This is a genomic window from Methylobacterium sp. 17Sr1-1 (assembly GCF_003173775.1).
Taxonomy (GTDB): domain Bacteria; phylum Pseudomonadota; class Alphaproteobacteria; order Rhizobiales; family Beijerinckiaceae; genus Methylobacterium.
This window is the reverse complement of record NZ_CP029552.1, coordinates 2,252,501-2,308,369: the sequence shown is the minus strand read 5'-3', so window position 1 is coordinate 2,308,369 and position 55,869 is coordinate 2,252,501. Positions and strand designations below refer to the sequence as shown.

Genomic DNA, 55,869 nt, shown 5'->3' with positions numbered 1-55,869 from the left:
CAGCGGGCGAGCAGGGTCTCGTGCGTCTCCGCGCCGGAAATCGGAAAAATGTCCTGCGCCAGGATATCGCCGGTGTCGAACCCCTCCTCGGCGAGCACGTGGGCGGTCACGCCCCAGCTCTCGTAGGAATCGAGGATGGCGCGGAACAGCGGGTAGGGCCCGCGCCCGTCGGGCAGCGGCGAGGGATGGATGTTGAGGGCGTAGCGCACCCGGCCCGGCCAGCCGGTGATCAGCCACGGATAGCCCGCCACCACCAGCGCCCAGTCCCGCCCGTGCTCGGCCGACAGCGCCTCGATGTCGGCGACGCGGATGCGCGAGAGCTGGATCGGCACCCGGTGCCGCCGGGCCAGCGCCACGACCGTCTCGTTCTGGTCGTAGATCCCGTCGCAGGGGCGGGAGAACAGCTTGATCGGCTGCCAGCCCGCCGCGACCAGGGCCTCGAAGACACCGCCCAGGAAGTCGATTCCCGCGAAGGCGAATTTCACGACGCGACTCCTTACCCGCCCGGTCTCGGCGAGCGGATCTCAACCCGTCCGCCCCTGCGTCGGTTCGGCCCGGCGCAACTCGCGCGCCAGGGCCTCCGATCGCTCTAGCTAGGGTTATGGTCAGCCGGAGGGGAGCCGCAATGGCGCGAGTGTTAATCAACGTTTCGCATGCCCGCATGGGAGTCTGAGCGCGCATGCGCACGCTGCGCCTCGTCCTCGGCGACCAGCTCCATCCGCGGCTCGCCACCCTCACCGACCTCGACCCGGGCGCCGACACGGTGCTGATGGTCGAGGTCGCCGAGGAGGCGACCTACGTACGCCACCACAAGCAGAAGCTGGTGCTGGTCTTCTCAGGCATGCGCCACTTCGCGGCCGAGCTGCGGGAGCGCGGCATCGCGGTCGACTACGTCGCCCTCGACGATTCGCGCAATGCCGGCTCGTTCACCGGCGAGCTCGCCCGGGCGATCGCGCGCCACCGGCCCGACCGGATCGTCGTGACGGAGCCCGGCGAGTGGCGGGTCGAGACGATGATGGGAGAATGGGAGGAGCGGTTCGGGCTGCCGGTCGAGATCCGGGACGACACCCGCTTCCTATGCCCGCGCCCGGTCTTCGCCCGCTGGGCGGAGGGGCGCGAGAGCTTACGGATGGAGACCTTCTACCGCGCCATGCGCCGGCGCACCGGCCTCTTGATGGAGGGACGCGAGCCGGTGGGCGGGCAGTGGAACTTCGACCACGACAACCGCCGCCGCCTGCCCGCCGGCCACGCCGTGCCGGAGCGCCGGCGCTTCCCGCCCGACGCGGTGACGCGCGAGGTGATGGACCTCGTCGAGCGCCGCTTCCCCGACCATTTCGGCGACCTCGACGGCTTCGCCTGGCCGGTGACCCGCACCGAGGCGCTTGAGGCCCTGCGCTACTTCCTCGACGAATGCCTGCCCGAGTTCGGCGATTACCAGGACGCGATGCGGGCCGGCACGCCGTTCCTGTATCACGGGTTGATCGCGCCCGCCCTCAATCTCGGCCTCCTCGACGCCGAGGAGGTGTGCCGGGCGGCTGAGGATCGCTGGCGCGAGGGCGCGGCCCCCCTCAACGCGGTCGAGGGCTTCATTCGCCAGATCCTCGGCTGGCGCGAATACGTGCGCGGCCTCTACTGGGCGCGGATGCCGGACTACCCCGAGACCAACGCGCTCGGCGCCACCCGCGACCTGCCGTGGTTCTACTGGTCGGGCGAGACCGCCATGGCCTGCCTCGCCGAATGCGTGCGCGACACGAAAGCCCACGCGCATGCCCACCACATTCAGCGCCTGATGGTGCTGGGCAACTTCGCGCTCATCGCCGGCCTCGCGCCGCGCCAGGTCGAGGAATGGTTCCTCGTCGTCTACGCCGATGCCTACGAGTGGGTGGAACTGCCCAACGTCCACGGCATGGCGCTCTGGGCCGATGGCGGGCTGCTCGGCTCGAAGCCCTATGCCTCGTCCGGCGCCTATATCGACCGGATGTCGGATTACTGCCGCGGCTGCGCCTACGACGTGAAGGCGAAGACCGGCGCGACCGCCTGCCCGTTCAACTACCTGTACTGGAACTTCTTGATCGGGAACGCGGACACCTTGCGCGGCAACCCGCGCCTCGCCATGCCCTACCGCACCCTCGACAAGATGGCGCCGGCGCGCCGCGACACGATCGTCGCGGATGCCGCCCGCTTCCTCGAAGGCTTATCGTCAGAGCGGTAGCCAGGCGGTGAACGTGCCGTAGGCGCCCGGGCGCCGGATCTGTTCCTCGTACACCCAGCCGGCCGAGACGCGAAGGCTCACCCGCGCCACCGCGACATCGGTGGCGTGGAGGCCGAGGCTCCACTTCCGGTAGCCGGTCCGGTCGGCGTAGAGCGCGGCCTCCGGCCCGAGATAGGCCGCGGTCAGGTCCGGGAGCCGGATACCCCAGGACACCCGGCCCCAGGCGCTCCAGCGCGCGGTCCCGCCGATCAGCGTCGCGGTGACGAGCGTCGCCTCGGTCGGCCGTGCCCACAGCTCTCCCTGCACCCGCACGCCGAGGCGCGGCGCCGGCAGCCGCCGCGTGCCGGGGCTGTCCAGCACCTCGAAGGCGAGCTCCGGTCCGGCGAACACGGCCGCGACGCCCCAGCCGCGCACCCATTGCCACCCGGCCAGCGCCCCGGCCTGCACCGTGTGGCGCAGGGTGCGCGGCGGGGCGATACCGGCCTTCGCCCGCGGATCGCCCCACCAGTCCCGCTCCGGCCGTATTCCGTAGCCGAGGGTCGCGAGGGTCACGACGCCGTCCCGGGAGATCCCGCCCGGCGCCATCTTGGCCCCGGCGCTGACGAAGCTCGAACGGCCGGCATCCAGGCTGCCGAACAGGACGGTCCGCACGTCGTCCCGCTCGTCGGCCGACGCGCAATCCGGGCAAATCAGACTGGCTGCTGCAGAGAGCAGGACGGATCGAGCCGGGGAAAGAGGCAAGGGTTCCAGGCCTGCCGTTGCGTTCGTGAAAATATCTTTTCCATAAAACGCTGCGTCAAGCCAGCGCCAGGACGACGCCACAGGCGATCGGCCGCGCCGGTGAATGCGCCCGGTGCTCGGGACGGCACCGTCTCGGATCGCGGTCGGGGCCGGAGCGGGCGCGACGAGGATCCGCGACTGTCAGCACTCGACCGCGTAGGCTGCTATTGCCTGAAAAATCAACGCATTAGACGCTATTTTTGCTTGAGCGAAACCATTGGTTAACCGCATCATCGGACCCTTGGTCGGCAAAGCGCTACGCACCCGCGAAGGATTTCCAACCCGGCAGGAGGTGTCATGGTCTCCAAGGAGTTTCGGCAGCAGATCGAGGGATACGGCCTGACCACGGCCCACATCCTCTACCGCATCCCCGACCATCCCGGCGTGCTGCAGACCTATGTCTGGCAGGATTACGACCTCGCCCCGCGCTTCCCCGTGCTCACCGGTTTCCTGGATTTCTGGAAGCGCGAGCTGGAAGGGCCGCTGCACTCGGTCCGGGTGGCCCACTCGCAGCTGATCAAGCCGGCGGAGTTCCGCGCCGTGAACGGTGTGCTCACGCTGCACTGACTCCCCGCGCCCGCCGTTTTTTTTGGCTCTGCCCTACGATCGCCCGGTTGGCCGTGTGAGAGGCCCGTCACGGCCGCGCTCGCAAGCAGCGCGGCGCTCACGTCGGTGAACCATGCACAGGCGCTTCCTCTTCGCGGCCGGGCCGCTTCGACGGCGGCTCGGCCCCCTTCCCGCCGCCGGGCCCGTCCGCGCCGATCTCGGAGCGGGCACCACCCATGCGCGCGGGTTGGCCCGGGCGGCGGAGTGGGCTAGAGGGGGCCGGGCGACCCCGGCCCGGGGCGCCGCGACCCCGCCGGCGAGCGTCGCCCCCGCTTTCGAGGGCGCCGCGATCCCGCCGGGGGGCGCCTCCCCGGCACCGGACGGCCAGAGCCCCGTGACGCAATTCGCCCGCACTTCCGAGGTCCTGACCGTCCTCGCCGCCCAGGAGACCGAGCGGCTGACCGTCGGCGACATCGTGGCGGTCCTGCGTGACCGGGCCTTCGCCCTCCTGGTCGTGCTGCTCGGCCTGCCGAACTGCCTGCCGATGCCGCCGCCGATCCCGCTGATCTGCGGCCTGCTCCTCGCCCTGGTGGCGGCGCAGATCGCCGCCGGCATGTCGGCGCCCTGGCTGCCGCGCGCGCTGCTCGGCCGCTCGATCGCCCGCTCCGACCTGCAGCGCGCCGTCTCCCGCGCGGTGCCCCTCCTGCGCCGCCTGGAGCGCTGGTCGCGGCCGCGGCTGCGGGTGTTCGAGAACGACATCGGCATGCGCGCCATGGGCCTGCTGATCCTGGCGCTGTCCCTGGTGCTGATCGTCGCCGCCCCGCTCGTCGGACAGATTCCGCTCGGTCTCGCGGTCACCCTCGTCGGCCTCGGCCTCGTCGAGCGCGACGGCGTCGTCGTGGCGGCGGGTCTCGGGATCGGGATCCTCGGCGTGCTGCTGAACCTCGGCTTCGTCTACGCGGTGTTCACTGCCGTAATGGGGCTGTTGAACCTGGGGGCTGCGGCGGCCGGGGCCTGATCCGATATCCGCATCGCGACGCAATCATACCAACGGTCGTTGGAAACGACCTTTGGTTCGAGTCTCGGATTGTCGCCAAGACCCTGGCTTGGCATCGGAGATCTGAGATGAGTCAACGGCCTCGTCGATCTCGGGCCCGCCCGAGATCGACGTTGACGCGTCAGCATCCTAGGCCGTCGGTATCAATCGGAAATCGTATCAGACCGGCGCAGCTCGCGGCGTCCAAGCCTGCCCGGTCTCATCGACATCATTCACTTCCAGTGTCATTCCGGGCTCCCCTGCGCGGCCCCGGAATGACACTGGAAGTGGTAACACTGCCGGCTCCATCGAACGGGCTTTCACACGTCGCCTGTGAAAACCGACCTATCGGACTAAAGGTAAGCCGGCAAAGTTTTCTGGCGAGCTCGGCCTTCGAGTGCGGCTCACGAGGCGCCTGGATCGTGATTCGAGACGCAGCCGTGCCGTGCCGGTGAGTGTCGTCAGCGTGCGCGGGTTCTCGCAGCGGATCCGCACCGACTGGCCGCAGGCCTGGCAAACAGGGTTCGGGACCTGCTCGCAATCGGCGCTGCGGAGTTGTGTGCGGGACATGGGCGCCACCTCCCGTCCACCAGCCGACACCCGCACCTCTTCAGACAGCAAACTTTGCCGTCCTAGAGCAAGAGCCCCTTCCCTCTCCGAGCCATGCCGGGATCGCCGGCATGGCTCGGAGCGTGAATCCCGCGCTCGATCCCGAAAGGGATTTTCCCGGGGATCCCCACCTTTCGCCGAGAGAGGAGAACGTCCGCGCCCTGTCCCTACTCCGCCGCCACGAGCGCCGGCCGTTTCTCCGCCACCCCGTCCAGCGCCGCCGGCCGCGGGCCGCCGGTCGCCCAGTCGAGCAGCTCCACCGTGTGGACGATCGGGATGGCGGTGCCCTTCCCGATCTGCGTCGCGCAGCCGATATTGCCGGTGGCGATCACGTCGGGCCGGACGCGCTCGATATTGGCGACCTTGCGGGCGCGCAGGTGCGCGGCCAGCTCCGGCTGCAGGATGTTGTAGGTGCCGGCCGAGCCGCAGCAGATATGACCTTCGGGCACGTCCTTCACGGTGAAGCCGGCCCGCGCCAGGAGCGCCTTCGGCTCGGTGCGCAGGCCCTGCCCGTGCTGCATCGAGCAGGCGGAGTGGTAGGCGACGACGAGGTCGGTCTCGACGACCGGCTCGGACAGGCCGAGGCCCGTCACGTACTCGGTGACGTCGCGGGCGATCCCCGCGACCCGGGCGGCCTTCGCCGCGTAGGCCGGGTCGTCGCGGAACATGAAGCCGTAATCCTTGATCGTGGTGCCGCAGCCCGAGGCCGTGACCACGATCGCGTCCAGCCCCTCGCCGTCCATCTCGGCGATCCAGGCGTCGATGGTGCGCTTCGCGAGCGCGTGCGACGAGTCCTCGTGGCCCATGTGGTGGGTGAGCGCGCCGCAGCAGCCCTCCCCCCTGGCCTGCACCACCTCGACGCCGTGGCGGTTGAGGAGCCGGATCGCCGCCTCGTTGAAGTCCGGCCGCAGCACGCTCTGGGCGCAGCCGCGCAGCAGGGCCACCCGGCCGCGGCGCGGGCCGGCGGGCAGGAAGCGGCCGGGCTTGTCCTGCGCCGAGCGGGTCGGCAGCGCGGCGGGGGCGAGGTCGAGCATCGCGGCGAGCCGGTTGCCGACCTTCGGCATCCTCGACGCGATGCCCCTGAGCGGCCGGCCGAGGGTGGCGCCGAGCAGCGCGAGGCGGAAGCGGTTCGGGTAGGGCAGCACGCGCGCCAGCACCGCCCTTAAGAACCGATCCTCGACCGGACGCGAATAGGTCTTCTCGATATGGGCGCGGGCATGGTCGACGAGGTGCATGTAGTGCACCCCCGACGGGCAGGTGGTCATGCAGGACAGGCAGGACAGGCAGCGGTCGACGTGCTTGACCACCTCCGGGCTCGCGGGCTTGCCCCCCTCCAGCATGTCCTTGATCAGGTAGATGCGCCCGCGCGGCGAATCGAGCTCGTCGCCGAGCAGCAGGTAGGTCGGGCAGGTGGCAGTGCAGAAGCCGCAATGCACGCAGGTGCGCAGGATCTTCTCCGAGGCCGCCATGGCCGGGTCGGCGAGCTGCGCGGGGGTGAAGCTGGTCTGCACGGCGGTTCCTCGGGGCGGGTCCTTGGGGGCGATTCTTCAGCGCCTTCGCCTGCCTTTTCTAGACCATTTTCAAGGTGGCGGGAGCGGCTTTCGGGGCCGCCTCCCGCGCACGGTGCCGCATGACGACATCTACGCGCTGCCGATCGCGACGCCGGCGAGCAGGACCAGGACGCCGCCCAGCACGACCTGGAGGGCGGCGCGCCAGAACGGCGTCTCCATGTAGCGGGTGCGGATGGCCGAGATGGCGAGCAGTTCCACCGCCACCACCAGGGCGGCGAGCACCGTCGCGATGGCGAAGGCGTTGGTCCAGGAATCGGGCACCAGGTAGGGCAGCGTGTGGCCGAGGCCGCCCACCGCCGTCATGATCCCGCAGACGAGACCGCGCAGCCAGGGCGAGCCGCGCCCGGTGATGCTGCCGTCGTCGGACAGGGCCTCGGTGAAGCCCATGCTGATCCCGGCGCCGATCGAGGCGGCGAGGCCGACGAGAAAGGTCTGCCCGTTGTTGTGGGTGGCGAAGGCGGCGGCGAAGAGCGGCGCCAGCGTCGAGACCGAGCCGTCGATCAGCCCGGCGAGGCCCGGCTGGATGTAGCGCAGCACGAACAGCCGGTGGGCGGCCCGGGCCTCCTCGGCGGCGGCATCCCCGGTCTCCTGCTCGGCGGTCAGCGCCTCGGCCCGGCGGCCGTGGCCGCGCTCGATCTCGGCGAGGCGGGTGAAGAGCTGGCGCACCCCGAGATCGCGGGTGAGGTCCGCCGCCCGCTCGTAGAAGCCGGCGGCCTGCGCCTCCATCGCTTCCGTCTCCCGCCGCATCCGGCCGGCATCGAGCCCCTGCCACCAGAACGGGCGGCGACGCGGGAAGCCGCGCACGTCCTCGCGCCGCAGCGGCGGCAGGTGCTCGCCGAAGCGCTCGCGATAGGCCGCGTAGAGGTCGTCGCGATGCCCCCGCTCCTCGTCGGCCATCGCCTCGAACAGCCCGGCGGAGCCCGGCAGGTCGGCCCGCAGGCTCTCGGCGAAGCTGCGATAGATGCGGGAATCCTCCTCCTCGCTGGCGATGGCGAGGGCCAGCACCTCGCGCTCGGTGAGATCGGTCAGGGCTTTCATGCGCGCGATCCTGTTTGGAATGGATCCAATCTATAGATTGGAGCCATTCCAAACAAGGCTTTCGTGGATCTCGGTCTCGCTCTGCCTTGCAGGTTGCGCGCCGCCCCGTTCGACGACCCGGCGCAGGTTCGCCATTCCTGACTGCCGGCAACCCCTGCCCGATCTCAGCCAGGACCCCTTCTCACGCCGTATCGCCGATCGGCGTCACGGTCAGCTTCAGGCCGAACGACCTCAAGACGTCGAGAGCCGTCGCGAGCCGCGGATTGCCCTTGTCGGACAGGCTCCGATAGAGGGCCTCCCGCGCGAGGCCCGTGTCCTTCGCGACCTGCGACATGCCCTTGGCCCTCGCGACATCGCCGAGAGCTGCCGCGGTCGTCGCGGGGTCGCCATCGTCGAACACGGCATCAAGGTATTCGGCGACCCTCTCCGGTGTCGTGAGAAAATCGGCTGCGTCCTAGGGGGTGACTTTCGCCATCATCTTGCAAGATCCTTCGCTCGTTGACCGTCCTTCGTCTGGCTCGATTTATCCCCGCCGCAGACGAGAAGGATGACGGTTTTTTCCTCTCTGCGTGAAATGGATTCGATATCTGGGACCATGATCGATCCGCAATTCGCTGCCGCCGTCACCGATCGGCCTCACGTCGCCGAGATGGCCCGTCGAGAGTCGGCGGAGCCGAGCCGTAAACCGTGCTTGGGCGCGAATGTCTCGAAGCCGGTCGAGCCAGGCCGTGACGATATCGGTCTGCTGGATCTCGAACACACCAAGTTGCAACCTGTACATTACAGTCGCAAAAGTGTGCATCGAGGCTCCCGGCCCGGACGGGACGCTCCCCCCTCGCTCCCCACGGGTGCGGTGCCGCACGCTCCGTCACGCCCCCACAACCTGACGGCGGTTGCCTCGCGGGCCCGAACGGAGCATGACGGCGCCCGGATTCGCGGGGCCCGCGCCGGACCGGATTCGCCGCATCTCCCCTGAAGCGTTCCCCCTCCACGAAGTGGCCGAATGAGCGTCGTCACCCGCATCGCCCGCAGCCGGGCGGCCCAGGAGAGCCTCGGCTTCCTCGGCGCGAGCTACCTGAAGCTGGTGCGCGGCACGAACCGCTTCAGCCTCGATCCGCCGGCGGCCTACGACTGGCTGTCGCCCCTGCGGCCGTTCATCATCGCCATGTGGCACGGTCAGCACCTGATGGTGCCGTTCGTGCGCCGGCCCGAGGACCGGGCCGCCACGATGGTGTCGCGCTCGGTCGACGGCGGGGTGAACACCGCCGTGCTGGAGCGGATGGGCGTGCGGGTGATCCGCGGTTCGGGGGCGCGGCGGGCGAGCGACATGTGGGCCAAGGGCGGGGTGTCGGCCCTGCGCGGCTGCCTCAAGGCGCTGGAGGACGGCGAGACGGTGGCGTTCAGCGCCGACGTGCCGAAGGTGTCGCGGCGCTGCGGCGAGGGCATCGTGATGCTGGCGCGGCTCTCCGGCCGGCCGGTGGTGCCGACCGCGGTCGTCACGAGCCGCTACCTCCAGTTCGACAGCTGGGACCGGGCGAGCCTCGGCCTGCCCTTCGGCCGTGGCGTGATGGCCTTCGGCGAGCCGATCACGGTCGCCCGCGACCTCGACGCCGCCGGGATCGAGGCGGCGCGCCTGCGCATCGAGGCCGACCTCAACGCGGTGCATGCCCGCGCCTTCGCGCAGGTCGGCCGGATCGATCCGGTGCACACCCGCAAACAGGCCCCCGCCCGATGAGGCGCGACGACGTGCCGGCGCTGCTGCGCGCCTATCATTACGGCCTGATTGCCGGCGAGCCGGCGCTCGCCGGCCTGCTCGCCTGGCGGCGCCGGCGCGGCAAGGAGGATCCCGTGCGCCTGCCCGAGCGCACCGGGCGGCCGGGCAAGCCGCGGCCGGCCGGGCCCCTCGTCTGGGCCCACGGCGCCAGCATCGGCGAGGCCCTGTCGCTCATCGGCCTCGTCGAGCGCCTGACCCGGCGCGGCTTCTCCGTTCTCGTCACCTCCGGCACCCGCACCTCGGCGGAGCTCCTGGCGCGGCGGCTGCCCCGCGGCGCCCTGCACCAGTTCGCGCCCCTCGATGCGCCGCGCTACCTCGCCCGCTTCCTCGACCATTGGCGGCCGGACCTGGCGCTGGTCGCCGAATCGGAGCTCTGGCCCAACACCATCCTGGCCCTGCACGAGCGCGAGGTGCCGCTGATCCTGGTCAACGGGCGGATGTCCGAGCGCTCGGCCCGCGGCTGGGCCCGCACCCCGGCGGTGGCGCGCGCGATCCTGTCGCGCGTCGCGCTCTGCCTCGCCCAGAGCCAGGAGGAGGCCGAGCGCTTCGCACGGCTCGGCGCCCCCCGGGTCGAAGCCGGCGGCAACCTGAAATTCGACGCAAGCCCCCCGCCGGCGGATCCCGAGCAGCTGCGCCAGCTCGGCGGGGTGATCGCCGGGCGCCCGGTCTGGCTCGCCGCCTCGACCCATCCGGGCGAGGAGGCCGCCGCCACCGCGGCGCACCGGGCGCTGGCGCGGCGCTACCCCGACCTCCTCACCATCGTGGTGCCGCGCCACCCCGACCGCGGTCCGGCGGTCGCCGCCGACGCGGCGGCGGCGGGCCTGCGCGTCGGGCGCCGTGCGACCGGCGGCCAGCCGCACGACAAGGTCGACCTCTACGTCGCCGATACGGTGGGCGAGCTCGGCCTGTTCTACCGCCTGTGCCCGCTCGTCTTCGTCGGCGGGTCGCTCGCCCGCCACGGCGGCCAGAACCCGATCGAGCCGGCACGCCTCGGCGCCGCGATCCTGTCCGGGCCGCACGTGCGCAACTTCGCCCAGGTCTACGGCGCGCTCGAGCGCGCCGGCGGCGCCCGGATCGTGCGCGACGGGCAGGAGCTGACGGCGGCGGTCGGCCAGCTCCTCGCCGATCCGGCCGCCCGCCGGGCGATGGCGCAGGCCGGCGCCGCGGCGATCGAGAGCGCCGGCGGCGCCACCGACCGGGCGATGGCGGCGATCGAGCCCTTCATCTGCCAGTTGAAGATCGCCGGGCGGTTCGCCTCGTGATCCGGGCGCCGGGCTTCTGGTGGCGGGCGGACCCGGCTCCGGCGGCCCGGCTACTCGCACCCCTCGGTGCCGTCTACGGCGCGCTCGCCGCCCGCCGGATGGTGCGGGCCGGCGCCGCGCCGCCCTGCCCGGTGGTCTGCATCGGCAACTTCACCCTCGGCGGCGCCGGCAAGACGCCGACGGCCCTGGCGGTCGCCGGCCTGCTCGGCGCTCTCGGCCGGCGCCCGGTCTTCCTGAGCCGGGGCTATGGCGGGCGCCTGCCAGGGCCGGTGCAAGTGGATCCCGCGCGCCATGGAGCGGAAGAGGTCGGCGACGAGCCGCTGCTGCTCGCTCGCGCCGCTCCGGCGATCGTCGCCCGCGACCGGGTGGCCGGCGCGCGGGCCTGCCGCGCGGCTGGCGCCGATGTCATCGTGATGGATGACGGGCTGCAGAACCCGAGCCTCGCCAAGACCCTGGCGATCGCGGTGGTCGACGGCGCGGTCGGCCTCGGCAACGGGCGGGTGTTTCCGGCCGGCCCGCTGCGGGCGCCGGCGGTGATGCAGTGGCAGCGTGTTCACGCCGCCCTGGTCGTCGGCGAGGGCGCGCCCGGCGCCTGGGTGCTGGCGGAGGCGAGGGAGCGTGGTCTGCCGGCCCTGCGCGGCCGGCTCGAACCGGATCCGGCCGCCGCCGCGTCCTTGCGCGGGCGCCCGGTCCTGGCCTTCGCGGGGATCGGCAGACCAGACAAGTTCTTCGCGACCCTGCGCGAGGTCGGGGCCTCCTTGCGCGAGACCCGCGCCTTCCCGGACCATCACGCCTTCACGGCGGCCGAGGCCGAGGCCCTGGCGGCGGAGGCGGCAGCCAAGGACCTCGTGCTGGTGACGACCGAGAAGGACCGGGTGCGGTTGCCTCCCGCCCTGCCGGTCGCGACGCTGCCGGTGAGGCTGGCGCTCGAGGCGCCCGAGGCGCTCGGCGCCCTCCTACGCGGGCTGTGAGCGCTCGCGCAGGCGCACCATCACGGCATCGGGATCGGCATAGGCCTCCTGGCGCTCGACGCTCCAGTAGCGCAGGGCGTCGAGGGGGATCTCGACCCCGGTCACCGAGCAGCGCACGAAGCGGCCGGGCCGCACCACCCGCAGGTTGCTGTCGCCATACTCCACGACGGCCTCGCCGGACCCGCCGCGCTCGAACCGTCCGAGCATCGGAAAATATCCTTCTTGGTGGAAAGAATGCGGGTGTAGGGCGCGCGGGGCGGCTTGTCGACGGGCTCGACGGCGGGCGTCCGGCCGGCCATGATCCGGCCGTTGACCAAACGGCCACCGGGACGAGGATGGATCCGACCGACACCCTGCTCTCCGCCGCGCGCGCGGCCCAGGCGCGGGCCCACGCGCCCTATTCGCGCTTCCGCGTCGGCGCCGCGATCCGCGACGAGGCGGGGGCGGTGCATGCCGGCTGCAACGTCGAGAACGCCGCCTATCCGGTCGGCACCTGCGCCGAGGCCGGGGCCATCGCCGCGATGGTCGCGCATGGTGGCCGGCGCATCGCGGCGATCCTGGTGCTCGGCGACGGCGAGGCGCTGGTCACCCCCTGCGGCGCCTGCCGCCAGCGCATCCGCGAATTCGCCGCCCCCGACACCCCGATCCACGTCGCCGGGCCGCAGGGCGTGCGAAAGACCTTCACCCTGGACGACTTGCTGCCCGCCTCTTTCGGCCCGGACAACCTCGCGTGAGCGCCCCGCCCGACGATCCCCGCGTGACCGAGGCCGCCGACTTCCTGCGGGCGCGCGGCGTCGACGGCGGTTTCGCGCTCGCTCTCGTCACCGGCACCGGGCTCGGGCCGCTGGCGGAGAGGGTCGAGGATCCGGTCGCGATACCCTACGGCGAGATCCCGCATTTCCCGGCCTCCGGCGTCTCGGGCCATGCCGGGCGGCTGGTGGCGGGGCGCCTCGGCGGAGAGCGGGTGCTGCTGTTCCAGGGCCGCGCCCATCCCTACGAGCACGGCCAGGCGGATGCGATGCGGGTGCCGGTCGGCGTGGTGGCGGCGCTCGGCGCCCCGCCGCTCCTCCTCACCAACGCCGCCGGCTCGCTCTTAGCCCAGGCCGGCCCCGGCCGCCTCGCGCTGATCAGCGACCACATCAACCTGTCGGGGATGAACCCGCTCTACGGCGAGCCCTCCGACGCCCGCTTCGTGCCGATGGTCGAGGCCTACGATCCCGGCCTGCGGGCGGCGCTGAAGGCCGCGGCGGCCGCGAGCGATGTACCCCTGCACGAGGGGGTCTATGCCTGGTTCTCGGGTCCGAGCTTCGAGACCCCGGCGGAGATCCGCATGGCGAAGGTGCTCGGCGCCGATCTCGTCGGCATGTCGACGGTGCCGGAGGTGATCCTTGCCCGCTTCTTCGGCCTCCGGGTCGCGGCGCTCTCGCTCGTGACGAACTACGCCGCGGGCTTCGCGGCCGGCGCCGAGATCGGCGCGCCCCATCACGCCGAGACCAAGCGGGTGGCGGCGCAAGCCGCGGAGGATGTCGGGCGGCTCGTCGTGGCGCTCGTCGCCGATCATCTGCGAGGGGCGGTATGACGTGATGACGGATTCCATCCCATCCGTGACGTCATCCTGAGAACCTTCTGGATTGACACCCAGAGATGTCACACCCTCCGCGTCATTCCGGGGCCGCGCAGCGGAGCCCGGAGTGCCGCAGGCACGCCCAGAACCGCCGATGGTCCAGGAAAGAGCCGACACCGTGCCGATTTGTCCTGTGCCACCTGAGTGTCCGGATTCCGGGCTCCGCTTTCGCGGCCCCGGAATGACCCGGTGGGTGTCAGGTCCGTCGAGCCGGTCGACCATCCGCTGATCCAACTTCCCGGAACCCTCCCATGACGCTGCTGCCGCAGGAACTGATCCGCCTCAAGCGCGACGGCCACGCGCTGCCGCCGGAGGCGATCGAGGCCTTCATCCTCGGCCTGACCGAGGGGCGGGTCACCGAGGGGCAGGCGGCGGCCTTCGCGATGGCGGTGTTCTTCCGCGGCCTGTCGCTGCCGGAGCGGGTGGCGCTGACCCGGGCGATGATGCGCTCGGGCACGGTGCTCGACTGGGACCTGCCCGGCCCGGTCGTCGACAAGCACTCGACCGGCGGCGTCGGCGACACGGTGAGCCTCCCCCTCGCCCCGATGGTCGCGGCCTGCGGCGGCTTCGTGCCGATGATCGCCGGCCGCGGCCTCGGGCATACCGGCGGCACCCTCGACAAGCTCGACAGCATCCCGGGCTACGTCTCGCAGCCGGACGTCGAGCTGTTTCGCCGCGTCACCCGCGCGGTCGGCTGCGCGGTGATCGGCCAGACGCCGGACCTCGCCCCGGCCGACCGGCGGCTCTACGCCATCCGCGACGTCACCGGCACGGTCGAATCCCTCGACCTGATCACCGCCTCGATCCTGGCGAAGAAGCTCGCGGCCGGCCTCCAGGGCCTCGTCATGGACGTGAAGGCGGGATCGGGCGCCTTCATGGCCCGCACCGACGAGGCCTATGGCCTTGCCGAGAGCCTGGTCACGGTGGCGAACGGCGCCGGCATGCCGACCCGCGCCCTCCTCACCGACATGGACCAACCGCTGGCCTCCGTCGCCGGCAACGCCGCCGAGGTGACGTATGCCATCGATTACCTGACCGGCCGTCGGCGCGAGCCGCGCTTCCACGCCGTCACCCTGGCGCTCGGCGCCGAGATGCTGGTCCTCGGGGGCTTGAGCCCCGACACGACCGAGGCCGCCGCGCGCCTGGAGAAGACCCTGGCCTCGGGCCGGGCGGCCGAGACCTTCTCCCGCATGGTGGCAGCCCTCGGCGGGCCGACCGACCTCGTGGCGCATCCCGAGCGCCACCTGGCCGCTGCGCCCGTGACGCGCCCGGTCGTCCCACCTCAGGGAGGCCGTGTCGCCGCCATCGCCACGCGGGCGATCGGCGTCGCGGTGATCGGCCTCGGCGGCGGCCGGACCCGCCCGGAGGATTCGATCGACCATGCCGTCGGCATCACCGACCTCGCGCCGGTCGGCGCCGAGGTCGGGCCGGACCGGCCGCTCGCGGTGGTGCATGCCCGCAGCGAGGCCGCCGCTGCGCGGGCGGAGGCCGAGATCGTGGCGGCTTATCAGGTCGGGTCGGAGGTGGTGGCGGAGCGGAAGGTGATCCTGGGGCGGGTCGAGTAGGATCTTGGCTTCAAGCCTGACAGATCGATCGTATCGATCTCTGCCGGACAGGCCTACCTGTCTCGACGTCATCCCGGGTTCCGCTTTCGCGGCCCCGGGATGACACGGAGGGCGTCAATTCAGGCGGTGAGCTCAAGCTGGCTTGCGGGGCGAGGCCGTCGGGTGGACGACGAGGCCGGATACGGACACCCCAAACACCAAGAAGGCGCCTGAGGGGCGTTTGCCTCGCCCCTGGCGCCTTGCTTGAAGCCGTCGAGTGCGTCGCCCCGGCGAGCCGGGGCGGGGCGATCAGCAGAAGTACTGGCCGATCTGGCGCTCGAGATCGTCGGTGATGCGGCCGCCGCGGGTCTCGACGAACTCGCCGATGCGCTGCTCCTGGCGGCGCTGGTTGGCGGCGTGAACCGAGCGGACGATGCGGCTGACGAGGGTGAGGATGCCGGGCTCCATGTCGGAGCGCTCCTCGACCGGGGTGAGCAGAGAGTGAGTGATGACCGCGAGCATGGGGATCTCCTGTGAGATTGCGCGCGGGCGTTTCCGGTGTTCTTGTTGCAACGCAATATGGATGCTGCCGCGCCGCACACAAGCGTCGCGGGTGCAGCGGCGCCATGCGATTCCGGCATGCCGCTTTTTGCGCCGCGGTTAACCCGACGGTCACGCTTGCCTGTTGCGCAGCAAGGGGTTGACCGGGGTTGACCCCGGGGACCCGACGCGTCAATCACCCGGTCGCGTGCCCCGTCGCCCGCGCGTCATGCTGGCCTGCTAGGCGAGCCGACCGGCCCGGGGGCGTCGCTCCCGCAGGCGGGGCCCATTGCCAACCACAAGTCCGGAGACCTTGAGCGCCATGACCGACTGGCCCGTCCACGGCCGCATCAGCGGCCCCATCGTGATGATCGGCTTCGGCTCGATCGGCCGGGGCACCCTGCCCCTGATCGAGCGCCATTTCACCTACGACAAGGCCAGGTTCACGGTGGTGGAGCCGTCGGACGCCCACAAGGCGCTCGCCGACAAGCACGGCCTGCGCTTCGAGCAGGTGGCGCTGACCAAGGACAATTATCGCGAGGTCCTGACGCCCCTCCTCACCGAGGGCGGCGGTCAGGGCTTCTGCGTCAACCTCTCGGTCGACACCTCGTCGCGGGACATCATGGAGCTGTGCCGCGAGATCGGCGCGCTCTACATCGACACCGTCGCCGAGCCGTGGCCGGGCTTCTACTTCGACAAGAACGCCGGACCCGCCGACCGCACCAACTACGCGCTGCGCGAGCAGATCCTCGACGCGCGCCGCCGCAAGCCCGGCGGCCCGACCGCGGTGTCGTGCTGCGGCGCCAATCCCGGCATGGTGTCGTGGTTCGTCAAGCAGGCGCTCCTCAACGTCGCGAGCGATCTCGGCCTGCAGACCCCCGAGCCGAAGACCCGCGACGAGTGGGCCGCGCTGATGCGCGAGACCGGTGTCAAGGGCATCCACATCGCCGAGCGCGACACCCAGCGGGCCAAGTCGGAGAAGCCGCAGGGCGTCTTCGTCAACACCTGGTCGGTCGAGGGCTTCGTCTCCGAGGGCAACCAGCCGGCGGAGCTCGGCTGGGGCACCCACGAGACCTGGATGCCGGAGAACGGCCGCACGCTCCCGAACGACGCGCCGGCGATCTACCTGCTCCAGCCCGGCGCCGATACCCGCGTGCGGTCCTGGACCCCGACCGCCCAGGCCCAGTTCGGCTTCCTGGTGACGCATAACGAGGCGATCTCGATCGCCGACTACTACACGGTGCGCCAGAACGGGAAGGCGGTCTACCGGCCGACCTGCCACTACGCCTACCATCCCTGCAACGAGGCGGTGCTGTCGCTGCACGAGATGTGGGGCCAGGCCGGGAAGGTGCAGGAGAAGCACCACATCCTCGACGAGAACGAGATCGTCGACGGTATCGACGAACTCGGCGTGCTGCTCTACGGCCACGGCAAGAACGCCTACTGGTACGGCTCGCAGCTCTCCATCGAGGAGACTCGCCGCATCGCCCCCTACCAGAACGCCACCGGCCTGCAGGTGACCTCCGCCGTGCTCGCCGGCATGGTCTGGGCGATCGAGAATCCCGAGGCCGGCATCGTCGAGGCCGACGAGATCGACTTCCGCCGCTGCCTCGAGGTGCAGACGCCGTATCTCGGCCCCGTGATCGGGGTCTACACGGACTGGACGCCGCTCTCGGGCCGCCCGGGCCTGTTCCCGGAGGACATCGACGAGAGCGATCCCTGGCAGTTCCGCAACGTGCTGGTGCACGGCGCGTAACGCGTAAGCTCGAGGCACCGCGCCCCGTGTTCGGGCGCGGTGCCTCACCGCAGCGGGCTGTCGCCCGTCCCCGCCCGGTGCTACGATCGGGGCGGTGACAGGGAGCCGTCATGTCGCTCGCGCTGCGGCGCGCCCCGCGGATGCGGGTCGCCGAATTCCTTGAGATGATCCGCGACCGCCCGGACGAGGAGCGCTGGGAGCTTCTCGACGGCGAGGCCGTGCTGATGGCTCCGCCGGGCGAGCGCCATCAGCAGATCGTGATGAGTCTCGGTCGCCAACTCGCTGCGCTGGCCGAGAAGCTGGGATGCCGGGCCCTGCCCGGGCTCGGCCTGCGCAACGACTTCGTCGATGATTACGCACCGATCCCCGATCTCGTCGTGCGCTGCGGTCCTCTTCTTCCGGACGGGTACGCTCGCGACCCGCTGATCGTCGCCGAGGTGCTGTCGCCCTCGACCATGCACAACGACCGTGGCCGTAAGGCAGAGTTTTATCAGGGTCTCCAGACTCTTCGCGCCTACCTGATCGTCTATCAGGACGAGGCCCGGGTCGAGGTCTGGTCGCGCGGGAACGGCCCGGACTGGTCCCTGCGCGTCCTCGGCCGGGACGACGTGATCCCGCTGCCCGATCTCGGCGGCGAGATCCCGGTCGCCGCCCTCTATCACGGCATCCCCCTCTGATTCCCGAGCCGCCCTTGCCCCATTTCGACGAATTCTACGCCAACAAGCTGCGCGGCTCCCTCGGGGTGACCGACGCCGAATCCGTGCTCGACCTGCGCGGCGCCCCCCGGCCGCAGGCCGAGGCCTCGCTCGCCGACATGCTGGAGCGCAGCCGCTTCGCCAAGGGCAAGACCGTGGCGGTGCGCCTCGACGGGCCGACCCCGGGCGGCGGCGAGACCCTGTTCCAGCCGGTCGGCCGCCAGCTCCTCGACGCCAAGCGCCGCGGCTGGGTCGAGCGGCTCCAGACCCTGCCGTCGCAGGACGGGCTCGGCTTCTACGTCGCGCTGGCCGGGCGGCCCGACAAGACGCCCGAGGCGCGCTGAGACGATGGCCCAGCCCTCCGCCGCGAACCCGGCCGACTTGCCCGCGACAGAACTCCTGCGCCTCTACGCCAGCCGCGCCCTCTCGCCGGTCGCGGTGGCGGAAGCCGTGATCGCCCGGGCCGAGGCCGCCGAGCCGCACCTGCACGCGCTCTACGCCTTCGCGCCGGAGGCGGCGCTCGACGCCGCCCGCGCCTCCGAGGCGCGGTGGATGCGGGGGGAGGCCCTGCCCCTCGACGGGGTGCCGGTCACCATCAAGGAGAACATCGCCGTCGAGGGCGTGCCGATGCCGCTCGGCACCGCCGCCCGGGACGACGTGCCGCCGAGCCCGCGCGACGCGCCGGCCACCGCCCGCCTGCGCGAGGACGGGGCGGTGATCGTCGCCTGCACCACCATGCCGGATTACGGCATGCTGTCCTCGGGCCTCTCCAGCTTTCATCCCCTCACCCGCAACCCGTGGGACCTGACCAAGGGCCCGGGCGGCTCCTCGGCCGGCTCGGGCGCGGCGGCGGCCGCCGGCTACGGCCCGATCCATCTCGGCACCGATATCGGCGGCTCGATCCGGCTGCCCGCCTCCTGGTGCGGGGTCGTCGGCCACAAGCCGAGCCACGGACGGGTGCCCCTCGACAACGCGTTCTACGGCCGCTGCGCCGGCCCCCTCACCCGCAGCGTCGCCGACGCGGCTCTGGCGATGCGCAGCATCAGCCGCCCGGACGACCGCGACCCCACCGCCTTGCCGCCCGCCGACCTGCCCTGGCTCGACCTCGACGGGCCGGCGCTGAAGGGCCTGCGCCTCGGGCTGGTGATGGAGAGCGGGGCGGGCCTGCCCCTCGATCCAGGCAACCGCGCGGTGATCGAGGCGGCGGTGCGGCTGCTGACCGAGGCCGGCGCGATCGTCGAGCCGGTCCCGGCCTACCTCAGCCAAAAGATGCTCGACGGGCTCGACCTGTTCTGGCGCCAGCGCGCCTCCCTCGACATCGAGGCGCTGGACGAGGCGCGCCGCGCCCGGGTGTTGCCCTTCATCCGCGACTGGGCGGCGGGCGGTTGGGACTTGAGTGGTGCGGCGGTCTTCCACGGCATGGGCCAGATGGCGGCGATGCGCGACGCGGCTCTGGCGGCGATTCGCCCGTTCGACTTCCTGATCGGACCGGTCTCGCCGAACCCGCCCTTCCCGGCCGAGCACGCCTCGCCGACCAACGACCCGGCCCGGGCGATGGCGCACATCGCCTACACGGTCCCGTTCAACATGTCGGAGCAGCCGGCAATCTCGGTCCCGGCGGGCTTCACCCCGGAGGGGCTGCCGGTGGGGTTGCAGATCGTCGGCAAGCGCTTCGACGATGTCGGGGTGCTGCGACTGGCGCGGGCGTTCGAAGCGATCCGGCCGGCGCTGCGGCCGTGGCCGGTGGTGGCCTGACTGGAACCGTACGGCTTCCGTGGAATCTGTTCGAGTAAGGATGAGGCGGCTCTCCCCTCTCCGGGCGATCCCGGGCAAGCCCGGGATCGCTCAAGGTGTGGGAGAGGGGCCGGGGGATCGAAGATCCCGCGTGAGGGTGGCACGCTTCAGTGTGAGTCGCTGAGCGTCGGGCCGGTAGCGGAACAGCCGGAGTTCTTATCCGGCACCGTCTCCACCCTCCCTCCTACCCCTCTCCCAAACGGGCGAGGGGATCCCGCGCTTTATCGATACAGGAATGGATCAGGTGGCGATCGGACTACGCCACCTCCCCCTTCAACCGCGCCAGCGCCCGCTCCCGCCCGATCAGCGGCAGCAGGCCGGCGAGGTCCGGGCCGTGGTCGAGGCCGGTGAGCGCGAGGCGCAAGGGGAGGAACAGCGCCTTGCCCTTGAGACCAGTGGCGGCACGCACCGCCTCCGTCACCTGCTTCCAGGTACCGGTATCCCACGGCTCCGGCGGCAGCGCCTCGCGGGCCACCGCGAAAAGGTCCGGCGTCTCGCCGGTCACCGGGGTCGCCGGGCCCTGCACCACCCGCCACCACTCGGCCGCGTCCGACACCCGGGTCAGGTTCGCCCGCACGACCTCCCAGAACGCTTGCGCCTTTTCCGGCGCGACGCCGATCGCGGCGAGGCGATCGGCCACCGCCGCGTAGGGCAGCCCGTGGACGACGCGGGCGTTGAGGCCGTCGAGCTCGTGCTCGTCGAACTTCGCCGGGGCCCGCGAAACATGGGCGAGGTCGACCAGCGCGGCCAGCTCGTCGAGATCGGCCACCGGCCGCACCGCCTCGGCCGAGCCGGTCAGCACCGCCAGCGCCGCGACGGCCATCGGCTCGTAGCCGGTCTCGCGCAGGCCCCGCAGGGAGAGGTGGCCGAGGCGCTTCGACAGCCCCTCGCCGCTCGCCGTGGTGAGCAGGTTGTGGTGGGCGAAGACCGGCACCGGAGCGCCCAGCGCGGAGAAGATCTGGATCTGGACCGCCGTGTTGGTGACGTGGTCCTCGCCGCGGATCACGTGGGTCACGCCGGTCTCGGCATCATCGACCACGGAGGGCAAGGTGTAGAGGTAGCTGCCGTCCTCGCGGATCAGCACCGGGTCGGACAGGCTGTCGGCCTCGACGTGGCAGGGCCCGCGCACGAGGTCGTCCCAGGTCACGGTGCCGGGATCGAGGCGGAAGCGCCAATGCGGCCGGCGCCCTTCGGCCTCGAAGGCGGCCTTCTCCTCAGGGGTGAGCTTCAGGGCGGCGCGGTCGTAGACCGGCGGCAGGCCGCGGCCGAGCTGGCGCCGGCGGCGGCGCTCCAATTCCTCCGCCGTCTCGTAGGCCGGGTAGAGGCGGCCCGCCGCCTTCAACCGCTCGGCGGCCGCATCGTAGATCGCCAGGCGCTCCGACTGGCGAAAGGTCCCGTCCGGGACGATGCCGAGCCAGGCCAGATCCTCCTCGATCGCCGCGGCGAATTCAGGCGTCGAGCGCGCCGTGTCGGTATCGTCGAGGCGCAGCCAGAACTGGCCGCCCGCCCGCCGGGCGAACAGGGCGTTGAACAGGGCCGGCCGGGCATTGCCGATATGGAGGAAGCCGGTGGGCGAGGGGGCGAAGCGAACGACGGGGGTCATGCCGGCTCTCGTAGAGCATCGGCCGAGCGGGGCGCAATCGCGCGGTGCCGGACCGCTCGACGGAGCACGCGCTTGACAGACCTTGTCCCGGCCCGCATCGCGGGCCCGTGGCCTCCCTCTCCCCTCTTCTGCCCTCCGGCACCACGGCCTGGCTGATCACCGACGGCAAGGCCGGCGATCTCGCGCCCTGCCGCGGCCTCGCCGAGGCCCTGGGGGTGGCGGCCGAGGAGCGCGTGGTCGCGCCGCGTCCGCCCTTCTCCTGGCTCGCACCGCGCGGCCCGGCCGATCCGCGGGAGCGGGCGCTGACGCCTCCCTGGCCCGACCTCGCCATCGCCACCGGGCGCCGGGCGGTGCCGGCGTTGCGCGCGGTCAAACGCCGCTCGGGCCGAAGAACCTTCACGGTGTTCCTGCGCGATCCGCGCATCGGTGCGCGGGCGGCCGACCTGATCTGGGTGCCGGCCCACGATTCGTTGCGTGCGCCCAACGTGATCGTGACCGAGACCGGCCCGCACCCGGTCTCCCCCGCCCGCCTCGCCGCCGCGCGAAGCGATCCCGATCCGCGTCTCGCCGGCCTGCCCGCCCCCCGCGCCGCGGTGCTGGTCGGCGGCGACAGCCGGCACGGGCGCTTTTCGGAGACGGACGCGCGCGCCCTGCTCGCCGGGCTGGAGCGCCTGGCCGGCGAGGCGGGCCTGATGATCACCGCCTCCCGCCGCACCCCCGAACGCCTGCGGGCGGCCCTGGCCGACCTCGCCCGGCGCCGCGGCGGGTTCTTCTGGGACGGCGGCGGCGAGAATCCGTACCTCGCGATGCTGGCGCTCGCCGACACGATCGTGGCGACGGCCGATTCGGCCAACATGGTGATCGAGGCCTGCGCCGCCGGCGTCCCGGTGCTGCTGTTCGAGCCGCAAAACGTCTATGCCCGCCATCGCGCGCTGTTCGAGGCCCTCAAACGGCACGGAACTGTGCATGTCTTCGACGGACGGGTTGAGTCGTTGCCGTCCAAGCCCTTAGACATGACACTCGCGATCGCGCAGGCTGTGGCGAATGCCTATATCGGGCATCGCGACGCGCTCGCCCGCCGTCAGGCTCGTTAGAATCTGACCGGCGGCAGCCCCGGAGATCCGTATGTCCACCACCAAGCAGGCTCCCCAGCACGAGAAGCTCGTGATCATCGGCTCCGGCCCCGCCGGATACACCGCCGCGATCTACGCCGCCCGCGCCATGGTCGAGCCGCTGCTGATCTCGGGCTTCCAGCCCGGCGGCCAGCTGATGATCACCACCGACGTCGAGAACTATCCGGGCTTCGCCGACGCGATCCAGGGCCCGTGGCTGATGGAGCAGATGCGCTCCCAAGCCGAGCATGTCGGCACCCGGATCGTCTCGGAATACATCGCCAAGGTCGATCTCGCGCAGAGGCCGTTCCGGCTCGAGGCCGATTCCGGCGCGGTCTTCACCTGCGACGCGCTGATCATCGCCACCGGCGCCCAGGCCAAGTGGCTCGGCCTGCCCTCCGAGGCGAAGTTCCAGGGCTTCGGCGTCTCGGCCTGCGCCACCTGCGACGGGTTCTTCTTCCGGGGCAAGGAGGTCGTGGTCGTCGGCGGCGGCAACACCGCGGTCGAGGAGGCGCTCTACCTCGCCAACCTCGCCTCCAAGGTGACGGTCGTGCACCGGCGCGACACTTTTCGGGCCGAGCGCATCCTGCAGGAGCGCCTGTTCAAGCACCCGAACGTCGAGGTGGTGTGGAACCACGCGGTGGAGGAGATCTGCGGCCGCGACAAGCCGTCCGCGGTCACCCATGTCCGCCTGCGCGACACGGTCACCGGCGCGATCACCGAGCGCAAGGCTGACGGCGTGTTCATCGCCATCGGCCACCAGCCGGCGACCGCGGTGTTCGAGGGGCAATTGCCCTTCCGGGCCGGTGGCTACCTCGAGGTGACGCCCGGCACCGCCATGACGGCGATCCCCGGCGTGTTCGCGGCGGGCGACGTCACCGACGACGTCTACCGGCAGGCGATCACCGCCGCCGGGATGGGCTGCATGGCCGCCCTCGAGGCGGAGAAGTACCTGGCCAACCTGGCGATCGGCGAACAGCCGCGTCAGGCCGCGGCCGAGTAGACGATCTGTACCGGGGCCGGGGATGAGCCCCGGCCCCGGCCTGTGGCGTTCGCTCTGAACTCACCGGTCCTCCTGGCCGGCCGGGGCTCTGGCGAGGGGTTTGACGGCCGTGGACTGGGACAAGATCCGGATTTTCCTCAACGTCGCCGAAGCCGGCAGCTTCACCAAGGCGGGCGACGACATCGGGCTCAGCCAGTCGGCCGTCAGCCGCCAGATCAGCGCGCTGGAGCGCGAGCTGAAGGCGCCGCTGTTCCACCGCCACGCCCGCGGGCTGATCCTCACCGAGCAGGGCGACCTGCTGTTCCGGGCCGCCCGGGACATGAAGATGCGGCTCGAGACCACGCGGGCCCGCCTCGTCGAGACGAGCGAGCGCCCGTCCGGCGACCTCAAGGTGACGACGACGGTGGGCCTCGGCACCGCCTGGCTGTCGCAGCGAGTGGCGGAGTTCCTCGACCTGCACCCGGACGTGCGCGTCGAGCTGATCCTGACCAACGAGGAGCTCGACCTCGCGATGCGCGAGGCCGACGTGGCGATCCGGCTCCGCCGCCCGGCCCAGCCGGACCTGATCCAGCGTCGGCTGTTCACCGTGCACTACCACGTCTTCGCCTCGCTCGAATACGTGAAGCGCTTCGGGGAGCCGAAGACGATCGACGACCTCGACAAGCACCGCCTGGTCTCGTTCGGCGGCGACCAGCCCTCCTACCTGATGGCGACCCACTGGCTCGCCACCGTCGGCCGCGAGGGCCGCGAGCACCGCACGATCCACTTCACGGTCAACAACATCTCGGCGCTCCAGCTCGCGGTCGAGACCGGCGCCGGCATCGGCATCCTGCCGGACTACGTCGCGGACGGGAACGAGCAGCTGGTGCAGGTTTTGCGCGACTACGAGATGCCGAACCTGGAGAGCTACCTCGTCTACGCCGAGGAGATGCGGACGGTCGCCCGCGTCCAGGCGTTCCGGGACTTCCTGGTCGCGAAAGCGCAGCGCTGGACGTATTGAGGGGCGATCCAGCGTGCGGGATCGGGTCCTGACGCCTTCGTCTGTCCCACTTGCGACCTCATCCTGAGGTGCGAACGCAGTGAGCCTCGAAGGAGACCTCCAGAGATCCCAGCGGTGTCTGGAGGCCTCCGCCTCGCTCCGGCCCCTCCGGATGCGGGCGTGGGTCGGAGAGAGGGTTGCGAAGCCGTCGCGCCTCCCCCTCCCCGCTTGCCTTTCCGTCCGCCGGCGCCATGCTCCTTAGGCCAGCCGAGAGGAGCTTCGATGACCGACGACGAGACCTTCATGGCGCGCGCCATCGCGCTGTCGGAGCGCACGGCGCTCGTCGAGAGCGCCGGCGGCGTCTTCGGCGCCGTGATCGTCCGCGACGGCGAGATCATCGGCGAGGGCGCCAACCGGGTCGTCGCCGAGAACGACCCGACCTGGCACGCCGAGATGGCGGCGATCCGCGACGCCTGCGGCAAGGAGGGCAGCTTCAAGCTGCCCGGCGCCACCCTCTACACCTCCGCCGAACCCTGCCCGATGTGCATGGCCGCGGCCTACTGGGCCGGCATCTCGCGGATCTTCTACGCCTCGACCAACGAGGACGCCCTGCGGCACGGCAATTTCGACGACAGCATGATCTACGAGGAAGTCCGCAAGCCGGCCGACCAGCGCAAGATCCCGATCCGCCAGATCATGCGCGCCGAGGCGATCGAGGTCTGGAAGCGCTACGAGGCCAAGACCGACCGGGTGCCGTACTGACGAACGGACGGATCGGTCGGCGCGGCAAGTCGATCCCGCGCGACGTCCATCCTCCTCTCCGTCATCCCGGGGCTTGTCGAAGACGAGAACCCGGGATCTCTCAACGTTGACGCTGGAGAATGAGGCGGATCGCATCCCGCTTCATCCTGTATGTTGGCAGTTATGGATCCCGGGCTCCGCTGCGCGGCCCCGGGATGACGATGGAGAAGCTTCGGAGCCGTCGACACATCGGACAAGTCCGGAAACCTGAGCCTTCGCCACACGTTGTGGTAGAGGATGGTCCAAGACGTCGATCTGGCTCGCGAGCCCGATCCCTGGAAGGAGGTTCCCATGCGTCGCACGCCCTGTCTCGCCATCCTCCTGGCGGCCGCCCTCGCCCCGGCCCCGCTCCTCGCGCAAGCGGAGCCGCCGGCCAGGGATCCTGGGATCACCGGCTCGCTTAGGCCCGCCACCCGCGACACCACCGGCGTCGGCCAGACCAAGCCGCCGGGCGCGCCGCTGGGGCCCGATGCCGGCCTGACCCCGGACTTGCAGCGACGCGACCGCGAGATCCAGCGCAAGATCGACACCGGGATCTGCGACGGCTGCACCGAGTAGGGCCGGCACGGTCGATCCCGCGCATTAATCCGGTCTGCATTAGACGGAATGATCGGTTGCAGGCGCGGCGAGCGGACGCCTAAACCGGCGGCAACCGGCCCGGCCACCGCGCCTCGCGAGAGCCCGAACGGGCCACCGACAGAACCGACATAGGGAGAGCGCCATGAACCAGCGGGTCGTCGAGGTCAGCCAGGATGCGCGCGCGCGGGCGCATATCGACGAGGCAAAGTATCAGGCCTGGTACGAGGCCTCGATCCGCGATCCGGAAGGCTTCTGGCGCGAGCACGGCAAACGGATCGATTGGTTCACGCCCTACGCCAAGGTCAAGGAGACGACGTTCGGCCCCGGCGACGTCTCGATCAAGTGGTTCTCCGACGGCGTCACCAACGCCGCCCATAACTGCATCGACCGCCATCTCGAGACCCGCGGCGATCAGGTCGCGATCATCTGGGAGGGCGACGACCCGTCGGAATCGCGCCACATCACCTACCGCGAGTTGCACGCGGAGGTGTGCCGGATGGCCAACGTCCTGCGCAACCGCGGCGTGTCGAAGGGCGACCGCGTCACGATCTACCTGCCGATGATCCCCGAGGCGGCCTACGCGATGCTGGCCTGCGCCCGGCTCGGCGCGATCCACTCGGTGGTGTTCGGCGGATTCTCGCCGGATTCGCTCGCCGGCCGCATCCAGGGCTGCGACTCGAAACTCGTCATCACCGCCGACGAGGGCCTGCGCGGCGGTCGCAAGGTGCCGCTGAAGGCCAATGTCGATGCGGCGATCCAGCGCCTGCCGGCTGACAGCGTCGACCACGTCATCGTCGTGCGCCGCACCGGCGGCGCGGTCGAGATGGACCCGGTCCGCGACGTCTACTACGACGCGGCGGCCGCCCAGGTCACCGACGAGTGCCCGGTGACGCATGTCGAGGCCGAGCACCCGCTGTTCCTGCTCTACACCTCGGGCTCGACCGGCCAGCCGAAGGGCGTGGTCCACACCACCGGCGGCTACCTCGTCTACGCGTCGATGACGCACCAATACGTCTTCGACTATCACGAGGGCGACATCTACTGGTGCACCGCCGATGTCGGCTGGGTCACCGGCCATTCCTACATCCTGTACGGGCCGCTGGCGAACGGCGCCACCACCCTGATGTTCGAGGGGATCCCGACCTATCCGTCGATCTCGCGGTTCTGGGAGGTCGTCGACAAGCACAAGGTCAACATCTTCTACACCGCCCCGACCGCGATCCGCTCGCTGATGGGAGCCGGCGAGGCACCGGTGAAGAAGACCTCGCGCCAGACCCTGCGGGTGCTCGGATCGGTCGGCGAGCCGATCAACCCGGAGGCCTGGGAATGGTACTACCGGGTCGTCGGCGACGAGCGCTGCCCGATCGTCGACACCTGGTGGCAGACCGAGACCGGCGGCATCCTGATCACCCCGCTCCCCGGCGCCACGCCGCTCAAGCCCGGCTCGGCGACGCGGCCGTTCTTCGGCGTCAAGCCGGTGGTGGTGGACGGCGACAACGTGGTCCAGGAGGGCGCCTGCGAGGGCAATCTCTGCATCGATGAATCCTGGCCGGGCCAGATGCGCACCGTGTGGGGCGATCACGAGCGCTTCGTCCAGACCTACTTCTCGACCTTCCCGGGCCGCTACTTCTCGGGCGACGGCTGCCGGCGCGACGCGGACGGCTATTACTGGATCACCGGCCGGGTCGACGATGTCATCAACGTCTCGGGCCACCGGATGGGCACGGCGGAGGTCGAATCTTCCCTCGTCGCGCACCCGAAGGTCTCCGAGGCCGCGGTGGTGGGTTATCCCCACGACATCAAGGGCCAGGGCATCTACGCCTACGTCACCCTGATGCAGGGCGAGGAGCCGTCCGACGCGCTCCGCAAGGAGCTGGTGGCCTGGGTGCGCAAGGATATCGGGCCGATCGCCTCGCCCGACCTGATCCAGTTCGCCCCCGGCCTGCCCAAGACCCGCTCGGGGAAGATCATGCGCCGCATCCTGCGCAAGATCGCCGAGGACGAGTTCTCCTCGCTCGGCGACACCTCGACGCTGGCCGAACCGGCGGTGGTCGAGGACCTGATCGAGAACCGGCAGAACCGCCTCAAGTGACCATGACGCGCTGACCCTTGGCCGGGACCCAGATCGGGCCCCGGCGATTTAATCCCGCGCGAGACGGTCGCGCTCATCAGACCTTCGTCGTAGGAAGAGGCGTTTCAGTCTCTTTGCGCTAGCATTCGCCGCGGAATCGGGTCATCCGCATTATTGCGCCGCAGCAACGGCAATCGGCGCAAGCTCAGCCTGGCGAGAACAGGCACTCAAACAGACCGAAGCATCGGCTTCATCGCCTCGTGTCGTTTTCGGCGCGCGGCGGAGCCATGTCTGGTCACAGAACCGAAACAAAAGGGAGGCCCGCCGATGGCAGGGGCAGACACCGCACGGGTTCTCGCGAGCCCTAAATTCCGCCAACTCGTAGCCGAACGCACCCGCTTCGGCTGGGTCCTGTCCGGCGCGATGCTGGCGATCTACCTCGTCTTCATCATGCTGGTCGCCTTCGCGCACGGCCTGATGGCGACGAAGATCGGCTCCGGCGTGACCTCGCTCGGCATCGTGCTCGGCCTCGTCGTCATCGTCTCGGCCTTCGTGCTCACGGGCATCTACGTCGCCCGGGCCAACGGCCGCTTCGACGACCTGACGCGGGACCTCAACCGGGAGCTCGGCCGATGACCGCGCGTCGCATCGCCCTCGTCACCACCCTCACGCTCCTCGGGGCGGGCGTGGCCTACGCCGCCGGTCCCGACCTCGGTGCCGTGCAGAAGCAGGCGACGAACTGGACCGCCGTCGCGATGTTCCTGCTCTTCGTGCTGGCCACGCTGGGCATCACCTACAAGGCCGCCGCGGGCTCGAAATCGGCGGCCGACTTCTACGCCGCTGGCGGCGGCATCTCGGCCGGCCAGAACGCGCTCGCCATCGCCGGCGACTACATGTCGGCGGCTTCGTTCCTCGGCATCTCGGGGCTGGTGTTCTCGTCGGGCTTCGACGGGCTGATCTACTCGATCGGCTTCCTGGTCGGCTGGCCGATCGTGCTGTTCCTGATCGCCGAGCGCCTGCGCAATCTCGGCAAGTTCACCTTCGCCGACGTCGCGAGCTTCCGCCTCGACCAGACCCGGATCCGCATCCTGTCGGCGACCGGCACGCTCGTCGTGGTGGCCTTCTACCTGATCGCCCAGATGGTCGGTGCCGGCAAGCTGATCCAGCTCCTGTTCGGCCTCGACTACCTCACGGCGATCATCGCGGTCGGCATCCTGATGATCGTCTACGTCGCCTTCGGCGGCATGAAGGCGACGACCTGGGTGCAGATCATCAAGGCCTGTCTCCTGCTCGCCGGCGCCTCGTTCATGGCGCTTGCCGTGCTGTGGCGCTACGGCTTCAACCCGGAGGCCCTGTTCGCGGCGGCCGTCGCCGAGCATCCCAAGCACGAGGCGATCATGGCGCCGGGCGGCCTCGTCGCCGATCCGGTCTCGGCGATCTCGCTGGGCATCGGCCTCATGTTCGGCACCGCCGGCCTGCCCCACATCCTGATGCGCTTCTTCACCGTGTCGGACGCGCAGGCGGCCCGCAAGTCGGTGTTCTACGCCACCGGCCTGATCGCCTACTTCTACATCCTCACCTTCATCATCGGCTTCGGCGCCATCACCTTCCTGATGGGCGATCCGAGCTACTTCAAGGCCGGGGCGAACGGCGCCTACGACCGGATCACCGGGCTGCTGGGCGGCTCCAACATGGCGGCGGTGCACCTCGCCAACGCCACCGGCGGCTCGCTCTTCCTCGGCTTCATCTCGGCGGTGGCCTTCGCGACCATCCTGGCGGTGGTGGCCGGCCTGACGCTCGCCGGCGCCTCGGCGGTCAGCCACGACCTCTACGCCCAGGTCTTCGCCCGCGGGCGCACCACCGAGGCCGGCGAGGTGCGGCTGTCGAAGATCTCGGCGGTCGTGATCGGCATCGTGGCGATCTATCTCGGCTACGTGTTCGAGAACCAGAACGTCGCCTTCATGGTCGGCCTCGCCTTCGCGGTGGCGGCGAGCTGCAACTTCCCGGTGCTCGCGATGTCGATCCTGTGGAAGGGCACCACGACGCTCGGCGCCCTCGTCGGCGGCCTGATCGGCCTCGTCAGCGCGGTGGTGATGGTGGTGCTGTCGAAGGCCGTGTGGGTCACCACCTTCGGTCATCCGGCGGCGCTCTTCCCCTACGACAACCCGGCCCTGTTCTCGATGCCGCTGGCGTTCCTCGGCATCTGGGCGGTCTCGAAGATCGACAACTCCGCCCGGGCGAAACGCGAGCGGGCGGCCTTCGAGGCGCAGTACGTGCGCTCCGAGACCGGCATCGGAGCGGCGGGCGCGCACGCGCATTGATGGGGCGAGGGGCGGCGGCGGTGGTCGCCGTCCCTTTTCCAGATTGTTCAAGGAGAGCTTCGTTTCTCTCCCCCTTTCCCGGACGACTGAAGCGCCAGCGGAAGGAGATCCGGGATCCATGAGAGAAGTGCCGCGAAGCGGCTCCATCTTTGCAACGTTGCAGACATAAAGACGCTTCGCGACTTTTCATGCTGGATTCCGGATCTCCTTCCGCTCACGCTTCAGTCGTCCGGAAAAGGGTTCGGCTTACGAGCAGCGTCTCGTGAGGCAGGCAGCGGAACGGAGCTGGCCTCTCAATGCCCGCCCGGCTCCGCATGCATCCGCCGGATCCGCCTGACCGTCCACCACACCCCCACCAGCACCAGCGGCACCGCCACGGCCGTCCCGATCGTCGCGTCCACCGGCAGGCCGGCATGGTGCGCACCCTCCAGGACGTGGTGGACGAGGCTCGCGACGTAGTAGGTGATCGCCGCGACCGACAGGCCCTCGACGGTCTGCTGCAGGCGCAATTGCAGCCGCACCCGGTCGTTCATCGCCTGGAGCTGGGCCTGGTTCTGGCGCTCCAGCTCGATGTCGACCCGGGTGCGCAGCATCTGCGCGGCACGGGCGAGGCGGCGGGAGAGCAGGTCCTGGCGCTCGGCGATCACCAGGCAGGTCCGGATCGCCGGGTTGTAGCGCCGGTTGAGGAACATCGACCAGCTGGTCTGCCCGGGCAACGCGTGCTCCGCCGCCGCGGTCAGGCGCAGGCGCACCAGCTCGTCGTAGGCGCGGGTCGCGCCGAAGCGGAACATCGTGCGCGACGACCCGGCCTCGAGCTCGGCCGCGAGGGCGATCAGCCGGTCGAGGAGGGCGTGGTTCTCGGCGAAACCCTCGCTGGTGCGCATCGCCTCCATCAGGGTGGGCAGCTCGGTCTCGATGTGCCGGATCGTCGGCCCCAAGCTCTGCGCCTCCGGCAGGCCGAGGAGCGCCAGCGTGCGGTAGGTCTCGATCTCGAGCAGGCGCTGCACCAGGGCCCCCGCGCCGAGCCGGCTCAGCCGCCGGTCGGCGACGACGATGCGGACGTAGCCGTGGGGATCGGGCTGGAAGTCGGTGGCGATCACCGCCGCCCCGCTCTCGGCCTCCGCCATGGCGAGCGAGGCGGCGTTGAAGGTCGAGACGATCTCGGACGGCAGCCCGCCGTCGACGGCCGGCAGGAGGTGCAGGTCGACCGCGACCAGGAGCGGGCCGGGCTGGGCCACCTCCCCCATCGCGCCCTCGAGCGCGTCGGGCTGAGGCTGGAAGGCGTGGCCGAGGGCGTCGCCGTATTCCCAGGTATAGGTGGTGAACTCGCTGTGGCTCTCCCAGCGCAGGATCGCGCCGGAAAAGACCACCCGGTGCTGCTTGGCGCCGGGCGTCGGGCCCGGATGGCCGAGGCCGGTGCAGTAGGCCTCCAGCGCGTCGCGGTCGGCCGAGGCGGCCTCGCCGTCGGTCAGGAAGGCGTAGTGCAGGAAGCGGCGCGGCGTCTTGACCGGGGTGAAGGGCCGGGCGTGAACCTCCGCCAGCACCCGCGCCCGCAGGGGGTGTTCGTCCAGCCGCATCCTTGCAAAGCCTTGCCTGTCGTCACGCTCCGGCGAGGCTTGGCCGAGGCCGGCCCGTCGGTCAACGGGCCGGCTGGGGCGTGTCAGTGCCGGAAGTGGCGGTGGCCGGTGAGCACCATGGCGAGGCCGGCCTCGTCGGCGGCACGGATCACCTCGTCGTCGCGCATCGAGCCGCCGGGCTGGATCACCGCCGTGGCGCCCGCCTCGGCCGCGGCGAGCAGGCCGTCGGCGAAGGGGAAGAACGCGTCCGAGGCCACCACGGCGCCGCGGGCGAGGCTCTCGGGCAGCCCGGCGGCCTTGGCGGCCTCGGCGGCCTTCCAGGCGGCGATGCGCGAGGAATCGACCCGCGACATCTGCCCGGCGCCGATGCCGACCGTGGCGCCGTCCTTGGCATACACGATGGCGTTCGACTTGACGTGCTTGGCGACCCGGAAGGCGAAGCGCAGATCCGACAGCTCGGCCTCGGTCGGCGCGCGCTTCGTCACCACCTTGAGCGGCATGTCGTCGACGACGGCGTTGTCGCGGTCCTGCACCAGGAAGCCGCCCGCCACGGTCCGCCAGGCCTGGCCGGGCGCGCGGGGATCGGCGATGCCGCCGGCGGTGAGCAGGCGCAGGTTCTTTTTCCCTGCGACGATCGCGGCCGCCTCCTCGGTGGCATCGGGCGCGATGATGACTTCCGTGAAGATCTCGACGATCTTCTTCGCCGCCTCGGCGTCGAGCGTGCGGTTGAGCGCCACGATGCCGCCGAAGGCCGAGACCGGATCGCAGCGCAGCGCCCGCTCGTAGGCCTCCAGAAGGCTCGCGCCTTCCGCCACGCCGCACGGGTTGGCGTGCTTGACGATCACCACCGCGGCGGCGCGGGCGGGATCGAACTCGCTCACCGCCTCGTAGGCGGCGTCCGTGTCGTTCAGGTTGTTGAAGGACAGCTCCTTGCCCTGGAGCTGGCGCGCGGTCGCGACGCCCGGGCGCGGGGCGCCGGCGGTGCGGTAGAACGCGGCCTTCATGTGCGGGTTCTCGCCGTAGCGCAGGCCCTGCGCCAGGGTCCCGCCGAGCGCCCGGAAGGTCTGGCTCTCCGGTGCCGCTTCGATCTCGCCGGCGAGCCAGGTCGAGATGGCGGCGTCGTAGGAGGCGGTGCGGGCATAGGCCTTCTGGGCGAGCCGCCGGCGGGTCGCGAAGGTGACGGCGCCGTCATGGGCGTCGATGTCGGCGAGCACGGCGCCGTAATCGGCGACGTCGACCACGACCGCCACGTCCTTGTGGTTCTTGGCCGCCGCGCGGATCATCGCCGGGCCGCCGATGTCGATGTTCTCGATGCACTCGGCCGCCGGCTTGCCCGCCGCCAGCGTCGCCTCGAACGGGTAGAGGTTGACGACGAGGAGATCGATCGCCGCGATGCCGTGGGCCAGCATGGCGGCCTGGTGCTCCGGGTTGTCGCGGATGGCGAGCAGCCCGCCATGCACGCCCGGATGCAGGGTCTTGACCCGACCGTCCATCATTTCGGGGAAGCCGGTGAGGTCGGAGACCTCCGTGACGGTGAGCCCCGCCTCGGTGAGGGTCCGGTGGGTGCCGCCGGTCGAGACCAGGGTGACGCCGCGGGCGGCGAGCGCACGCGCGAACTCCACCAGCCCGGTCTTGTCCGAGACGGAGAGGAGCGCGCGGGAGATGCGGGAAAGGTCGCTCGCCATGGTGAACCTAAGTCTTTCGGTCGTGGGGGCGGGCACGGGACGGACACCGAGCCGGCGCAGGAATTTCGGGCGCGCCTAGCAGAAACCGCGGGTCGAAGCCAGATGTTGCGCCGCGAAAGGATGGGAGAGCTTCATCCGCTTACTCGGCGGCATCGGCCGTGGAGGATCGCGCGGTCGCGCCGTCTGACGGATAGGCTCCGGGGGACAGACTTGCTATGAGGGGGCCGGTCGCGCCCGAGCCCGGGAGCGGCCGGTCGCGCCACGGGAGGCGGTGATTTTCTCCGACAGTCCTTGGGGGACGGGCCTCGGCCTGTTCGCCATCGTGTTCCTGGTCTTCGCGAACGGGTTCTTCGTTGCGGCCGAGTTCGCCCTGGTGGCGGTCCGGCGCAGCCGGGTCCAGGAGCTCGTCGCCGAGAAGCGGGCCAATGCCGGCGCCCTGCAACGGGCGGTCGACAGCCTGGATTCGCATCTCGCGGCCACGCAGCTCGGCATCACCATCTCGTCGCTCGCCCTCGGCTGGGTCGGCGAGCCGGCCCTGGCCCACCTGATCGAGCCCCTGCTCGCCTTCCTGCCGCAGGGCGCGAGCACGGCCGGGGCCCACGCCATCGCGGTGGTGCTCTCCTTCGTGGTCATCACCTCGCTGCACATCGTGCTGGGCGAACTGGCGCCCAAGAGCCTGGCGCTTCAGCGCAGCGAGCGCACGGCGCTCGCCATCGTGCGCCCCTTGCGCCTGTTCCTGCTGGTGTTCCGCCCGGCGATCTCGTTCCTCAACGGCTTGGGCAACGGCGTGCTGCGCCTGTGCGGGTTGCAGCCGGGCTCCGGCGAGGGCTCGCTGCACTCCACCGCCGAATTGTCGCTGCTCGTCGCGGCGAGCCAGGAGGCCGGCCTGATCCAGGAGGCGCAGCAGGCGGCGGTGCAGCGCATCTTCGGCATCGGCGAAAGGCGGGTGCGGGACATCATGACCCCGCGCCACGAGGTCGACTGGATCGACGTCGACGACCCGCGCGAGGCGGTGCTGGAGACGATCCGGGCCTGCCGCCACGAGCAGTTGGTAGCGAGCCGGGGCGAGATCCACGAGATCATCGGCGTTCTGCGCAAGCAGGACGTGCTCAACCAGCTCCTCGACGGGGCGCCGATCAACCTCGACGCGATCATCCGCGAGCCGATCGTCGTGCACGAGGGCATGCCGATCCTGCGGGTGCTCGAAACCTTCAAGGCCAAGCCGGTCCGGATGGCGATCGTCGTCGACGAGTACGGCGACCTCGAGGGCATCGTCACCCAGACCGACCTCCTCGAGGCGATCGCCGGCGACATCCCGGAGACCGACGACGACGAGCCGATGGTGGTCGAGCGCCAGGACGGCTCGCTCCTGATCGACGGCATGATGCCGGCGATGGAGGCGTTCGAGCGCCTCGGCCTCACCGAACGCCCCGACACCGACGACTTTTCCACGCTCGCCGGCTTCGTGATCTTCCAGCTCGGCCGCATCCCCACCGCCGGCGACGGGTTCGAGCGCGGCGGCTGGCACTTCGAGGTCGTCGACATGGACGGGCGCCGGGTCGACAAGATCCTCGCCGAGAAGGTGGAGGCCTGAAAGCCCTCCCCGCGAGCCGGCTCCTGCCCCAGCGTGAATCCGGCTTGCAAACCTTCGCCGTGCGGGTAGGTATCGGATTGCCAGATTATCCCGGGTGGGTCGCCTGACAGAATCGGGCGCCCGGCCTTCAGGAACGGAGCTTTCCCATGATTCTCAACCGGACCCTGCTGCTCGCCGCGCTCCTCGCCGCGCCGCTCGCCCTGCCCGCCTCGGCCGAGGCCAAGCCGAAGGCCGACCGCACCATCGCGGCGGTCGACACGGATTCTGACGGCACGGTCGACCTCGCGGAGGCCAAGGCTGCGGCCGGCGCGGTGTTCGACAAGCTCGAGAAGGATGCCGACGGCACCCTCGACACCAAGGAGCTGCAGGGCCGCGTCAGCCGCAAGGACATGAAGCAGGCCGATCCGGACAACGACGGCACCCTGGACAAGAACGAGTACCTCGCCCTGGTCGAGGCCCGCTTCAAGCTGGCCGACCCGGACAACGACGGCACGCTCGACGCCAAGGAGATGAAGACGCCGGCCGGCAAGGCTCTGGCGCGTCTGCTGAAGTAAGGCTTAAAACAAAAATATCTGGAACGGGGCGGCCCGGCGCGGGCCGCCCCTTTTCCTATTAGTCGCAGCGCTCGCTGTGCACGGTCTTGCTGTCGCCGTACTCGTTGGTCTTCTTGACGGTCTTGGTCTCGCAGCCGCCGACCGAGCCGGTCGACTCGACCGAGCGCTTCTCGATCACGGTGCTGCGCTCCACGGGAGCGGAATCGCGACGGATCACCGTCACGTCCTCGGCGAGGGCCGGAACCGTGACGAGGGCGGCGAGGGTCGCGAGGGTGGCGAGGCGGAGGGACATGCCGGTCTCCAGGCTTGAGCGGTGAATCGTCCTCCAAACGCCATGGTCAAGCCGACGGTTCCGTGAATTCAGCGAGGTCTTCACCAAGTCTCGCGGCGATCCGGGCGACTCTCGCGGACTCGGGCTCTTCGGCCTTGCCGATGCCCTCAAAACGGCGCGAATGGCGGGTGAAGTGCCGCAAAGCCGCGGGCCGGACCCGGAGCCGCGCCGGCCCAGGAGACCATCACCGTGCCCGCAGCCGGCCCCGTCGACCGCAGCTCATCGGGAGAGGCGGCGCAAGCCAGCTTTCCGGCGCGCCTCACCGAGGCCTGGCGGGTGGCCGGGCTGCCGATCCCGCAGCACGCCTGGTTCTGGATCGGCATCCTCGCGCTCAGCGCCGGGGCGGGCCTGCTCTACGACGCGCTGTTCCAGAACGGCATCCCGCTGGTGGCGGCGATCCACGGCGTCTTCATCGGCGCCTGCGCGCTGCTGATGGAGCGCGGCACCCTGCTGCCGCGGCTCCAGGCGCGCCTGCGCCGCCTGCCGACCTTCCTCTACGTGCCGATCGCCGAGCTCGCCTATGTGGGCATGATCACGCTGGGCCACGCCACCGGCGGCGTGATCGTCTGGAGCACGGGCCTGACGCCGGAGCCTTTCGCGGTGGCGGTGGTGCCGTCGCTGCGGGTGCTGGTCTACGCGCTCGCGGTCTCGGCGCTCCTAGTCTTCGTGGTGCGGATGCGTGACCTCATCGGCGCCGAGGTCTTCGTCAACCTCCTGGTCGGGCGCTACCACCGGCCGGTGGAGGAGGAGCGCATCTTCCTGTTCGTCGACGTCGTCGGCTCGACGGCCTATGCCGAGACGCATGGGGCGCTGAAGACCCAGGCCTTCCTCGGGGCGGTCTTCGCGACGCTCGCCGAGCCGGTGCGGCGCTGCCAGGGCTCGACCGACGACTTCATCGGCGACATGGCGATGATCACCTGGCCGATGGCCCGCGGCCTGCAAGGCGCGCGCTGCGTCGCCTGCGTGCTGGCGATCCAGGAGAGCCTGACACGGGACGCGGCGGCCTGGCAGGAGCGCTTCGGCGCCGTGCCGCGCATCCGCGCCGCCCTGCATGGCGGGCCTGTGGTCACCGCCGAGGTCGGGGTCGACCGGCACAAGATCGCGTATTTCGGCGATGCGGTGAACGTCACCGCCCGGCTCGAGGCTCTGTGCCGCACCCTCGACGCGCCGGTGCTGATTTCCGGCGACCTCCTGGCCAAGCTGCCGCGCCTGCCCGACGGCGTGCGGGCCCGGCCGCTCGGCGAGCACGCGGTGCGGGGGCGCGACCAGGTCCTGGCGGTCGCCGCCCTGGAACCGACTCCGCGCGCCGGCCGTGCCGCGGCCTGACCCCGACGCGGGACCGCCCTCCCGGGAAGTAGGCTCGTTCAAGACGGCGGCGCCCTGCCCCGATCGAGTCCGCATCGCGTCGCAATCCTCGGAGCAAGTCGGGCCGGGGAATGCCCGCTTCCATCGGTTGTGGCGGCCTTGCATCTAACATGTGATGGGCGGGAATCGATTCCTTGGACATGGAACGCCAGTGCGGTCGCGCGCGAAGCGTCGTGCACGGTCGATCCGCTCGCGCATGATGAAATCGCGAAACATTTTATGCATCTGTAACCATCGGTGGACGTCTTGCCGTCTCACGGTTGCTGACGCCAGGTTGAGTCCTGCTGCCTGACATCGCCTACGAACAAGATATGTTCTTCTGCTCGTCCGAAAGGTGCTGTTGCCGCGCGAAAGGCATAAGCCAAAGAGGATGGTGCCGGGCCTCGGCTCTCGGTCGAGTTGGACGGCTCCCCCGCGAACGGTGAGTTCAGCACAACCGCTCCCTGCAACCGGGATCAACAAGAATTTCGCCGGGCGATTGACCGCGGGCCGGCGTTGCTTCTTTTTCCCTTGCGGTTCCGCCGCCGACATCATAGTTGCACCGTTAAGCAAAGACAGACCGGCCCTGCGGCATCCGAGTCCTGAGGTGGGAATGTCGAAGCGTCCGGCGGGTCTACCTTCAGAAGAGGGCCGATGTGATGAGTGAGAGTGAGGCGTCGACGAACCATATCGGGCTCGCCGCGGACATCGTGGCGGCGTTCGTGAGCAACAATTCGGTTCCGGTCGGCGATCTGCCGGGCCTGATCACGTCGGTCCACAACGCTCTGGACGGCCTCGGCCGCGCCGGCACCGCCGAGCCGGCCGAGCCCCTCTCCCCGGCCGTACCGATAAAGAAGTCCATCATGCCGGACTACCTCGTCTGTCTCGAGGACGGCAAGAAGTTCAAGTCGCTCAAGCGCCACCTGCGCACCCGCTACGGCCTGTCTCCGGAGGAGTATCGCGAGCGGTGGAACCTGTCGCCGGATTATCCGATGGTGGCGCCGAACTATGCGGCCGCGCGCTCCGAGCTGGCGAAGACCATGGGTCTTGGGCAGCAGCGGCGCAAGTTCCAGCGCGACGGCGCGGCCAACGGTCAGGATCTGGACGCCGAGGACTGATCCGCAGGTCGGCTTGAGCAGCCTCCGTTTATGCGCCCTCAGGTTGCATTGATCGGGGCGCCCTAATCCCAGTCGGGGTTGGGGCGCTCGCCGACGAAGTAATTGGCGCGGGCCTCGCCCTGGGCCCGCCGCAGTAGCGGCTCGCCCTCGCGGCCCGCGACCTCGCGGATGATCTTGGTGCGGATCGCCGCGGCGAACTGGTCGCGCTCGCGTACCGGCACCATGAAGCTGCCGCTGCCGCCGATCACGCAGTCGCGGTAGTAGAGGTCGAGGTCCTTGATGTCCCAGGGTCCGCTGGGTTCGCGGATCATCAGCGGCAGGCCGTTGATCACGATGCCCTGGCCGACGGCGTCGTCCCGGGCCTTGGTCACCGCGCGGCCCTGGTTGTTCGGGCCGTCGCCCGAGACGTCGATCACCCGCCGCGTCGCCTCGAAGCCGCTGCCGGCGAGCAGGCCGGCCGAGAAGTCGATGGCGCTGGCGATCGAGGTCCAGGTCGAGCGCCGGGGGGGGCTCTGACCCAGCTTCTCGGCGAAGCCGTTCGCCTCCTCGGGCCCGGCGATCAGCGTCCAGGGCACCACGATCCGCTGGTTGCCGACGCCCGCCCACTCGACATAGGTGACGGCGATGCGCCCGACCATGCCCTGGCGGATCGCCTGGTGCACCGCCGGATTGCGGAACGCCTCGACGTAGCCCTCCCGCTGCACCGCCTGCTCGTCGCCGGTCATCGACAGGGAGACGTCGACGGCGAGCACCAGGGCGACGTCGACCTCGACCGGATCGCCTCCCGCCCGGACGGGAGGCCCGGCCGTTCCGGCGACGACGAGGCAGGCGAGAAGCGCGACGACGCGTGATCTCATCCGGGGACTCCCCTGCGCCGGCCCGTGCGGGGCTCTCGGCGAAACGCCAGGATCGGATGCCCGACCTCCCGAATGCAAGCGCCGCGAAGACTTCGCCTCGACACGCTCCCGTGAGGCGAAGCCGCGCAGGAGAAACCGCACAGGATTCGGCGCTCTGTGCGTTCAGCTGTGGATGACACCGGGGACAGGCGGTGTCTTAGGCTGGGGACAAGGCGGTCCCGCGGAGAATCCGGGCCGTCCGGCCGCGGTCGCGCGGCGCGAGAGAGAGCCCCCGATGCGCCGCCCCTCCACCCTCGCCGACCGCCTGTTCTGGCCCATCGTGGCCGGGGGAGCGGCGAGCCTGTGGTTCGGACCCCGGGCGCTCGCCGTCGCCGGCGTGGTGGTGCTGGCGCTGGTCGTGCACCGGCTCGGGCGCGGCGGCCGCTTCCGTCGGCGGGTCCGGGCGATCGCCCGCCGCCACCGCGAGACCCTGGCCCTGCGCCGCCGGCAGGAGAGCTACGTCGACCCTTACGGCAACGAGATCCTCGACGGCTGGCTGCGGGAGCGCACCTACTTCGCCGAGCGCACGGTGTTGCCGCGGCTGGAGGCCGAGGGCTACGGCGACCTGATCGAGGCGCGTTGGGACGAGATCCTGGACATCGTCGAGGCGGCGTCCTTGAGCGTCGCGGCACCGGACGAGGCCGAGGACCTGCCGGAGGACGGAATCGCCTACGAGCGCTACTGCGCCGCCCTGCTCGAACAGGCCGGCTGGGAGGCGCGCACCACGAAGGCCGCCGGCGACCAGGGCGCCGACGTCGTGGCGGAGCGGGACGGGGTGCGGCTGGTGGTGCAGTGCAAGCGCTACGCGAAGCCCGTCGGCAACGGCGCGGTGCAGGAGGTGGTGGCGGCCCGCAGCTACTGGGGCGCCGATCGCGCCGCCGTCGTCTCGAATGCCGGGTTCACGCCCGCGGCCCGCAAGCTGGCGGCGGCGACCGACGTGCTGCTGCTGCATCACGACGCCCTCGCCGCCCTGCGGGCGCGGCCGCGCTGAGGATCGCACGGCGACCGGCCGGACTCGCGGAACGCATCGTCCCGCGATCCGCGAGGGACCGGTGTCCCCGTCGTCGAAAGAATGCTCTAATGCGCCAGCGTGCAGAGATTCCAGATCTGCTTGAAATCCTGCTGGGCGCGCTCGCGCTGGTTCTCGATCGGCACGGCGGCCGGGCAGGAGGCCGGGCGGTCGGCGGCCTCCGCACCATCGGCGAAGCCGTGGCCGTCGCGAGGGGGCCGGAGCGGATCCTGCTGCGCCGCACCGAGCACATCGATCGGTCGGGACAGGGTCGGAGCCATCGCCATGATCATTTCCTCCTGTTTCTCTTGTTATGCTCAATCTTGCGGCTATCGCTGCCCCGTGGCAATGCCTCCCGCCCGACAATTAGTCGTGGCTAAGCGTTTGCTCCCTGCTGTTTCCGCTCGAACACAGCCGGGCGACGGCGTGGGCACCGGATCTCTGCTGTTCCGGGCGGCAGATCTGCCCATCGGCGCAGCAAGGTCCGGGTGACGGGCGCGGTGCGCGTGAGAGGCCTGCACCGCCTCGCCGGGCTGCCCGGCCTCGCGCTGCGGGGGTTCGTCGGGCTGGTCTATCCGCCGAGCTGCATCGCGTGCGGGGCCGCGACGGCGGTGCCGCACGCCCTCTGCGCCGGATGCTGGAGCGAGATGCGCTTCATCGAGCGGCCCTATTGCGAGCGGCTCGGCACCCCGTTCTCGGTCGATCTCGGTGCGCCGGGCCTGCTCTCGCCGGCAGCGCTCGCGGATCCGCCCGTCTATCAGCGCGCCCGGGCGGTGGCGCGCTACGACGCGACCGCGCGGCGGCTGGTGCAGCGGCTGAAATACGAGGACCGGCTCGACCTCGCGGGGGCGCTCGGGGGGATGATGGCGCGGGCGGGCGCCGAGCTGATGGCGGAGGCCGATCTCGTGGTGCCGGTGCCGCTCTGGCGCTGGCGGTTGTGGCGGCGGCGCTTCAACCAGGCCGCCCTGCTCGCCCGCACCGCGACGCGCGGCAGCGGCGTGCCCGTGGCTCCCGAGCTTCTCGCCCGCGTGCGGCGCACCCGGCAGCAGGTGGGCCTGAGCCGCGCCGCCCGGGCCGAGAACCTCCAGGGCGCCTTCCGGGTCCCGGACGGAATGCGGCCGCGCCTCCAGGGCCGGCGCGTCCTCCTCGTCGACGACGTGCTGACCACGGGGGCGACGGCCAACGCCGCCGCCCGGGCGCTCCTGCGCGGCGGGGCGACGGCGGTCGACGTGCTGGTCTTCGCCCGCGTGGTGAGCGACGGGCGCGATGGAGTGTAGGAACGGCCCGATCACCGTGCGGTCGGGCCGTGCTCCCGCTCAGGCGCGCTGCACGGTGCCGATCGGGCTCTCGGTCGCGGCCGGCGCCCCGGTTCCGGCGGCGGCCAGGACCTTGCCGCGAGGGCCCACCCAGGCGCCGACCCATTTGCGCGACCACAGGGCGAGGCAGCCGAGGACGACGGCCGTGAAGGCAGCGTAGAACAGGAAGCCCGCCGCGAAGCCGCCGGTATACTGCTTCGACAGGCCCATGGCGTTCGGCAGGATGGCGCCGCCGAGCGCCCCGACCTCGCCGATCATCGAGCCCGCTACCGCGGTGTTGGTCGGCCAGCGTAGGGGCACGAGCTGGAACAGCGCGCCGTTGCCGGCGCCGAGCGCCGCGAAGCAGAACATGAACAGCAGCGTGGTCATGACGAGCGTCGGTGCCGCGGTGAGCGCCAGGAACGAGCCGACGGCGGCGAGCAGAACCACGGTCAGGACCAGGATGCCGCCGATCCGGTCGGCGAAGTAGCCGCCGAGGATGCGGATGCCGGAGCCCATCAGGGCGGCCAGCATGGTCAGCCGCCCGGCCTCGATCTTGGTGACGGCGAACTGCTCGTAGAAGAAGGTCGGCAGGAAGTTCGACAGGCCGATGAAGCCCCCGAAGGTGATGACGTAGATCAGGTTGAAGGCCCAGCCGTCCTTCTCGAACAGGCAGGAGACGTGCTCCTTGAAGCTCTGGTGCTCGCGGTCCGGCGGCTCCTTGGCGAGGACGATCATCACGGCGAGCGGGATCAGCATGAACACGCCGGCGAAGCCGTAGACCGCCTGCCAGCCATAGGCCTGGGCGAGCGGCGGCGCGAACAGCACGGCGAGCACGGTGCCCGAGTTGCCGGCCCCGGCGATGCCCATCGCCAAGCCCTTGTGTTCCGGTGGGAACCAGCCCGAGCCCAGCGACAGCGCCACGCCGAACGAGGCGCCGGCGATGCCGAGCAGCACGCCCATGGCGAGCACGTCGTTGAACGAATGCACCAGGAAGAAGCCGTAGGCCATCGCCAGGACGATCAGCGACATCTCGGTGATCGCGGCGTTCTTGCGCCCGATATACTGGGCGAGTACGCCGAGGGGGAAGCGCATGATCGCGCCGGCGAGGATCGGCAGCGAGATCATGAAGCCCGTCTGGGCCGGCGTGAGCTTGTAGGTCTCGGTGATGAACGGACCCATGGCACCGTTGAGCACCCAGATCGCGAAGCAGAAATCGAAGTACAGGAACGCAGCGAACAGGGTCGGGGGATGACCCGACTTCATGACGGTCTTGAAACTGGCCATATCGGAGCCTCACGCAGCCCCCGCGGGGGGTCTTCGACGCGCTTCAGGGTGAGGATCTCCGGCCCGGTCGTCCCGGTCCCGGTTCCTCAGTCTGTCGGACTTCCGTGTCCAAGGCTCGGGCGTCTTTGCCCCGCGGGCCGTGCGGCCAGCCTACGAGGGGGGATTGCAGGTCTCATGCCAAACGTGCGCGGGGATCGGCCGGGTTTCCTGGCCGGCGGCTGCCTCACGGGCAGGCAGAGTCTGGCGCGCCCGGCGGCAGCGTGATGACCGACGCGCAATGTCGTGTCCTCGCCAATCTGGAGGCAGCCTTTCGCTGCTCCCCTCACCTCCCATCCACGACCTCAGGATGAGGTCGTAAATGGGATCGGTGTGACGTGGCCACACTCTGCGATCACACCGTCACGTCGAGCACCCGCCCCTGCCCCGGCGGCACCGGGGCGTTCGCGGCCGGGGCGCTCGCCGTCTCGGCCACCAGGCCGGCGACGGAGCGCTCCGCGTCGATCTGGCGGCGCATCGCGAGGGTCGCGACCTGCTGGCTGAAGGCGGCGTTCTGCTGGGCGAGGGCGCCGGTGGCGAGGGAGGTGGAATCGATGCTCATCCCGCCAGCCTGCGCCCGAACCGTGAGCAGGCGGTGAAGACGTCAGCTCAGGAGCTGCGCCATCCGGGCGAGCGAAGCGGCGAACCCGGCGAGCGGCACCGTGATGGTCTCGAGTTCGCCGTTGGGCTTGGTGCCAGTGACGCGCAGGTTCACGGCGGTCTTCATCGCGTCGGTGGCGACGGTCGGGAAGCTGATCGGCACGATGCAGCCGGCCTGGACGCAGGAGGTGTAGGGCGCGCCCTTGCCGAGGGTCGCGTCGTCGAGCTTGAACGTCACGCCGGGATCGATCGACAGGCCGAGCGGCATCAGCAGCAGGCCGTTGCTGCGCCCGTCCTGGGGTGCGTTGAGCTCGATGCTGAAGCGGCGCTGCCCGGTCTGGGCCACCCCTTGCGCCTGCGAGAGCTGGCATTGGCGCTTCTCGTTCTCGCGGGTGCAGCTGACGGTCCAGTCGCCGTAGACCTCGCTCACCGCGCTCGCGCCATTGGGCCAGGCCCCCGTCGGAGCGGCCACCGGCGCGGGCGTCGCCTCGGCCTTCGGGGCGGGCGCGGGCTTCGGCGCGGGGCGGCGGGGTGCCGGCTTCGGTGCGGGCTTGTGGGCCGGGGCCTCGGCCGCGGGCGCCTCGGCCGCCGGCTCGTCCTGGGAGCGGGCGGGCCCGCCCAGGACGGCAGCGAGGACCAGGAGGCTGGCGAGGGCGGGACGGCAGGGCGACATGACGGAATTCCTCGGCGCCCGCTTCGCGCCCCGGGGCGCGAAGCGGGCCTTTGTCTCGCGGCTCCTCTAGAGCGGCGAGCGCCGGAAGGAAAGCCGCCGCAGGTCCGATCTCGCCGTCATCCCCTTGAGATATCTTGGATTTATTCCAATCAGCCGCAGAGGCGGCGGCCGATGTCCTCGTGCCGAATCGGCGTCAGCCGATATCTTCGTGCCACGTGCGGCCGTCGCGCTCGATCAGGGCGATCGCCGCAGTGGGGCCCCAGGTGCCGGCCGGATAGGGGCGCGGCGGCTCCGGGCGGTCGGCCCAGGCGTTGAGCAGGGTGTCGGCCCAGGCCCAGGCCGCCTCGACCTCGTCGCGGCGCATGAACAGGGTGGCGTTGCCGCGCACCACGTCCATCAGCAGGCGCTCGTAGGCGTCCGGGTAGCGCTGGTTGAAGGTCTCCTCGAACGAGATGTCGAGGCCCGTCGCCCGCAGGCGCATGCCGCCGGGGCCCGGCTCCTTCGTCATCACCTCGAGCTTGATGCCCTCCTGCGGCTGCAGCCGGATCACCAGGCGGTTCGGCTCGCGGGCGAACTCGTCGGAGAAGATGCTGAACGGCGAGGAGCGGAACTGCACCACGATCTCGGAGACCTTCTGGGGCAGCCGCTTGCCGGTGCGCAGGTAGAACGGCACGCCGGCCCAGCGCGGGGTCATCAGCTCGAGCTTCAGGGCCACGAAGGTCTCGGTCAGGCTCGTGCGGTCCTCGGCGAGGTCGGCGACGTAGCCCGGCACCGGCTGGCCGTTGACGGCGCCGGCGACGTACTGGCCGCGCACGGTGCGCATCGGCACCTCGTGGGCGGGAATCGGCTTCAGGGCGCGGAGCACCTTCAGCTTCTCGTCGCGCACCGCGTCGGCATCCAGCGAGAGCGGGCTCTCCATGCCGAGGAGACAGAGAAGCTGCAGCATGTGGTTCTGCAGCATGTCGCGCAGAGCCCCCGAGGTGTCGTAGTAGCCGCCGCGGCCCTCGACCCCCACCGTCTCCGCCACGGTGATCTGCACGTGGTCGATCACGTCGGCGTTCCACAGCCGCTCGAAGATCGTGTTGGCGAAGCGCAGGGCCAGGAGGTTCTGCACCGTCTCCTTGCCGAGATAATGGTCGATGCGGAAGATCTGGCTCTCGGGAAAGACCTTGCCGACCTGGTCGTTGATCGCCCGGGCCGAGGCGAGGTCGTGGCCGATCGGCTTCTCCAGCACGACGCGGGAGCGCTCGCCGATCAGCCCGTGGGCGCTGAGGTTGCGGCAGATCGCACCGTACAGGCTCGGCGAGGTGGCGAGATAGTAGGGTCGCACGTGGTCCGGATGCTCGGCGAGCAGGTCCGCCAAGTCCTGCCAGCCTGCCTCGCCGGCCCCGTCCACCGCCACGTAACGCAGGTGGTCGAGGAAGCGGGTCAGCGTGTCGGGGTCGCGGTCGGCGGCCGGCACGTGGCGCTCCAGGGCCGCGGCGGCGAGGTCCCGGTACTCTCCAGTGTCGAGGCGGCTGCGCGCCGCCGCGACGATGCGGCTCGCCTCCGGAATCTGCCGGTCGCGAAAGCGGTAGTAGAGCGCCGGCAGCAGCTTGCGCATCGTGAGATCGCCGGTGGCGCCGAACACGACGGCATCGAAGGGGGCGACGGGGATGATCTTGTGCATCGGGTGACGGGTCTCCCGCTGGTGCCGGCCGTCCCTGCAAGGGCGCGGCCAGCCGCTGTGTCTGGCGGACGTGGCGTTCTCGTCCGGCCCGGTCTTGCGTCGATCGCGCGGTCTGCGCCCCTCGCGGCGGTCCTCCCATCCTCCGGCGTCGTTCCGGGGCCGCGACGCAGCTCCGGAACGACCGGAAGGGTATTTCAGTCGGTCGGGCGATGACCGGTCGACCCGGCCGCGTCAGAACGAGGCCGGCGTCGCCGCGGCCTCCTTGACGCCCTCGTCCGCCCCGTGGCTCCCGCCCTCCGGCGGCGCGTCCAAAGGCGTCTCCATGTGGGCCGCGAAGGCCGCCTTGTGGTCGGGGTGCCAGCGCGACAGGGCCGGCCGGTTGCGGATCACGTCGTCGGCGGCCCAGCGCATCCGCTTCTCGTCCATCTCCCGGGTGGTCTCGTTGTCCGGGCACAGGATGTAGAAATCGCCCCCCGCCATCCGCTCGAGCATGAAGTCCACGGTCTGTTCCGGCGTCCAGGCGCCGGCCGGCTTCTCGGTCGCGCCGCGGGCGCGGGTGAGGCCGGTATAGACGAAGCCCGGGATCAGCAGGTGGGCGGTGACGGGAGCACCCGTCTCGCGCAGCTCGTGCGCCAGCGCCTCGGCCGTCACCTTCACGCCCGCCTTGCTGACGTTGTAGGGCGTGTTGCCGGGCGGCGTGGTGATGCCCTGCTTCGAGCCGGTGACGATCACCGCCCCGGGCGTCCCCGCCGCGACCATCCCCGGCACGAAGGCCTGGACGGCGTTGATGACGCCCCACAGGTTGGTATCGATGATGCGGTGCCAGGTCGCGGCGTCGGAGGAGAAGCGTCCGCCGGCCTCGATGCCGGCATTCGCCATCAGCAGCGCGACCGGCCCGAGGGCGTCGGCCTCGCGGTGCAGGGCCTCCAGCGCTTCCAGCTTGGTCACGTCGGTCGGCACCGCGCGGACATCCGCCGCACCGCCCGGCGCCGCGGCCGCGACGGCGCGGCCGGCCTGGTCCAGGGCCTCGCCGGGGAGATCGGCCAGCACCACCCGCAGGCCCGCCCGGGCGAAGGCCGTGGCGGCCGCGAGACCGATGCCGCTCGCCGCGCCGGTGACGACGGCGACGCGGCCCTTCGCGAGTGCGGGGTGGTGGGTCATGGTACGCTCCGCCTGAGATCCGGTTCGTTTCAGGGCGGCAGGTAGGCAGCCGCGCGGGAAACGCCACGGGCGGCGAGGCAAAATTCGTCCGGCGCCTCGGTCAGGGCGGCTTGGCAAGGCAGCTTGGCAACCCTGTCCAGCCGCGAGCCCGGCCTCCCCTTCGGGAGGCCGGGCGAATCGTCGCTCGGAGGGCCTACTCGCCCGACGGATCAGCGGGCTTCGGGAACAGCTCCCCGGCGGGCTCGGCCCCGCCCTCGGTCCCTTCGAACCGGGTGCGGCGGCGGCGGCGCGGACGGGGGGCCGGGGCGTCGGCCTCCGCCTCGACCGGCGTGGCGGGGGGCGCCGGCGGCGCCTCCTCGACCGGAGCCGGTGCCGGAGCCACGGGACGCACCGGGGTGGTCAGGAAAGCCGGCAGGCCGGTCGGCTCGTCGGCGGCCAGGACCGGTTCGGAGCGGGGCTCCTCGCGGCGGCGCTCGCGGCGGAACTCGGAGCGGCCGCCCTCGCGGTAGCCTTCCTGACGGGGGGCTTCCTGACGCACCGGCTCCTGGCGCGGCTGCTCGGCGCGGGACGGATCCTGACGCTCGCCGCCTTGACGCTCGGTGCGGTCCTGGCGCTCGGCCCGGTCCTGCCGCTCAGGGCGATCCTGCCGCTCGGGACGCTGCTCGGACCGCTCCTGGCGGTCGCGCTGCTGGCGCTCCTGGCGGTTCTGGAAGCGCTCGCGGCGCTCCTGCCGGTCGGGCCGATCCTGACGCGGCTGGTCCTGGCGGTCCTGCCGGTCGAAGCGGGACGGGCGGTCGTCGCCGCGATTGTCGTAGGGCTGCGGCTGCTGGCCGGGGTCGCCGTACTCGTCGGCGGCGCCGTAGCCGGATTGGGCGTAGCCGTTGAGGCCACGCTCGTGGGTGCCGCGATCCTGGGCCGGATAGCCGTTCGTCGGCGCGGCCTCGTCGTCGCCGTCATCCTCGTCGTCGTAGCCCTGGCGGCCGTAGGTGCCGCCGTATTGCTGACGATACTGCTCGTTCGCGGCGGCGATGATACGGAAATAGTGCTCGCCGTGCTGGAAGTAGTTCTCAGCCATCACGGGATCGCCGCTCGCCTGGGCGTCGCGGGCGAGCTGAGCGTATTTTTCGGCGATGTGCTGGGCGGTACCGCGGATCTTCACGTCGGGGCCGTTCGACTCGTAGGCCCGGGTCAGCGGGTTCGGCCCCTTGTTGTTGCTGCGGTTGCGGCCACGCATACGCCTGTTCTGGTTCGGTCTCATCGGCCTCGACTGACCCTCTTCGACGACTTGAAGGGCGGGACTTCGCGCGCGGCGGGTCGTCGTCCGTGGAGCCGGGCGGCCTCTCCCGGGCCGCGTTCCGTCTCCCCAGCGATGTCCGCCTTGCCCTGTGCGACCGCGGGCCGTCTCACGGTCCGGCCACCGTCGATCCACAGATGCGGGGCACCGGACCGCCTACGCGCTCATTGGTCTGCCCGGTGGTGGAAGATCGTCCAAAGGTCCGCGCTCAATGTCGCGCCCGAAGAACTGAGCCTGGCTGTGTTGTCCGGACCGTTCACGATCTGCCCCGGGACGTTAGCGGGTTCGGCCGGCGACGCCAAGGGACTTCGCGCCGATTTTATGCACAAAGGCCACAGGAACCTCAAGAATCCGCGTCACGGTTCGATCATTGCGGTCATCACGACCACCCGCGGGTGCCCGGCGAGGTCGCGCCGGACCTGCGGGCTAAGGCCGTGGGCGGCGGCGAGCTGGCGCAGGGGCTCCTCCTGATCGTAGCCGATCTCGACCAGCAGATGACCGCCGGGCCTCAGCAGCCGCGGCACCTGGGCCAGGATGGTGCGGTAGGCGTCGAGCCCGTCCGGGCCGCCGTCGAGGGCGAGGCGGGGATCGTGGTCGCGCACCTCGCCCGAGAGGCCGGCGATGACGTCGCTCGCGATGTAGGGCGGGTTCGCCACCACGAGATCGAACGGCCCTTCGAGCGCCGCGGCCCAGTCCCCGGCCGCGAAGGCGGCACGCTCCGCCACGCCGTTGCGGGCGGCGTTCGCCCGGGCGGTGCGCAGGGCGCCGACCGACCGGTCGATGCCGAGGCCGATGGCCCGCGGCCACTCGGTGAGCAGGGCGACCAGGATGCAGCCGGTGCCGGTGCCGAGATCGACGATGCGATGCGGGCCATCGAGCCTCAAGGAGAGCGCCGCCTCGACCAGGGTCTCTGTGTCGGGGCGCGGCACCAGGGTCTCGGGCGAGAGCCAGAACGGCAAGCCCCAGAACTCCCAGGCGCCGATGATCCGCGCCACCGGCTCGCCCGCGGCGCGGCGGGCGAGAGAGGCGCCGAGGCGCTCGGCGCCCTCCGGCCCGACAGGCTCGCCTCCGCGCAACGCGAGGTCGGTGGCGGTGACGCCCAATGCCTCCTCGACCAGGATCCGGGCATCGAGGGCGGCGGTCTCGATGCCGCGGGCGGCGAGTTCGTCCGCGGCCTTCGCCCGGGCGGCGATCCGGCTCGTCTCCGGGGTGATCCCGGTCACGCCATCCCCTCGGCGGCGAGCAGAGCCGCCTGGTGCTCGGTGATCAGCGCGTCCACCACCTCGTCGAGGGCGGTGCCGGCCATCACCTCCTCCAGCTTGTAGAGCGTCAGGTTGATGCGGTGGTCGGTCACCCGCGCCTGCGGGAAGTTGTAGGTGCGGATCCGCTCCGAGCGGTCGCCGCTGCCGACCTGGGCGCGGCGGTCCGCGGCGCGGGCGGCGTCCTTCTGGCTGCGCTCCTGGTCGTAGAGCTTGGCCCGCAGCAGCGCCATGGCGCGGGCCCGGTTCTTGTGCTGCGAGCGCTCTTCCTGGACGAAGATCACGATGCCGCTCGGCACGTGGGTGATGCGGATCGCCGATTCGGTCTTGTTGACGTGCTGGCCCCCGGCGCCTTGCGCCCGCATCGTGTCGATCTTCAGGTCGGATTCGTTGACCTGGATGTCGACCTCCTCGGCCTCCGGCAGCACCGCCACGGTGGCGGCGGAGGTGTGGATGCGCCCCTGCGTTTCTGTGTCGGGCACCCGCTGCACCCGGTGGGCGCCGCTCTCGAATTTCAGCCGGGCGAAGACACCCCGCCCCTTTACCTCGGCCACGACCTCGCGATAGCCGCCCATCGTGCCGGGGCTCTCGGAGATGACCTCGACCCGCCAGCCCTTCAGGTCGGCGTAGCGTGAATACATCCGGAAGAGGTCGCCGGCGAAGAGCGCCGCCTCGTCGCCGCCGGTGCCGGCGCGCACCTCGAGGATCGCGCTCTTCTCGTCGGCGGCGTCCTTGGGCAGGAGCAGGAGCTGGAGCGCCCGGGCGGCGGCGTCGCGGGCGGCCTCGGCCTCCGGCTTCTCTTCCGCCGCGAGCGCCCGCATCTCGGGATCGCCCTCCTCGATCATCTCCTCGACGCCGCGGAGCGCCGTCTCGGCGGCCCGGAAGGCCCGGATCGCCTCGACCACGGCATCGAGGTCGGAGAGCTCGCGCGAGAGCTGCACGAAGCTCTCCGCCTCGGCCTCCCCGGCGCTCAGGGTGGCGGTGACGATGTCGTGGCGGGCCAGGATGGCGTCGAGACGGTCGGACGGGATCGCGATCATGAACGGGATATGGCCATTGCGACGAGCCGGGTCATCCGGGGCGGCCCGCGCCCGGTGCCGGAGATGGTGCCGCGTATAGCAGGTCTGCGGGGGTTGGGGAGTCGGCGCGGCCGTGGACAAAAGCCATGCCGCCGGCGGGCGGACGCGAGAGCCCCTTTGCGAACGAGGGTCGCATGCCCTATCTTTTCAGGCGAGGAGCCGCGGGTGGCACCCCGCGACCCCTCTTGTTAGGTTGACGTCATTACATCAGCCCGATCGTGATGGTGACAACCCATCCGGTCGGGCGTTTCACGATGGTGATCGTCACGAACGGCCAGCCGTTCACATCTCTCACCCCCTCTCCAGTCAGCGCCAGCTCGAAAGGCGGCGGCCGGCGGACTCCGCCGCAAGCCCCGCATGCCACAGGGCCTTCGCAACCGGAGAGGGTCTTTCCCAACGTCAGAACGATCGCACGGCGAGGTTACCGAATTCGCGGTGCCGGCCAATTCGGCCCGGACCCGTCAGACCGGAACGCCGTGCTCCTCCGCGAAGGCCGCGAGTGCCGGGCGAAGCGACGCCCCGTCCCGCGTCCGCGCCAGTTCCTGCTCCAGGAAGGCCGCGACGGCGCCGGCATCGAGCCCCAGCACCATCGCCTTCACCGGGCCGATCGAGGCCGGCGACATCGACAGCGCGCGGAAACCGAGCCCGATCAGCGCCATCGCCTCGAGCGGCCGCCCGCCGATCTCGCCGCAGACCGTGGCCGGGGTGCCGGCGGCCTCGGCTCGCTCGGCGATCAGCCGGAAGGCGCGGAGCGCCGCGGCGCTCAACGGGTCGAAGCGGTTGGCGACCTGGCGGTTCTCGCGGTCGACCGCGAACAGGAACTGCATCAGGTCGTTCGAGCCGACGGAGAGGAAGTCGGCCTCGGCCGCGATCTCGTCCATCTGGAACAGCAGCGAGGGCACCTCGACCATGACGCCGAGGCGGCAATCCGCCGGCAGTGGGTGGCCGTGGCGGGTGAGGTGCGCCTTCTCGCGCTCGACGATCGCCCGCGCCTGGACGAACTCGTCGACCGTCGCGACCATCGGGAACATGATCTTGAGCGGGCGGCCGCGGGCGGCCTTCAAGAGTGCGCGCAGCTGCATCCGCAGGAGGCCGGGCCGGTCGAGGCCGATGCGGATCGCCCGCCAGCCGAGGGCCGGGTTCTCCTCCTCCAGCGCCTTCATGTAGGGCAGCACCTTGTCGCCGCCGATGTCGAGGGTCCGGATCGTCACCGGCAGGTCGCCGACGGCATCGAACACCGCCTCGTACAGCACCTGCTGCTCGGCCGCCGACGGCATCCGCTCGGCGACCATGAATTGCAGCTCGGTGCGGAACAGCCCGACGCCCTCGGCCCCGGTCTCGTTCAGGTGCGACAGGTCGACGATGAGGCCGGCATTGAGCTGCAGCCCGACCGCGACCCCGTCCCGGGTGACCGCCGGCACGTCGCGGAGGGACCGGTACTGCTCCTGGCGCCGGGCGCGCAGGCGTGCCTTCTCGGCATAGGCGGCCTCGATCTCGGGCCCGGGCCGGATCTGGATCTCGCCCGTGCCGCCGTCGACGATGATGGCGTCGCCGGTCTCGACCAGAGCCGTGGCGTTCGCCACCTCGCCTACCGCCGGGATGCCGAGCGCACGGGCCACGATGGCGATGTGGCTCGTCGGACCGCCCTCCTCCAGCACCACGCCGCGCAGGCGGGCGCGGTCGTAGTCGAGGAGCGCCGCCGGACCCATCGAGCGGGCCACCAGGATGGCGTTCTCCGGCATCGCGTCGGGCCCGACCGTCGGGTGGCCGACGAGCTGTCGCAGCAGCCGGTTGGCGAGGTCGTCGAGGTCGTGCAGGCGCTCGCGCAGGTAGGGATCGCTCTGGCGCAGCATCCGGGCGCGGTTGTCCGACTGCACCCGCTCCACCGCCGCCTCGGCAGTGAGGCCCGACAGCACCGCCTCGCGCATCCGCCGGAGCCAGCCCTGGTCGTGGGCGAACATCCTCACGGTCTCGAGCACCTCGCGGTGCTCGCCGGCCCCCGCGACGTCGCCGCGCTCGACGAGGTCGTCGATGGCGGCGCGCACCTCCGCGATGGCGGTGTCGAGGCGCGAGGCCTCGCGCTCGACATTCTCGGCGATCAGGTTGCGGACCACGATGCGCGGCTCGTGCAGCACGACGTGGCCGAGGCCGACGCCGTCGGCGAGCGCCACGCCGCACTGGCTGAGCGCCCGGCGCGAGGCGCTGACGGTGCCGGGCGACAGGGCCTGCAGCTCGCCCGAGGCGATCATCTCCGCCAGCACCATGGCGGTGGTCTGGAGCGCCTCGATCTCCTCCTCGGAATAGACCCGGTAGGTGCGGTTCTGCACCACCAGCACGCCGAGTGTGTTGCCGGCCCGCAGGAGCGGCACGCCGAGGAACGCGTGGTAGACCTCCTCGCCGGTCTCCGGCCGGTACGAGAAGGCGGGATGCGACTGGGCGTCGGAGAGCGAGAGCGGCTCGGCGGTGGCGGCGATCAGGCCGACCAGGCCCTCGCCGGCCCGCATGGTGGTGAGGTGCACCGCCTCGCGGTTGAGACCTTCGGTGGCGAAGAGTTCGAGGTTGCCGTCGTCGCGCAGGACGTAGACCGAGCAGACCTCCGCGACCATGTTGGACGCGATCAGGACCACGATGCGGTCGAGGCGCGCCTGCGGGCCGACGGGCTCCGCCATGGCCTCGCGAAGGCGGCGCAGTAGCAGGCGCGGGCCTCCAGGCGCTGCGGGCATCGTGTCGTGTTCCACCCTTTAGCGAGCCGGACCCGGCGCAGTGCAACCCTGAGGCCGATCCTGCGCGGGCCTGACGCATCGGCCCCGTCATCGCCGTATAGCGAGTCCGGCGCCCGGCGGGCAAGCGACCTTTCCGGGGGACGGGGCCGATCCCCCGCTCCCTGCAGGAACGCCCCGCTCGCGAGTCGTCGCGGACGGGGCGTTGGGGATCGATTCGTCGGGTCCCGGATCTCGTCCGGGCCGAAAGGGTCAGGCCTTGTCGAGGCCGTAGAGCGAGTGCAGCGTGCGCACCGCGAGTTCGGTATAGGCGGCGTCGATCAGCACCGAGAACTTGATCTCCGAGGTGGTGATCGCCCGGATGTTGATGCCCTTCTCGGCCAGGGCCCGGAACGCCTTGGCGGCGACGCCGGCATGGCTGCGCATGCCGACGCCGATCGCCGAGACCTTGACCACGTCGGTGGCGCCCTCGATCCGCTCGAACTCGACCGCGCCGCGTTGCGCGTCGAGGATCGTGCGGGCGCGCTCGTAATCCGCCGCCGGCACCGTGAAGGTCATGTCGGTGGCCGCCCCGTCGCCCGACACGACCTGGATGATCATGTCGACGTTGATGTTGGCGTCTGCCAGCGGGCCGAAGATGGCGGCGGCGATGCCGGGCTTGTCCTTCACCCGGCGAAGCGTGATCTGGGCCTCGTCCTTCGAGAAGGCGATGCCCGTGATGATCTGCTGTTCCACGATATCGTCCTCGTCGCAGATGAGGGTGCCGGGGCGGGCGTCGTCGGGGTCGTCGAAGGAGGAGCGCACGGTGGTCGGCACCCGGTGCACCATGGCGAGCTCGACCGAGCGCACCTGGAGCACCTTGGCCCCGAGCGAGGCCATCTCGAGCATCTCCTCGAAGGCCACCTTTTCGAGGCGCTGGGCCTTCGGCACCACCCGCGGGTCGGTGGTGTAGACGCCGTCGACGTCGGTGTAGATGTCGCAGCGCTCGGCGCCGATCGCCGCCGCGACCGCGACCGCGCTGGTGTCCGAGCCGCCGCGCCCGAGGGTCGTCAAGCGGCCGGTCTCGGCATGGATGCCCTGGAAGCCGGCGATCACCGCGACCTCGCCGCGCTTGAAGGCGGCATCGAGGCGGGCGCCGTCGATGTTCTGGATCCGGGCCGAGCCGTGCTGGTCGGAGGTCTCGATCGGGATCTGCCAGCCCTGCCAGGAGCGGGCCTTGAGGCCCATCTCGTTGAGCACGATGGCGAGCAAGCCGGAGGTGACCTGCTCGCCCGAGGCGACGACCGCGTCGTACTCGGACTGGGCGTAAAGGGCCGAGGCGTCCTTGCACCAGGCCACGAGCTCGTTGGTCTTGCCGGACATCGCCGAGACGACGACCGCCACCTCGTAGCCGGCCCGCACCTCGCGGGCAACGTGGCGGGCGACGTTGCGGATGCGGTCGACCGTGGCGACGGAGGTGCCGCCGAATTTCATCACCAGGCGGGGCATGGGGATCCGATCGAACAAACTTGTCTCATGCCGCAGCGCGAAGCCGCGGGCGTCCGGCGGGTACAAGCGGGCCGGGGCGGTGTCAATGTCGCGGCCGGCAAGTCGGTCCGTCAGCCGTCCTTGCACCCGTCCTTGCGCATGACGTCTCAGGGCGGTTGGCCCGGGACGGCGGCTGCGCTACCTCGGCGGTCGAGACGAGACCTCCATCCCCACAGGAAGGCTTGTCGCTACAGGAAGGCTTGGCGCCGATGAGCGAACCGACCGGACCCTCGATCGACCGCGACGAGGTCGCCCGCTTCGATCGCCTGGCCGCGACCTGGTGGGACGAAGCCGGGCCGATGCGGGTGCTGCACCGCTTCAACCCGGTGCGCCTCACCTATATCCGCGATACGGTCTGCCGGCATTTCGGCCGCGACCCGCTGGCGCCGGCGCCGCTCTCGGGCCTCACCCTCGTCGATGTCGGCTGCGGCGGCGGCGTTCTGTCGGAGCCCCTGGCGCGCCTGGGCGCCGAGGTGACCGGCCTCGACCCTGCGGTCACCAACGTGAAGATCGCACAGGCCCATGCCGACGAGGCCGGCGTCCCGGTGCGCTACCGCGCCGAGACGATCGAGGCCGTGGTGGCTTCGGGCGAGCGCTTCGACGTGGTCTGCGCCATGGAGGTGGTCGAGCACGTCACCGACATGCCGGCCTTCGTGCGCACCGCCTGCACGGCGGTGAAGCCCGGCGGCCTATTCTTCGCCGCCACGATCAACCGGACGATGCGCTCCTTCGCGCTGGCCATCGTGGGGGCGGAATACGTCCTCAACTGGCTGCCGAAGGGCACCCACGACTGGGACAAGTTCGTCACCCCGGACGAACTGCGCGACTCCGTCGAGGCCGGCGGCCTTGAGCTCACCGACACGACCGGCGTCGTCTTCAACCCGCTCACCAACCGCTGGAGCGCCGCCCGCGACACGGCGGTCAACTACATGATCGCGGC

51 protein-coding genes and 1 pseudogene (2 of these 52 only partly in view) are annotated in these 55,869 nt (G+C 70.9%); 28 read left to right on the top strand and 24 right to left on the bottom strand.

Translation table 11 applies throughout. The features are described from left to right. Positions 1 to 485, bottom strand: the 5' portion of a protein-coding gene (locus DK412_RS10425) for a formyltransferase family protein (RefSeq protein ID WP_109971897.1). It extends 382 nt beyond the left edge of the window; only the first 485 of its 867 coding nucleotides appear in the window; it begins with the start codon at positions 483 to 485; its stop codon lies beyond the left edge, outside the window. Positions 486 to 679: 194 nt separating this feature from the next. On the opposite strand from DK412_RS10425, the gene DK412_RS10420 reads away from it, so the two are divergent. Further along, positions 680 to 2,212, top strand: coding sequence for a cryptochrome/photolyase family protein (locus DK412_RS10420; RefSeq protein WP_109971896.1), 1,533 nt, complete (start codon positions 680 to 682; stop codon positions 2,210 to 2,212). On the opposite strand, the gene bcsS is transcribed toward DK412_RS10420, so the two are convergent. Further along, positions 2,201 to 2,863 (bottom strand): cellulose biosynthesis protein BcsS, encoded by a 663-nt coding sequence (gene bcsS, locus DK412_RS10415; RefSeq protein WP_245447541.1) that lies wholly within the window; start codon positions 2,861 to 2,863, stop codon positions 2,201 to 2,203. The genes DK412_RS10420 and bcsS overlap by 12 nt on opposite strands. A 426-nt stretch (positions 2,864 to 3,289) precedes the next feature. Between bcsS and DK412_RS10410 the strand changes: the two genes are divergently transcribed. Next, complete coding sequence (locus DK412_RS10410) at positions 3,290 to 3,559, top strand: usg protein (protein WP_093569550.1); 270 nt, start codon at positions 3,290 to 3,292, stop codon at positions 3,557 to 3,559. A 373-nt stretch (positions 3,560 to 3,932) separates the two neighbouring features. Next, positions 3,933 to 4,556, top strand: a complete 624-nt coding sequence (locus DK412_RS10405; protein WP_109971895.1) for an exopolysaccharide biosynthesis protein — start codon at positions 3,933 to 3,935, stop codon at positions 4,554 to 4,556. A 794-nt stretch (positions 4,557 to 5,350) separates the two neighbouring features. Here DK412_RS10405 and glcF read toward each other — a convergent pair. The 4 genes and pseudogenes from glcF to DK412_RS10385 all read right to left on the bottom strand — a co-directional run bounded on the left by glcF (position 5,351) and on the right by DK412_RS10385 (position 8,573). Next, positions 5,351 to 6,694: a glycolate oxidase subunit GlcF gene (gene glcF, locus DK412_RS10400; protein ID WP_109971894.1), complete on the bottom strand. Its 1,344-nt coding sequence runs from the start codon at positions 6,692 to 6,694 to the stop codon at positions 5,351 to 5,353. A gap of 129 nt (positions 6,695 to 6,823) precedes the next feature. Next, a complete protein-coding gene (gene mbfA / locus DK412_RS10395; RefSeq protein ID WP_109971893.1) occupies positions 6,824 to 7,792 on the bottom strand; it encodes an iron exporter MbfA in 969 nt (322 codons plus the stop codon). A gap of 181 nt (positions 7,793 to 7,973) precedes the next feature. Continuing rightward, positions 7,974 to 8,234: pseudogene (locus DK412_RS10390) on the bottom strand (addiction module antidote protein); the annotation flags it as partial. 81 nt (positions 8,235 to 8,315) lie between these two features. Beyond that, complete coding sequence (locus tag DK412_RS10385; protein ID WP_348629399.1) at positions 8,316 to 8,573, bottom strand: type II toxin-antitoxin system RelE/ParE family toxin; 258 nt, start codon at positions 8,571 to 8,573, stop codon at positions 8,316 to 8,318. Positions 8,574 to 8,795: 222 nt separating this feature from the next. On the opposite strand from DK412_RS10385, the gene DK412_RS10380 reads away from it, so the two are divergent. From DK412_RS10380 to lpxK, 3 genes are read left to right on the top strand one after another with little or no spacing between them, the layout of a single operon-like run. Continuing rightward, positions 8,796 to 9,527, top strand: a complete 732-nt coding sequence (locus DK412_RS10380; RefSeq protein ID WP_109971892.1) for a lysophospholipid acyltransferase family protein — start codon at positions 8,796 to 8,798, stop codon at positions 9,525 to 9,527. Further along, the gene (locus tag DK412_RS10375) at positions 9,524 to 10,828 is read left to right on the top strand and encodes a 3-deoxy-D-manno-octulosonic acid transferase (RefSeq protein ID WP_109971891.1); all 1,305 of its coding nucleotides are present in this window, start codon (positions 9,524 to 9,526) and stop codon (positions 10,826 to 10,828) included. The genes DK412_RS10380 and DK412_RS10375 overlap by 4 nt, the downstream gene beginning before the upstream one ends. After that, positions 10,828 to 11,799 (top strand): tetraacyldisaccharide 4'-kinase, encoded by a 972-nt coding sequence (gene lpxK / locus DK412_RS10370; protein ID WP_109975179.1) that lies wholly within the window; start codon positions 10,828 to 10,830, stop codon positions 11,797 to 11,799. Before DK412_RS10375 ends, lpxK begins: the two co-directional genes overlap by 1 nt. Here lpxK and DK412_RS10365 read toward each other — a convergent pair. Further along, the gene (locus DK412_RS10365; RefSeq protein ID WP_109971890.1) at positions 11,785 to 12,006 is read right to left on the bottom strand and encodes a DUF2093 domain-containing protein; all 222 of its coding nucleotides are present in this window, start codon (positions 12,004 to 12,006) and stop codon (positions 11,785 to 11,787) included. The two genes, lpxK and DK412_RS10365, sit on opposite strands and share 15 nt — an antisense overlap. A gap of 128 nt (positions 12,007 to 12,134) precedes the next feature. On the opposite strand from DK412_RS10365, the gene cdd reads away from it, so the two are divergent. From cdd to deoA, 3 genes are all read left to right on the top strand, one after another. Continuing rightward, on the top strand, positions 12,135 to 12,533 hold the full coding sequence (cdd, locus tag DK412_RS10360; RefSeq protein WP_109971889.1) for a cytidine deaminase: 399 nt from the start codon (positions 12,135 to 12,137) through the stop codon (positions 12,531 to 12,533). 23 nt (positions 12,534 to 12,556) lie between these two features. Continuing rightward, positions 12,557 to 13,378 (top strand): purine-nucleoside phosphorylase, encoded by an 822-nt coding sequence (locus tag DK412_RS10355; RefSeq protein ID WP_109975178.1) that lies wholly within the window; start codon positions 12,557 to 12,559, stop codon positions 13,376 to 13,378. A gap of 296 nt (positions 13,379 to 13,674) precedes the next feature. Next, positions 13,675 to 14,988 carry a thymidine phosphorylase gene (deoA, locus tag DK412_RS10350; RefSeq protein WP_109971888.1) on the top strand — a complete coding sequence of 438 codons (1,314 nt, stop codon included), beginning with the start codon at positions 13,675 to 13,677 and terminating at the stop codon, positions 14,986 to 14,988. Positions 14,989 to 15,276: 288 nt separating this feature from the next. On the opposite strand, the gene DK412_RS10345 is transcribed toward deoA, so the two are convergent. Beyond that, on the bottom strand, positions 15,277 to 15,489 hold the full coding sequence (locus DK412_RS10345) for a hypothetical protein (RefSeq protein ID WP_109971887.1): 213 nt from the start codon (positions 15,487 to 15,489) through the stop codon (positions 15,277 to 15,279). Positions 15,490 to 15,829: 340 nt separating this feature from the next. Here DK412_RS10345 and DK412_RS10340 point away from each other — a divergent pair, with 340 nt between their 5' ends. From DK412_RS10340 to DK412_RS10325, 4 genes are all read left to right on the top strand, one after another. Continuing rightward, positions 15,830 to 17,263 carry a saccharopine dehydrogenase NADP-binding domain-containing protein gene (locus DK412_RS10340; RefSeq protein WP_109971886.1) on the top strand — a complete coding sequence of 478 codons (1,434 nt, stop codon included), beginning with the start codon at positions 15,830 to 15,832 and terminating at the stop codon, positions 17,261 to 17,263. Positions 17,264 to 17,373: 110 nt separating this feature from the next. Then, positions 17,374 to 17,940 carry a Uma2 family endonuclease gene (locus DK412_RS10335; protein WP_109971885.1) on the top strand — a complete coding sequence of 189 codons (567 nt, stop codon included), beginning with the start codon at positions 17,374 to 17,376 and terminating at the stop codon, positions 17,938 to 17,940. Between the two features lie 14 nt (positions 17,941 to 17,954). After that, a complete protein-coding gene (locus tag DK412_RS10330; RefSeq protein WP_093570302.1) occupies positions 17,955 to 18,302 on the top strand; it encodes a hypothetical protein in 348 nt (115 codons plus the stop codon). 4 nt (positions 18,303 to 18,306) lie between these two features. Then, positions 18,307 to 19,713 carry an amidase gene (locus tag DK412_RS10325; protein WP_109971884.1) on the top strand — a complete coding sequence of 469 codons (1,407 nt, stop codon included), beginning with the start codon at positions 18,307 to 18,309 and terminating at the stop codon, positions 19,711 to 19,713. Positions 19,714 to 20,008: 295 nt separating this feature from the next. Here the strand turns inward: DK412_RS10325 and gltX are convergent, their stop codons facing one another. Then, positions 20,009 to 21,355 carry a glutamate--tRNA ligase gene (gltX, locus tag DK412_RS10320; RefSeq protein ID WP_109971883.1) on the bottom strand — a complete coding sequence of 449 codons (1,347 nt, stop codon included), beginning with the start codon at positions 21,353 to 21,355 and terminating at the stop codon, positions 20,009 to 20,011. A 107-nt stretch (positions 21,356 to 21,462) separates the two neighbouring features. On the opposite strand from gltX, the gene DK412_RS10315 reads away from it, so the two are divergent. The 8 genes from DK412_RS10315 to DK412_RS10280 all read left to right on the top strand — a co-directional run bounded on the left by DK412_RS10315 (position 21,463) and on the right by DK412_RS10280 (position 30,221). Continuing rightward, positions 21,463 to 22,449: a mitochondrial fission ELM1 family protein gene (locus DK412_RS10315; RefSeq protein WP_109971882.1), complete on the top strand. Its 987-nt coding sequence runs from the start codon at positions 21,463 to 21,465 to the stop codon at positions 22,447 to 22,449. Positions 22,450 to 22,480: 31 nt separating this feature from the next. Next, positions 22,481 to 23,470 (top strand): thioredoxin-disulfide reductase, encoded by a 990-nt coding sequence (gene trxB, locus DK412_RS10310; protein WP_109971881.1) that lies wholly within the window; start codon positions 22,481 to 22,483, stop codon positions 23,468 to 23,470. A gap of 109 nt (positions 23,471 to 23,579) precedes the next feature. After that, a complete protein-coding gene (locus DK412_RS10305) occupies positions 23,580 to 24,470 on the top strand; it encodes a LysR family transcriptional regulator (protein ID WP_048449273.1) in 891 nt (296 codons plus the stop codon). Between the two features lie 261 nt (positions 24,471 to 24,731). Beyond that, positions 24,732 to 25,211, top strand: a complete 480-nt coding sequence (locus DK412_RS10300; RefSeq protein ID WP_109971880.1) for a nucleoside deaminase — start codon at positions 24,732 to 24,734, stop codon at positions 25,209 to 25,211. Positions 25,212 to 25,541: 330 nt separating this feature from the next. Next, positions 25,542 to 25,808, top strand: a complete 267-nt coding sequence (locus tag DK412_RS10295) for a hypothetical protein (protein WP_109975177.1) — start codon at positions 25,542 to 25,544, stop codon at positions 25,806 to 25,808. A 163-nt stretch (positions 25,809 to 25,971) separates the two neighbouring features. Beyond that, positions 25,972 to 27,921: an acetate--CoA ligase gene (acs, locus tag DK412_RS10290; protein WP_109971879.1), complete on the top strand. Its 1,950-nt coding sequence runs from the start codon at positions 25,972 to 25,974 to the stop codon at positions 27,919 to 27,921. Positions 27,922 to 28,227: 306 nt separating this feature from the next. After that, on the top strand, positions 28,228 to 28,536 hold the full coding sequence (locus DK412_RS10285) for a DUF485 domain-containing protein (RefSeq protein WP_109971878.1): 309 nt from the start codon (positions 28,228 to 28,230) through the stop codon (positions 28,534 to 28,536). Then, positions 28,533 to 30,221 (top strand): cation acetate symporter, encoded by a 1,689-nt coding sequence (locus DK412_RS10280; RefSeq protein WP_109971877.1) that lies wholly within the window; start codon positions 28,533 to 28,535, stop codon positions 30,219 to 30,221. The genes DK412_RS10285 and DK412_RS10280 overlap by 4 nt, the downstream gene beginning before the upstream one ends. Positions 30,222 to 30,514: 293 nt before the next feature. Here DK412_RS10280 and DK412_RS10275 read toward each other — a convergent pair whose 3' ends face one another. Further along, on the bottom strand, positions 30,515 to 31,798 hold the full coding sequence (locus tag DK412_RS10275) for a DUF3422 domain-containing protein (RefSeq protein ID WP_109971876.1): 1,284 nt from the start codon (positions 31,796 to 31,798) through the stop codon (positions 30,515 to 30,517). 83 nt (positions 31,799 to 31,881) lie between these two features. Next, positions 31,882 to 33,483: a bifunctional phosphoribosylaminoimidazolecarboxamide formyltransferase/IMP cyclohydrolase gene (gene purH, locus DK412_RS10270; protein ID WP_109971875.1), complete on the bottom strand. Its 1,602-nt coding sequence runs from the start codon at positions 33,481 to 33,483 to the stop codon at positions 31,882 to 31,884. 271 nt (positions 33,484 to 33,754) lie between these two features. On the opposite strand from purH, the gene DK412_RS10265 reads away from it, so the two are divergent. Next, positions 33,755 to 35,077: a hemolysin family protein gene (locus tag DK412_RS10265; RefSeq protein ID WP_109971874.1), complete on the top strand. Its 1,323-nt coding sequence runs from the start codon at positions 33,755 to 33,757 to the stop codon at positions 35,075 to 35,077. Positions 35,078 to 35,223: 146 nt separating this feature from the next. After that, positions 35,224 to 35,631 (top strand): EF-hand domain-containing protein, encoded by a 408-nt coding sequence (locus DK412_RS10260; RefSeq protein ID WP_109971873.1) that lies wholly within the window; start codon positions 35,224 to 35,226, stop codon positions 35,629 to 35,631. Between the two features lie 58 nt (positions 35,632 to 35,689). On the opposite strand, the gene DK412_RS10255 is transcribed toward DK412_RS10260, so the two are convergent. After that, positions 35,690 to 35,923, bottom strand: a complete 234-nt coding sequence (locus tag DK412_RS10255; protein ID WP_093570316.1) for a hypothetical protein — start codon at positions 35,921 to 35,923, stop codon at positions 35,690 to 35,692. Positions 35,924 to 36,238: 315 nt separating this feature from the next. Here DK412_RS10255 and DK412_RS10250 point away from each other — a divergent pair, with 315 nt between their 5' ends. Together DK412_RS10250 and DK412_RS10245 are read left to right on the top strand one after the other, a co-directional pair. Beyond that, entirely contained in the window at positions 36,239 to 37,288 is a 1,050-nt protein-coding gene (locus tag DK412_RS10250) for an adenylate/guanylate cyclase domain-containing protein (protein ID WP_109975176.1), read from the top strand. Positions 37,289 to 37,965: 677 nt separating this feature from the next. After that, positions 37,966 to 38,424: a MucR family transcriptional regulator gene (locus tag DK412_RS10245; RefSeq protein WP_109971872.1), complete on the top strand. Its 459-nt coding sequence runs from the start codon at positions 37,966 to 37,968 to the stop codon at positions 38,422 to 38,424. Positions 38,425 to 38,486: 62 nt separating this feature from the next. Here DK412_RS10245 and DK412_RS10240 read toward each other — a convergent pair whose 3' ends face one another. Beyond that, positions 38,487 to 39,281 carry a DUF1194 domain-containing protein gene (locus DK412_RS10240; RefSeq protein ID WP_109971871.1) on the bottom strand — a complete coding sequence of 265 codons (795 nt, stop codon included), beginning with the start codon at positions 39,279 to 39,281 and terminating at the stop codon, positions 38,487 to 38,489. A gap of 274 nt (positions 39,282 to 39,555) precedes the next feature. Here DK412_RS10240 and DK412_RS10235 point away from each other — a divergent pair, with 274 nt between their 5' ends. Then, positions 39,556 to 40,311: a restriction endonuclease gene (locus DK412_RS10235; RefSeq protein ID WP_109971870.1), complete on the top strand. Its 756-nt coding sequence runs from the start codon at positions 39,556 to 39,558 to the stop codon at positions 40,309 to 40,311. 86 nt (positions 40,312 to 40,397) lie between these two features. On the opposite strand, the gene DK412_RS10230 is transcribed toward DK412_RS10235, so the two are convergent. Next, positions 40,398 to 40,616, bottom strand: a complete 219-nt coding sequence (locus tag DK412_RS10230) for a hypothetical protein (RefSeq protein WP_162596171.1) — start codon at positions 40,614 to 40,616, stop codon at positions 40,398 to 40,400. 219 nt (positions 40,617 to 40,835) lie between these two features. Here DK412_RS10230 and DK412_RS10225 point away from each other — a divergent pair, with 219 nt between their 5' ends. After that, positions 40,836 to 41,606: a ComF family protein gene (locus tag DK412_RS10225; RefSeq protein WP_162596358.1), complete on the top strand. Its 771-nt coding sequence runs from the start codon at positions 40,836 to 40,838 to the stop codon at positions 41,604 to 41,606. A gap of 39 nt (positions 41,607 to 41,645) precedes the next feature. On the opposite strand, the gene DK412_RS10220 is transcribed toward DK412_RS10225, so the two are convergent. The 10 genes from DK412_RS10220 to DK412_RS10175 form a co-directional block, all read right to left on the bottom strand. Then, on the bottom strand, positions 41,646 to 42,911 hold the full coding sequence (locus tag DK412_RS10220) for an MFS transporter (protein WP_109971867.1): 1,266 nt from the start codon (positions 42,909 to 42,911) through the stop codon (positions 41,646 to 41,648). A 391-nt stretch (positions 42,912 to 43,302) separates the two neighbouring features. Beyond that, complete coding sequence (locus tag DK412_RS10215; protein ID WP_109971866.1) at positions 43,303 to 43,509, bottom strand: hypothetical protein; 207 nt, start codon at positions 43,507 to 43,509, stop codon at positions 43,303 to 43,305. A gap of 42 nt (positions 43,510 to 43,551) precedes the next feature. Beyond that, positions 43,552 to 44,220 carry an invasion associated locus B family protein gene (locus DK412_RS10210; RefSeq protein ID WP_109971865.1) on the bottom strand — a complete coding sequence of 223 codons (669 nt, stop codon included), beginning with the start codon at positions 44,218 to 44,220 and terminating at the stop codon, positions 43,552 to 43,554. A gap of 193 nt (positions 44,221 to 44,413) precedes the next feature. Then, the gene (zwf, locus tag DK412_RS10205; RefSeq protein ID WP_109971864.1) at positions 44,414 to 45,889 is read right to left on the bottom strand and encodes a glucose-6-phosphate dehydrogenase; all 1,476 of its coding nucleotides are present in this window, start codon (positions 45,887 to 45,889) and stop codon (positions 44,414 to 44,416) included. A gap of 231 nt (positions 45,890 to 46,120) precedes the next feature. Beyond that, positions 46,121 to 47,050 carry an SDR family NAD(P)-dependent oxidoreductase gene (locus tag DK412_RS10200; protein WP_109971863.1) on the bottom strand — a complete coding sequence of 310 codons (930 nt, stop codon included), beginning with the start codon at positions 47,048 to 47,050 and terminating at the stop codon, positions 46,121 to 46,123. Positions 47,051 to 47,243: 193 nt separating this feature from the next. Beyond that, entirely contained in the window at positions 47,244 to 48,284 is a 1,041-nt protein-coding gene (locus DK412_RS10195; RefSeq protein WP_109971862.1) for a DUF4167 domain-containing protein, read from the bottom strand. A 416-nt stretch (positions 48,285 to 48,700) separates the two neighbouring features. After that, on the bottom strand, positions 48,701 to 49,567 hold the full coding sequence (prmC, locus tag DK412_RS10190) for a peptide chain release factor N(5)-glutamine methyltransferase (protein ID WP_109971861.1): 867 nt from the start codon (positions 49,565 to 49,567) through the stop codon (positions 48,701 to 48,703). Next, on the bottom strand, positions 49,564 to 50,643 hold the full coding sequence (gene prfA, locus DK412_RS10185; RefSeq protein ID WP_109971860.1) for a peptide chain release factor 1: 1,080 nt from the start codon (positions 50,641 to 50,643) through the stop codon (positions 49,564 to 49,566). Before prfA ends, prmC begins: the two co-directional genes overlap by 4 nt. A gap of 500 nt (positions 50,644 to 51,143) precedes the next feature. After that, complete coding sequence (gene ptsP, locus DK412_RS10180; RefSeq protein ID WP_109971859.1) at positions 51,144 to 53,405, bottom strand: phosphoenolpyruvate--protein phosphotransferase; 2,262 nt, start codon at positions 53,403 to 53,405, stop codon at positions 51,144 to 51,146. Between the two features lie 249 nt (positions 53,406 to 53,654). Further along, positions 53,655 to 54,890 (bottom strand): aspartate kinase, encoded by a 1,236-nt coding sequence (locus DK412_RS10175; RefSeq protein ID WP_109971858.1) that lies wholly within the window; start codon positions 54,888 to 54,890, stop codon positions 53,655 to 53,657. A 248-nt stretch (positions 54,891 to 55,138) separates the two neighbouring features. On the opposite strand from DK412_RS10175, the gene ubiG reads away from it, so the two are divergent. Further along, positions 55,139 to 55,869 carry the 5' portion of a bifunctional 2-polyprenyl-6-hydroxyphenol methylase/3-demethylubiquinol 3-O-methyltransferase UbiG gene (gene ubiG, locus DK412_RS10170; protein ID WP_109971857.1) on the top strand. Its footprint extends 19 nt past the window's final position, so the window shows 731 of its 750 coding nt (coding positions 1-731); the start codon lies at positions 55,139 to 55,141; its stop codon lies beyond the right edge, outside the window.

What these genes read in the sequence shown, in the direction of transcription:
- DK412_RS10420 (WP_109971896.1), top strand. Translation starts at nt 680, where the DNA reads ATGCGCACGCTGCGCCTCGTCCTCGGCGACCAGCTCCATCCGCGGCTC.
- DK412_RS10410 (WP_093569550.1), top strand. Translation starts at nt 3,290, where the DNA reads ATGGTCTCCAAGGAGTTTCGGCAGCAGATCGAGGGATACGGCCTGACC.
- mbfA (WP_109971893.1), bottom strand. Translation starts at nt 7,792, where the DNA reads ATGAAAGCCCTGACCGATCTCACCGAGCGCGAGGTGCTGGCCCTCGCC.
- DK412_RS10385 (WP_348629399.1), bottom strand. Translation starts at nt 8,573, where the DNA reads ATGTACAGGTTGCAACTTGGTGTGTTCGAGATCCAGCAGACCGATATC.
- DK412_RS10380 (WP_109971892.1), top strand. Translation starts at nt 8,796, where the DNA reads ATGAGCGTCGTCACCCGCATCGCCCGCAGCCGGGCGGCCCAGGAGAGC.
- DK412_RS10375 (WP_109971891.1), top strand. Translation starts at nt 9,524, where the DNA reads ATGAGGCGCGACGACGTGCCGGCGCTGCTGCGCGCCTATCATTACGGC.
- DK412_RS10365 (WP_109971890.1), bottom strand. Translation starts at nt 12,006, where the DNA reads ATGCTCGGACGGTTCGAGCGCGGCGGGTCCGGCGAGGCCGTCGTGGAG.
- cdd (WP_109971889.1), top strand. Translation starts at nt 12,135, where the DNA reads ATGGATCCGACCGACACCCTGCTCTCCGCCGCGCGCGCGGCCCAGGCG.
- deoA (WP_109971888.1), top strand. Translation starts at nt 13,675, where the DNA reads ATGACGCTGCTGCCGCAGGAACTGATCCGCCTCAAGCGCGACGGCCAC.
- DK412_RS10345 (WP_109971887.1), bottom strand. Translation starts at nt 15,489, where the DNA reads ATGCTCGCGGTCATCACTCACTCTCTGCTCACCCCGGTCGAGGAGCGC.
- DK412_RS10340 (WP_109971886.1), top strand. Translation starts at nt 15,830, where the DNA reads ATGACCGACTGGCCCGTCCACGGCCGCATCAGCGGCCCCATCGTGATG.
- DK412_RS10335 (WP_109971885.1), top strand. Translation starts at nt 17,374, where the DNA reads ATGTCGCTCGCGCTGCGGCGCGCCCCGCGGATGCGGGTCGCCGAATTC.
- DK412_RS10325 (WP_109971884.1), top strand. Translation starts at nt 18,307, where the DNA reads ATGGCCCAGCCCTCCGCCGCGAACCCGGCCGACTTGCCCGCGACAGAA.
- gltX (WP_109971883.1), bottom strand. Translation starts at nt 21,355, where the DNA reads ATGACCCCCGTCGTTCGCTTCGCCCCCTCGCCCACCGGCTTCCTCCAT.
- trxB (WP_109971881.1), top strand. Translation starts at nt 22,481, where the DNA reads ATGTCCACCACCAAGCAGGCTCCCCAGCACGAGAAGCTCGTGATCATC.
- DK412_RS10300 (WP_109971880.1), top strand. Translation starts at nt 24,732, where the DNA reads ATGACCGACGACGAGACCTTCATGGCGCGCGCCATCGCGCTGTCGGAG.
- DK412_RS10295 (WP_109975177.1), top strand. Translation starts at nt 25,542, where the DNA reads ATGCGTCGCACGCCCTGTCTCGCCATCCTCCTGGCGGCCGCCCTCGCC.
- acs (WP_109971879.1), top strand. Translation starts at nt 25,972, where the DNA reads ATGAACCAGCGGGTCGTCGAGGTCAGCCAGGATGCGCGCGCGCGGGCG.
- DK412_RS10285 (WP_109971878.1), top strand. Translation starts at nt 28,228, where the DNA reads ATGGCAGGGGCAGACACCGCACGGGTTCTCGCGAGCCCTAAATTCCGC.
- DK412_RS10280 (WP_109971877.1), top strand. Translation starts at nt 28,533, where the DNA reads ATGACCGCGCGTCGCATCGCCCTCGTCACCACCCTCACGCTCCTCGGG.
- DK412_RS10275 (WP_109971876.1), bottom strand. Translation starts at nt 31,798, where the DNA reads ATGCGGCTGGACGAACACCCCCTGCGGGCGCGGGTGCTGGCGGAGGTT.
- purH (WP_109971875.1), bottom strand. Translation starts at nt 33,483, where the DNA reads ATGGCGAGCGACCTTTCCCGCATCTCCCGCGCGCTCCTCTCCGTCTCG.
- DK412_RS10260 (WP_109971873.1), top strand. Translation starts at nt 35,224, where the DNA reads ATGATTCTCAACCGGACCCTGCTGCTCGCCGCGCTCCTCGCCGCGCCG.
- DK412_RS10255 (WP_093570316.1), bottom strand. Translation starts at nt 35,923, where the DNA reads ATGTCCCTCCGCCTCGCCACCCTCGCGACCCTCGCCGCCCTCGTCACG.
- DK412_RS10245 (WP_109971872.1), top strand. Translation starts at nt 37,966, where the DNA reads ATGAGTGAGAGTGAGGCGTCGACGAACCATATCGGGCTCGCCGCGGAC.
- DK412_RS10240 (WP_109971871.1), bottom strand. Translation starts at nt 39,281, where the DNA reads ATGAGATCACGCGTCGTCGCGCTTCTCGCCTGCCTCGTCGTCGCCGGA.
- DK412_RS10235 (WP_109971870.1), top strand. Translation starts at nt 39,556, where the DNA reads ATGCGCCGCCCCTCCACCCTCGCCGACCGCCTGTTCTGGCCCATCGTG.
- DK412_RS10230 (WP_162596171.1), bottom strand. Translation starts at nt 40,616, where the DNA reads ATGGCGATGGCTCCGACCCTGTCCCGACCGATCGATGTGCTCGGTGCG.
- DK412_RS10220 (WP_109971867.1), bottom strand. Translation starts at nt 42,911, where the DNA reads ATGGCCAGTTTCAAGACCGTCATGAAGTCGGGTCATCCCCCGACCCTG.
- DK412_RS10215 (WP_109971866.1), bottom strand. Translation starts at nt 43,509, where the DNA reads ATGAGCATCGATTCCACCTCCCTCGCCACCGGCGCCCTCGCCCAGCAG.
- DK412_RS10210 (WP_109971865.1), bottom strand. Translation starts at nt 44,220, where the DNA reads ATGTCGCCCTGCCGTCCCGCCCTCGCCAGCCTCCTGGTCCTCGCTGCC.
- zwf (WP_109971864.1), bottom strand. Translation starts at nt 45,889, where the DNA reads ATGCACAAGATCATCCCCGTCGCCCCCTTCGATGCCGTCGTGTTCGGC.
- DK412_RS10200 (WP_109971863.1), bottom strand. Translation starts at nt 47,050, where the DNA reads ATGACCCACCACCCCGCACTCGCGAAGGGCCGCGTCGCCGTCGTCACC.
- DK412_RS10195 (WP_109971862.1), bottom strand. Translation starts at nt 48,284, where the DNA reads ATGCGTGGCCGCAACCGCAGCAACAACAAGGGGCCGAACCCGCTGACC.
- prfA (WP_109971860.1), bottom strand. Translation starts at nt 50,643, where the DNA reads ATGATCGCGATCCCGTCCGACCGTCTCGACGCCATCCTGGCCCGCCAC.
- ptsP (WP_109971859.1), bottom strand. Translation starts at nt 53,405, where the DNA reads ATGCCCGCAGCGCCTGGAGGCCCGCGCCTGCTACTGCGCCGCCTTCGC.
- DK412_RS10175 (WP_109971858.1), bottom strand. Translation starts at nt 54,890, where the DNA reads ATGCCCCGCCTGGTGATGAAATTCGGCGGCACCTCCGTCGCCACGGTC.